We start from the raw sequence: 55,664 nt of genomic DNA on the forward strand, positions 1-55,664 counted from the left end.
CGCTCACTTCTCAGTGAGGCACCTCGCGGAACGTTCGGCCGGTCTGCGCCTCAGTCGCGGCCGGTGAACGTCGGCGTGCGCTTCTGCTGGAACGCCGCGAAGCCCTCGCGGTAGTCGGCGGTCTGCGCGAGCGCCGCTTGCGCCGCGCTCTCGCCGCCCATCGATTGCCACAGGCCCAGCCGCTCGTCGCGCAGACCCCGGATGAGCTCCTTCGAGGCGATGTAGGCGAGGGTCGGGCCCTGCGCCGCGTGGCGCGCGGCCGCGCGTGTCGCCTCGAGCACGGCGTCGTCGGGGAAGACCTGCGAGAAGAGACCCGCGGCGACCGCCTCGGCCCCCGTCATGAGTCGGCCCGAGTAGATGAGGTCGAGCGTGCGGTGCGCGCCGAGCCGCTCGAAGAAGAGCGCGTGGCCCCCCGAGTCGAGCGTCGCGCCGAGGGCTGCGAAGGGACTGCCGATCTTCGTCGACTCGGCGACGTAGACGACGTCCGTCGCGACCAGCAGGCCGAGGCCCACGCCGAGCGCGGCGCCGTGCGCCGCCGCGAACGTCGGAGCGGGGAACGCCGACATCCGCTGTAGCAGCGGCTGCACCTGCTCGTGCAGGAACCCCGTCACGTCGTCGGTGCGCGGGTCGACGCCCGAGATGTCGCGGCCGGCGCAGAAGACCTTCCCCTCGCCGCGGAGGACGAGCGCTCGCACGCCCGCGCGCTCGGCCTCGGCGTACGCATCCGAGAGCTCCGAGAGCGCGGATGGGTCGAGGGCGTTGCGCTTCGCGGGCGCGTTCAGCACCACCTCGGCGATGCCGTCGGCGATGGTCAGCTCGATCATGGGGACTCCTTCGTCCGGTCTTCGGTCGTCGAGTAGGCCCGGAGGGCCGTATCGAGACGTGTCGGCGGGGTCTCGATGCGCGTCCTCCGGACGCTACTCGACCAGCGGGGGAGGGGCAGGGGTCTCGATGCGCGTCCTCCGGACGCTACTCGACCAGCGGGGGAGGCTCAGACGTCGTAGTCGACCACGACGCGGGCGGTATCGCGCTGCGGATGCGACTGGCACGTGAGCACGTAGCCGCGCTCGAGCTCGTCCGGTTCGAGCGCGTAGTTCTCCGTCATGTGCACGCTGCCCGAGACGACCTTCGCGCGGCACGTGCCGCACACGCCGCCCGCGCACGCGAACGGCACGTCGGGTCGCACGCGCAGCGCCGCGTTGAGGATCGACTCGCGCGCCGCGATCGGGCTCTCCACTTGCGTCGACTGCCCGTCGAGCGTGAAGTCGAGCGTCCACGTCTGCTCGCCCGCCTCGACCTGCACGGGCCGGCCGCGGTCGCCGCCGGCGTCGTCCGGGCGACCGGTCGTGAACAGCTCGAAGCGCACGTGCGCCGCATCGACCCCCTTCGCCTCGAGCACGTCGCGGCACAGCTGCACGAGCTCGAACGGCCCGCACAGGAACCACTCGTCGACGCTCTCGGGTCGGATGAGGTCGGTCAGGATGCGCTCGAGCCGCTCCTGGTCGATGCGGCCCGACATGAGCGGCGCCGCGCGCTGCTCGCGCGAGAGCACGTGGTGGAGCGCGAGCCGCGCGGGGTAGCGGTCCTTGAGGTCGGCGAGCTCCTCGATGAACATGACGTCGAGGGTCGAGCGGTTGGAGTACACGAGCGAGAACGTCGACGTCTCGGAGCGCGCGAGCACCTCGTGCGCGAGCGCCATCATCGGGGTGATGCCCGAGCCGGCCGCGATGCCGACGACGTGCGCGCCGTCGACCCGCTCGAGCGCCGAGGTGAAGGTGCCCTGCGGCACCATCACGTCGATGCGGTCGCCGGGCCGCAGCTCGCTGTTCGCCCACGTCGAGAAGCGGCCGCCGAGGTCGCGCTTGATCGCGACCGCGATCGAGCCGGGGGTCGGCGGTCGGCAGATCGAGTAGGAGCGGCGCAGCTCCTGCCCGTCGATCGTCTTCCGCAGCGCGAGGTGCTGGCCGGCGACGTAGCCGAAGTCGTCGTGCAGCGCCTCGGGCACCGCGAACGTCACCTCGACCGAGTCGGCGGTGAGCGGCCGCACCTCGGCGACCTCGAGCTCGTGGAAGCGGGCGCGCTTGCGCGAGGTCGACGAGCCGAGCCCCGTCGAGCCCAGGTTGATCGCCGCCACGTCAGTGCACCTTGAAGTGGTCGAAGGGCTCGAGGCACGCGAGGCACTCGAAGTGGCTCTTGCACGCGGTCGAGCCGAAGCGCGACACCTCCCGGGTGCGCAGGCTCCCGCAGCGGGGGCACTTCACGCCGAGCGAGAGCGGGATCGGGCCGGAGCGCTCGCCCGCGCGGTGCGTCGGCGGGGCGATGCCGTACTCCTCGAGCTTCGCCTTGCCGGCCTCGCTCATCCAATCCGTCGTCCACGCGGGGGAGAGCGTGAAGTCGACGCGCACGTCGTCGAAGCCCTCCGCCGTGAGCGCGAGCAGCACGTCGTCGCGCATCTGGTCGATCGCGGGGCAGCCGGAGTAGGTGGGCGTGAGCGTCACGACGATCGTGCCACCCTCGAGCCGCACCTCGCGGAGCACGCCGAGGTCGTCGATCGTGAGGACCGGCACCTCGGGGTCGACGACGGCGGCCGCGACGCGGCGCGCCTCTTCCACTCGGTGATCGAGTAGCCGGCCGGAGGCCGGCGTATCGAGATCGGGCGCGGGCATCTCGATGCGGCCCTGCGGGCCTACTCGATGAGCGGGGGAGGGAGCCATCGTCACCACGTCGCTCCCGGGTGGCGGCGCGCGAGCACCTGCATCTCAGCGAGCAGCGGGCCGAGGTGCGTCGAGTGGTTGCCGAAGCGGCCGCCGCCGGAGGACTGCCCGATCTTCGGGTTCACGAAGTCGGCCTCCGCGATCTCAGCCTCGGCAAGCACGGCGGACCAGATCTCGTCGAATCCCGCGCGCAGGCTCGAGGGGAGCGGCGCGGCGTCGCCGAGCCGCTCGTGCAGCTCGTCGTCGCGGAAGAGCTCGTCGATGTAGGGCCACGTGTCGGTGAGGGCGACGAGCATCCGCGCGCGGGACTCCTCGGTGCCGCCCGCGAGGCGCAGGGTCCACTGCACGGCGTGGTCGCGGTGGTAGGCGACCTCCTTGACCGACTTCGCCGCGATCGCCGCGAGCGACGCATCCGTCGACGCCGACAGCGCGGTGTAGAGCTCCTGCATGTAGATCGCGGCGATGAGCCCGCGCGCGATCGTGTGCGCGAAGTCGCCGTTCGGCTGCTCGAAGAGCCACGCGCAGCGGAACTCGTGCTCGTCGCGCCAGTAGGCGAGGTCGTCCTCGGAGCGACCGGTCGCGGTGCCGGCGTAGTGCAGGAGGCTGCGGGCGTGCCCGAGCAGGTCGAGCGCGATGTTGCCGAGCGCCATGTCCTCCTCGAGCTCGGGCGCGCGCGAGATCCACCAGCCGAGCCGCTGCGAGAGGATGAGCGCGTCGTCGCCGAGCCGCATCGCGTACTCCGCGACGTCCGGGCTCGCCATCGTGGACGCATCCGCCCCCGTCAGCTCGGCCGCGAGGTCGACGTCGTCGACCGAGACGTGCACGTCGGCGGCCTCCGCCTCGTGCAGCGCCGCGATCGACGCGGCGTCGCGCTTGGTCGTCGCGGGAGCGGGCTGGGCCGCCTTCGCGGACTCGGCGAGCTCCGCGTCGTTGAGCTGGGCGTTCACAGGTGCGGCACCTCCGCGCTCTTCTCGTAGTACTTCGCGTGGCGGTAGTTCTTGCCCGCAGGGCTCTCGAAGAACGCGCCCTTCAGGTCGGGATCGCTCGTCGTGATCGCGCTCGAGCGCACGACCCACACCGACACGCCCTCGTTGCGGCGCGTGTAGAGGTCGCGCGCGTTGCGCAGCGCCATCTCGTCGTCGGGCGCGTGCAGCGAGCCGACGTGCACGTGGCTCAGGCCTCGGTTGGCGCGCACGAACACCTCGTACAGCGGCCAGCCCTCGCCTGCCACGTCTCCGGGGGTGGACATCGTCGTCTCCTCTGTCAGTCGGGGTGGTCTCGATGCGCCGGCCTGCGGCCGGCTGCTCGAGCAAGGGAAAGGGGTCAGGCGGCCTGGCGCTGCTTCGCCGCCTGCTTCTCGGCGTATGCCGCGGCGGCCTCGCGCACCCAGGCGCCCTGCTCGTGCGCCTCGCGGCGGTGCTGGATGCGCTGCGCATTCGCCGGCCCGCGGCCCGCGAGCACCTCGTTGAACTCGGTCCAGTCGATCTCCGACATGTCCCACTGGCCCGTCTCGTCGTTCCAGCGGAGGTTCGGGTCGGGCAGTGTGAGCCCGAGCACCTCGGCCTGCGGCACGAGCATGCCGACGAAGCGCTGGCGCAGCTCGTCGTTCGAGAAGCGCTTGATCTTCCACGCCATCGACTGCGCCGAGTTGGGCGACTCGTCGTCGGGCGGGCCGAACATCATGAGCGAGGGCCAGTACCAGCGGTTCACCGCGTCCTGGGCCATCTCGTGCTGCTCGGGGGTGCCCTGGCTCAGCTCGAGCAGGATCTCGAAGCCCTGCCGCTGGTGGAACGACTCCTCCTTGCAGATGCGCACCATCGCGCGGCCGTAGGGGCCGTACGAGGCGCGGCACAGCGGCACCTGGTTGCAGATCGCGGCGCCGTCGACGAGCCAGCCGATCGCGCCCATGTCGGCCCACGTCGGCGTCGGGTAGTTGAAGATCGACGAGTAGCGGGCGCGCGAGGTGATGAGCTGCTCGGTCATCTCGTCGCGGCTGATGCCGAGCGTCTGCGCGGCGGAGTAGAGGTAGAGCCCGTGCCCAGCCTCGTCCTGCACCTTCGCCATCAGGATCGCCTTGCGCTTGAGGCTCGGCGCGCGCGAGATCCAGTTGCCCTCGGGCTGCATGCCGATGATCTCGGAGTGCGCGTGCTGCGAGATCTGCCGGATGAGCGTCTTGCGGTACGCCTCGGGCATCCAGTCGCGCGGCTCGATGCGCTGGTCGGCCTCGATGATCGCGTCGAAGCGGGCCTGCAGCTCCGCGACGTCGTCGTCGGGGTGCAGGGCGGATGCGTCGGGTGCGGTGAGCGTCATCGTCGACTCCGTCTCGTCGGTTCGTTCCCGGCCGGCTCGATCCGAATTAGTGACCGAACGTTCAGTAAGTATAGACTCGGGTGCGGCGGACCTGCAACGGGTGCGCCGGACCTCGCCGGACGACGCAATGGAGCGCGCATGCTGGAGACGCGGAACCCCGAGATCACGCGGGACGAGACGTGGCTCGCCACGATCATGGCCGAGACCGATCGCGCCAAGGAGGCCTTCGGCATCGAGATCGCCGAGCTCGAGCGCGGCCGCGCCGTGCTCACGATGGAGATCACCGAGGCGATGGTGAACGGCTTCGGCATCACCCACGGCGGGCTCGTCTTCACCCTCGCCGACACCGCGTTCGCCTACGCGTGCAACGAGGACGCCACGGTGACGGTCGCCTCCGGCGCCGACATCACCTTCGCGAAGGCGACGCACGCGGGCCAGACCCTCACCGCGACCGCCGAGCGCCGCTGGCGCTCGGGCCGCAACGGCCTCTACGACGTGTCGATCGTCGACGAGACGGGCGAGACGGTCGCCGAGTTCCGCGGCCGCTCGTTCGGCACCTCCCGCCCCGCGCCCTCGACGCCCGCGGGCGCCGGCGGCCCCGCCTGACCCCACCCCCGCCCACCCGACCCGCTGGTCGAGCAGCCGGCCGCAGGCCGGTGCATCGAGACCAGACCCCCTGATCATCTCGATACGGCCCTTCGGGCCTACTCGATGTCCGAGGAACGAACAGGAGCAACGATGCTCGACCAGACCACCGCATCCGCCGACCTCCGCGACGCCGGCGAGCGCCTCTCGCTCGACGAGTTGCGCGCCCTGCAGCTCGAGCGGCTGCAGCAGACCGTGCGCCACGCGTACGACAACGTGCCGACCTACCGCGCGAAGCTCGACGACGCCGGGGTCAGCCCTGACGACATCCGCTCGCTCGACGACCTGTCGAAGCTGCCCTTCACGACGAAGGAGGACCTGCGGCAGGCCTATCCCTTCGGCATGTTCGCGGTGCCGATGGAGCAGGTGGTGCGCATCCACGCCTCCTCCGGAACGACCGGGCGCCCGACGGTCGTCGGCTACACGCAGGACGACCTCGGCAACTGGGCCGAGGTCGTCGCGCGGAGCCTGCGCGCCGCGGGCGTGCAGCCGGGCTGGAAGGTGCACAACGCCTACGGCTACGGCCTCTTCACCGGCGGCCTCGGCGCCCACTCGGGCATCGAGCGACTCGGCTGCACCGTCATCCCCGTCTCTGGCGGGCAGACGGCGCGCCAGGTGCAGCTCATCCGCGACTTCGAGCCCGACGCGATCATGTGCACGCCGTCCTACCTGCTGACGATCGCGGATGCGTTCGAGGAGGCCGGGCTCGACCCTCGCGAGACGACGCTCAAGGTCGCGATCTGCGGCGCCGAGCCGTGGACGAACGAGATGCGGCTCGAGCTCGAGCGGCGGATGGGGATCGTCGCGGTCGACATCTACGGCCTCTCGGAGGTCATGGGGCCGGGCGTCGGCAGCGAGTTCGCCTCGACGAAGGACGGCCCGACGATCTGGGAGGACCACTTCCTGCCCGAGATCATCGACGCCGAGACGGCCGAGCCGGTCGCCGACGGCGAGATGGGCGAGCTCGTCTTCACGTCGCTCACGAAGACGGCGTTCCCCGTCATCCGCTACCGCACGCGCGACCTCACGCGGCTGCTGCCCGGCTCGGCGTCGCCGACGATGCGCCGCATCGAGAAGATCACCGGCCGCAACGACGACATGATCATCCTGCGCGGCGTCAACCTCTTCCCGACGCAGATCGAGGAGATCGTGCTCGCGATCGAGCACCTCACGCCGCACTTCGTGCTCGAGCTGACGAAGGCCGGGCGCATGGATGCGCTCACGGTGAAGATCGAGTGCATGCCCGATGTCGGCGAGGAGGCGTCGAAGGCCGCCGCGGCGATCCTGCGCGAGCGCGTGAAGGAGCACATCGGCACCTCGGTCGGCGTCGAGGTCGTGCCGGCCGGCTCGCTGCCTCGCTCGGAGGGCAAGTACAAGCGCGTCTACGACTTGCGCGCGTAGGGCTCACCGCCGTGAGCCCGCAGCGCGCAAGGTCGAGTAGCGGGCGGGCGCAGCCCGCTCGCGTACCGAGACCCTGTCCGGTTCGGGCTGGAAGACTGGTGAGATGACCACCGCCACCGAGCCCGCCCGCCGCGGCCGCCCCGGCTACGACCGCGACTCGATGCTCGAGGTCGTCGTCGAGGTCTTCAACGAGCGCGGCTACGACGCCGCCTCGCTCGGCTCGATCGCCGAGAAGCTCGGGCTGTCGAAGTCGGCGATCTACCACCACTTCGCGTCGAAGGAGCAGATGCTCGAGGTCGCGCTCGGCCGCGCCCTCGACGCGCTCGAGGCGGTCTTCGAGTCGCCGGAGGCGACGACGGGGCCGGTCGTCAGCCGCATCCGTCACGTCGTGCGCGGCGCGGTGCTCGTGCTGTGCGAGCAGATGCCGTTCGTGACGCTGCTGCTGCGACTGCGCGGCAACACCCCGATCGAGCTCGAGGCGATGCGCCGGCGGCGCGAGTTCGACCGCAAGCTGCGCGCGCTCTTCGAGCTCTCGCGCGACGAGGGCACGCTGCGCGCCGACATGGACCCGCGCATCGCCGAGCGGCTCACGTTCGGCATGGTCAACTCGATCGTCGAGTGGTACCGCCCCGGCGGCTCGATCACGCCCGAGCAGCTCGCCGACTCGGTGCTCGAGCTCGTGCGGACGGGCTTGCGCGACCCGGCGTCGCTGTAGCGTTGCGCGATAACTTCTTCGCGGCACTCACCGCTCGGTGAATGTATCGCCTGTCCACGCCGGGCCCGGCACGGCGACGCGAGCTCGAGCACCGGCGTTCGCAGTCAGCGGAATTCGTTACCAAACCGTGATCTTCGCGTAGTGTCGACCGACGAACCGCGAAGGGCAGCCGTCGTGTCCGCCCCGAGAGCCCTCGCGCCATCGAATCCAATTGCACCGGTCGGGCGGTCGCGCGCGCTGAGCGCCGCCAGACGGGACCGCGGAGTTCATCGTGACCAAGCAGCACACCACCACTCGCGCGCGCCGTTCGAAGCGCGCCATCGGCGGGATCGTCGCCACCGGCATCGCGACCGTCGCGGGCGCCGTCCTCGTGCCCACCGCGGCGAACGCGGCACCCGACTCCACCTGGGACGCCCTCGCGCAGTGCGAGTCGGGCGGCAACTGGTCGATCGACACGGGCAACGGCTACTACGGCGGCCTGCAGTTCTCGCTCTCGACCTGGCAGGCCTACGGCGGCACGGGCAACCCGGCCGACGCGTCGCGCGCGGAGCAGATCCGCGTCGCCGAGAACACGCTCGCCGGCCAGGGCTGGGGCGCGTGGCCGACGTGCTCGGCGCGCATCGGCGCGAGCGGGGCGGCCGAGCCGCGAGCGGCTGCCCCGCAGCCCGCGCAGCAGGCGCAGCCTGCCCAGCAGCAGGCTCAGGCGGCGCCGGCGCAGCAGGCGCCTGCCGAGCAGCCCGCTCCCGCGCAGGCGGCTCCCGCCGCCCTGCAGCTGCCCGACGTGCAGCCGGGCGACGAGACCTACGAGGTCGTGCCGGGCGACACGCTCTTCGAGATCGCCGAGGCGCAGGGCGTCGAGAGCGGCTGGCTCGGCATCTTCGCCGTCAACCAGGACGCGCTGACGGACCCCGACCTCATCATGGCCGGCCAGCAGCTCGTGCTGCCCGCCGAGTAGCCACCACGCGCAGAGCGCCCCAGCACGCGAGGTGCTGGGGCGCTCGCCGCGTCGGCGGCCGATCAGGCTGAGGCGACCGGCGGGTTCGAGGCGTCCTCCTGCGTCTTGGCGACGTAGGTGAGCAGGTCGTACTGCGCGACGACCTCGTCGTCCTGGTTCGTGAGCACCGCATCCCATCGCACCTCGCCGTACGGGTCGGTCTCGCGCGGCGTGATCTGCTTCGCCGTGAGCGTCACGCGCAGCGAGTCGCCGGGGGAGACGGGCGTCATGAAGCGCAGGTTGTCGAGGCCCGTGTTCGCGAGCACGGGGCCCGGCGCCGGCTCGACGAACAGGCCCGCCGCGAACGACAGCAGCAGGTAGCCGTGCGCGACCCGGCCGGGGAAGAACGGGTTCGCCTCGGCCGCCGCCTGGTCCATGTGCGCGTAGAACTTGTCGCCCGTGAACTCGGCGAAGTGCTCGATGTCGTCGAGCGAGATCTCGCGCCGCTCCGAGACGACCTGGTCGCCGACCTTGAGCTCGGCGAGCGACTTCCGGAACGGATGCGGCGCCTCGGTCGAGGCCGGAGCCCCCTGGTGCCAGACGCCCGTGAGCGCCGTGAGCATCGTCGGCGAGCCCTGGATCGCGGTGCGCTGCATGTAGTGGAGCACCGAGCGGATGCCGCCGAGCTCCTCGCCGCCGCCCGCGCGGCCGGGACCGCCGTGCACGAGCATCGGCAGCGGCGAGCCGTGCCCGGTCGAGGCGCGCATGTCGTCGCGGTCGAGCAGCAGCACGCGGCCGTTGTGCGGCGCGATGCGGCGGGTGAGCTCTGCCACGAACACCGGGTCGTGCGAGGCGACGGAGGTGACGAGCGAGCCGCCGCCGCGCGCGACGATCTCGGCGGCCTGCTCGGGCGAGCTGTACTCGACGAGCGACGAGACCGGGCCGAACGCCTCGGTGTCGTGCAGCGCATCGGCCTCGGCGTCGCGGAACGCGAGCAGCGTCGGCGCGACGAACGCGCCGCCCTCGGCGAGGCCCATCGAGCCGTCGGCGAGGCGCACCTCGCCCGCGTCGCCGCCGACGACGATCTGGCCGCCGCCCTCGCGCAGCTTCATGACCTGCCCGAGCACCTCGTCGCGCTGCTCGAGCGAGGCGAGCGGGCCCATCGTGACGCCCTCGGCGCGCGGGTCGCCGACGACCACCTTCGCGACGATCCGCTCGCGCACGGCCTCGGCCACCGCATCCGTCATGCCCGACGGCACGAGCGCGCGGCGGATCGCCGTGCACTTCTGGCCCGCCTTCGACGTCATCTCGCTCACGAGGCCGCGCACGAAGGCGTCGAACTCGGGGGTGCCGGGCTCGGCGTCGGGGCCGAGCACGGATGCGTTGATCGAGTCGGTCTCGACCGTGAAGCGCACGCCGCCCGTCTGCACGGCGTCGTGCAGCCGCAGGCTCGCGGCCGTCGCCGCCGAGCCGGTGAAGCTCACGGTGTCGCCGAGCCGGAGGTGGTCGAGCAGGTCGCGCGCCGAGCCCGAGACGAGCTGGATCGCGCCGGCGGGGAGGAGCCCCGACTCGACGAGGATCCGCACCATGTGCTCAGTGACGTAGCCGGTCGGGGTCGCGGGCTTGATGAGCGTCGGCATGCCGGCGAGGAACGCGGGCGCGAGCTTCTCGAGCGGCCCCCAGACGGGGAAGTTGAACGCGTTGATCTGCACCGCGACGCCCGGCAGGGTCGTGCAGATGTGGCGGGCGAGGAAGGAGCCGTCCTTCGAGAGCTGCTCGACCGGGCCGTCGAGGTAGATCGTCGACTGCGGCATCTCGCGGCGGCCCTTCGACGAGTAGGTGAAGAGCACGCCGATGCCGCCGTCGATGTCGACCCAGGAGTCGTGCTTCGTCGCGCCCGTGCGGCTCGAGAGCTCGTAGAGCTCGCTCTTGCGCTCGGTGAGCGCGAGCGCCATCTGCTTGAGCAGGATCGCGCGCTCGTGGAACGTGAGCGGCGCGAGCGAGTGCTGGCCGACGGTGCGGGCGTGCTCGAGCGCGCCCGGTAGGTCGAGCCCGGTGGTCGAGACGCGCGCGACCTCCTCGCCGGTCGAGGCGTCGCGCACGACAGCGGCGCCCTCGTCGCTCGCGGGCTCCCACCAGGCGTCCTGCACGTAGCTCGGCAGCAGTCGGGTGCGGGTCATCGTGTCGGTCATCGTCGATCCTCTCCTCCCCGTTCGTCGAGTAGGCCGGAAGGGCCGCATCGAGACGGAGTGCAGTGTGTTCGGTTGTCGCGGGTGGTCTCGATGCGCCGCTTGCGGCGGCTGCTCGACCAGCGGGGGTCAGGTCCAGTCGTAGAAGCCGCGGCCGCTCTTCTTGCCGAGCCGGCCCTCGGCGACCATGTCGCGCAGCAGCTGCGGCGGCGCGAAGCGCTCGCCGAGCTCGCGGTGCAGCTGCTCGGCGATGCCGAGGCGCACGTCGAGCCCGACGATGTCGGTCGTGCGCAGCGGCCCCACGGGGTGCTTGTAGCCGAGCTCCATCGCGAGGTCGATGTCGCCCGGGCTCGCGACGCCCTCCTCGACCATGCGGATCGCCTCGAGCCCGATCGCGACGCCGAGCCGGCTCGACGCGAAGCCCGGCGCGTCGTGCACCGTCACGGGCGTCTTCCCGATCGCCTCGACCCACGCGCGGGCGTCGTTCGCGAGCGCCGGGTCGGTGCGCTCGCCGAGCACGATCTCGACGAGGGCGGACGCAGGCACCGGGTTGAAGAAGTGGAGCCCGAGGAACCGCTCGGGGCGCGACAGCGCCGCCGCGAGGCGGTCGATCGAGATCGACGACGTGTTGCTCGCGAGCGAGGCGCTAGGCGACAGGACCGCCTCGACGCGCGCGAGCGCATCCGCCTTCAGTGCCTCGTCCTCGGGCACCGCCTCGATCACGAGGTCGCAGTCGACGAACGCGCTCGCCTCGACCGCGACGCGCAAGCGCCCCTCGAGCTCGTCGAGCGGCTCTGCCCAGCCGCGCTCGACGCTCTTGCGGAGGCTCTGGGCGACGCGGTCCTGGGCGGCGCTCGCGGCGGCGGGGTCGCGCTCGACGACGATGACGTCGCTGCCCGCGAGCACGAAGGCGTGCGCGATGCCCGCGCCCATGCGCCCGCCGCCGAGCACGCCGACGCGCTCGGGGGCGCCCGCGCCCACCTGCGCGTCGGTGTCGTCGGGCCCCGGTCGCCCGTCAGGGGCGACGGCCTCGGTCACATCGGTCATCGGGACTCCTCCGTCGCTCGCCTCGCGCCGCGGCGCTCGAGGAACTCGGTCATGCGCCGCTGCTTCTCGGGGCTCTCGAAGAGCACCGCCTGCTCGGCGAGCTCGATCTCGGGGTGCGCGCTCGCGGGCGCGAGCAGGGCGCGCTTCGTCGCCTGCGTCGCGGCCGGGTCGAGCGTCGCGATGCGATCGGCGATCGTCGCGGCGTGCTCGAGCGCCGCGTGCGACTCGACGATGGTGCTCACGAGCCCTGCGGCGAGCGCCTCGTCGGCGCCGAGGATGCGGCCGGTGAGCAGCATCTCGCTCGCGAGCGCGTCGCCCACGATCTCCTTGAGCCGCCAGGTCGCGCCCGCCGCGGCGATGATGCCGAGGCCGGTCTCGGGGTTGCCGATCTTGAGGCTCGGGGTGCCGATGCGGATGTCGGCGGCGTAGGCCAGCTCGGCGCCGCCGCCGAGCGCGTAGCCGTCGAGCACGGCGATGACCGGCATCGGCAGGGCCCGGATGCGCTGGAAGCAGCGGGTGTTGATGCCCTTGAGGGCGTCGGTCGCGCGCCGCTCGCGCAGCTGCGCGATGTCGGCGCCCGCCGCGAACGTGCCGCCGGAGCCGGCGATGACGAGCGTGCGGCGCTCGACCTCGAGCCGCGCGCACAGCGCGTGGAGGACATCCACGAGGTCCTGGTCGATCGCGTTGCGCTTCTCGGGCCGGTCGAGGGTCGCGAGCACGAAGGCGCCGCGGTCCTCGACGCGCAGCGACTCGCTCATCGCCGCACCCCCTCGACCGAGGGATCTTCAACCGGATAGCCGGTGGGGCGCGACGCATATCGGCTCGCCCAACCGGCTGCCCGGTTGAAGATGGCTCGAGTCGCGGCGCCGCTCACGCGCGCTCCAGCAGGATCGCGGTGCCCTGGCCGACGCCCACGCACATCGTCGCGAGGCCGATCTCGGCCTGCTCGCGCTCCATGCGGCCGAGCAGCGTCACGATGAGGCGCGAGCCGGAGGAGCCGAGCGGGTGGCCGAGCGCGATCGCACCGCCGTCGGCGTTGACGATGGCGTCGTCGAGGCCGAGCCGGCGGATGGTGCCGATCGACTGGGTCGCGAACGCCTCGTTGAGCTCGATCGCGCCGATGTCGTCGACCGAGTAGCCCGTGCGCGCGAGCAGCTTCTCGGTCGCGGGCACGGGGCCGAGGCCCATGATCTCGGGGGCGATGCCGGCGCTCGCACCGCCCACGATGCGCGCGCGGGGCGCGAGGCCGAAGCGCTCCACCGCGGCCTCGCTCGCGACCACGATCGCCGAGGCGCCGTCGTTGAGCGACGAGCTGTTGCCTGCGGTGACGACCGAGCCGCCGCCCACGACGGGCTTGAGGGCCGCGAGCCGCTCGAGGCTCGTGTCGCGGCGCGGCTGCTCGTCCACGGAGACTTCGCCGCCGCGCGTCGGCACCGCGACGATCTCGGCCTCGAAGCGGCCCTCGTCGATCGCCGCGATCGCGCGCTGCTGCGAGCGGAGCGCGAACTCGTCGGCCTCCTCGCGCGTGATGCCGTCGACGCGGGCGACCTCCTCGGCCGTCTCGGGCATCGCGAACGTCGCCTTGTCGCGCGCGACGAGCTTGGGGTTGGGGAAGCGCCAGCCGATCGACGTGTCGTACGCCTCGCCGGGCTTCGCCCATGCGCGCTCGGGCTTCGCCTGCACCCACGGGGCGCGGGTCATCGACTCGACGCCGCCCGCGACGACGATGTCGGCGTCGCCCGCCTTCACCATCTGCGAGGCCATGATGACGGCCGACATGCCGGATGCGCACAGGCGGTTGACGGTGATGCCCGGGATGTCGTCGGGCAGGCCCGCGAGCAGCACCGACATGCGCGCGACGTTGCGGTTGTCCTCGCCGGCCTGGTTCGCGGCACCGAGGATGACCTCGTCGATCGCGTGGGCGGGGATGTCGGCGCGCGCGATCGCCTCGGCGACGACGAGCGCCGCGAGGTCGTCGGGCCGCACGTCCGCGAGCGCGCCGCCGTAGCGGCCGACCGGGGTGCGTGCTCCGCCGATGAGGAAGGCCTCGGGCACTGGGGGCTCCTGACTCCGTCGTCGTGACACCGGATGCGGTCGTGAATTAGTGACCGATCGTTCAGGAATACCTTACGGGGCGGCTCGAGGCCCCGCAACATGCGTGCGGTCGCGTCAGTGGCGCCGCGTGCGGCGCACGAGCTCGCCGGCGCCCCACGCCGTCACGATGACGGCGCCGCCGACCGCGAGGATCGTGGCGGCGGCGATCGCGAGGGCGGCGAGCGCGAGGTCGGCGGCGACGAACAGCAGGTCGAAGATCTCCATGCTCCGACGGTAGGAATCGGCGCGCATCCGCCGCGTCCGCCCGAGGTCGACGGATCGTCATCCCTCGGGATGATCCGCCGCGCCGCGGCATCGGCGTGCCACAGTGGGACCATGCCGATCGAGCCCGACACGAAGGACTGGACCTGGGTGCTGCGCGAGCGGTGCCCCGAGTGCGGCTTCGACCCCGCGCTCGCCGAGCGCGGCGAGCTCGGCCCGCGCATCCGCGACGCCGCGGCCGCGATGCACGCGCGGCTGCACGGCGACGCGGTGACCGAGCGGCCCGACGACTCGACGTGGTCGCCGCTCGAGTACGCGGCGCACGTGCGCGACGTCTGCACGGTGATGCGCTCGCGGCTCGACCAGATGCTCACCGAGGACGGCCCGGAGTTCGCGAACTGGGACCAGGATCAGGCCGCGATCGACGGCGACTACGCGAGCCAGGAGCCCGAGCACGTCGCGGTCGAGCTCGACCTGGCGGCAGCGGAGCTCGCGAACGCGGCGGATGCGGTGCCCTCCGACGCGTGGGACCGCGCCGGCACGCGCTCCAACGGCTCGTCGTTCACGGTCGAGACGCTGCTCGTGTACGCCCTGCACGATCTCGAGCACCACGTGCAGGACGTGCAGCGCTGAGCGAGGAGCATCCGGGGCACGACGCCTCTGGCGAGAGCGCGCTCGCGCTCGGCATCATCGCGCTCGCATGCCTCGCGCTGCCGATGGTGGGCGACCTCGTGTCGCTCATCGTGGCGCTCGCGGCGGTCGGCGTCGGCCTCGTCGGCATCCGGCGGCACGCGCGCGGACGCGCGAAGCACGTCTGGCCGGCGCTGCTCGGCACGATCGCCGGCGGCCTCGTCGCGCTCGTCGCGGCGGTGCTCCTCATCGCGTCGCTCTGACCCTGCGACGAGGGCGTCAGCCCCGGAAGGCGCTGATCCCCGTGAGCGCATGCCCGATCACGAGCGTGTGCACCTCGTCGGTGCCCTCGTACGTGCGCACGCTCTCGAGGTTCGCGGCGTGCCGCATCGGCGAGTGCTCGAGCGAGACACCGTTGCCGCCGAGCAGCGCCCGCGCCTCCCGCGCGACATCGATCGCCGCCCGCACCGAGGCGAGCTTCCCCATCGAGATCTCGTGCGGGCGCAGGAGGCCGGCCTCCTTGCGCCGGCCGAGGTGCAGCGCGAGCAGCTGCGCCTGCTGCAGCGAGAGCGCCATCTCGGCGAGCCGCGCCTGCGTCAGCTGCATCGCCGCGAGCGGCTTGCCGAACACCTCGCGCTCGGCCGCATAGGCGAGCGCCTGCTCGAGCGCATCGCGTCCCGCGCCGAGCGCGCCCCACGCGATGCCGAACCGCGCCTCGTTCAAGCACTCGAACGGCGCCCGCAGCCCGCGCGCCTCCGGGAGCCGCATCGACTCCGGCACGCGCACGCCCTCGAGCGCGATGTCGCACTGGATCGACGCGCGCATCGACAGCTTCGGCTCGATGGCGGTCGCGGTGAAGCCGGGGGAGTCCGTCTCGACGAGGAAGCCGCGCACGCCCTCCTCCGTCCGCGCCCAGATCACCGCGACGTCGGCGATCGAGGCGAGCCCGATCCACCGCTTCGCGCCGTCGATGACCCAGTCGTCGCCGTCGCGCCTCGCGAACGTGCGCATCGCGCCCGGGTCGCTCCCCGCATCCGGCTCGGTGAGGCCGAAGCAGCCGATCGCCTCACCGCGCGCCATGCGCGGCAGCCACGCCTCGCGCTGCGCCTCGGAGCCGTGCTTCGCGATCGCCGACATCGCGAGCGAGCCCTGCACCGAGACGAACGTGCGGATGCCGCTGTCGCCCGCCTCGAGCTCCTGCATCGCGATGCCGTACTCGACGGCGCCGCGGCCCGCGCAGCCGTAGCCGGTCAGGTGCATGCCGAGCAGGCCCGCCTCGCCGAGCACCGGCACGAGCTCGCGCGGGAAGACGGCCCGCTCGAACCACTCGGCGATGTGGGGGCGGATCTCGCGATCGACGAGGGCCCGCACCCGCGCGCGCGTCGCGCGCTCCTCGTCGCTGAGCAGCGACTCGATGTCGAGCAGGTCGGTCGTCATGGGGCTCCTTCGTCGGTCGCGGGGCGCGAGAGCCAGGCTCGCACGGTTGCGTCGTGCTCGCCGAGCAGGGGCGGCGCGGTCGTCGCGGTGCGGGCGACGCCGTCGATGCGGATCGGCGAGGCGAGCTGGCGGCCGACACCCGCGGCGCCGCGCACCTCGCGGATCGGGTCGAGGCCGACCGCCGTGGCGAGCTCGAGGCCCTCGCCGATCGTGCGGACGCGGCTCGCGACGAGGCCGGCGTCGAGCAGCCGCTGCTCCCACTCGAGTGCCCCGTCGGCGGCGAGCGCCGCCTCGAGCAGCGGCACGAGCGCCTCGCGATGCGCGACGCGCCGCGCGTTCGTGGCGAAGCGCGCGTCGTCGGCCAGCCCGGGCGCGCCCAGCAGCGCCGCGAACGCGCGGAACTGCGCGTCGGTGCCGATCGCGACCGCGAGCGGCCCGTCGGCGGTCTCGAGCAGCTGATAGGGCACGATCGACGGATGCGCGCTGCCGGCCCGGCGGGGCTCGACCGGCCGCGCGCGCGGCTCGGCGGGCGTCGCCTCGGCGTCGCTCGACTCCGGCGCGATCGGCCCGAGCACCGATTGCAGCTGGTTGACGAGCGCCGCCTGGATGCTCGAGAGCAGCGCGACCTCGACGAGCCCGCCGCGGCCGGTGCGCTCGCGGCGGAGGAGCGCCGCGAGGATGCCCGCGAGCGCGTCCTTCGCGGTGAGCACGTCGACGAGCGCGACGCCCGCCTTCGTCGGCGGCCCGTCGGCATCGCCGGTGATGTGCATGAGCCCGCTCGCCGCCTGCAGCACGAAGTCGTAGCCGGCGCGCTCGGCGCCGCCCGGCTGGGCGCCGTAGCCGGTGATCGAGCACCACACGAGCCGCGGGTGCTCGGCGAGCAGCGCGTCGCGATCGAGGCCGAGGCGGGCGGCGGCGCCCGGGCGGAAGTTCTCGATCACGACGTCGGCGCGCGCGACGAGCTCGCGCGCGAGAGCGGCATCGCCCGGGTCGGCGAGGTCGAGGGCGACCGACTCCTTGCCGCGGTTCGCGCTGTCGAAGTAGGTCGATCCGGTCGCGGAGGCGGGCGGGGACCACGCGCGCGTGCCGTCGCCGCTGCCCGGCTGCTCGACCTTGATGACGCGCGCGCCGAGGTCGGCGAGCGTCGCGCCGACGAGCGGGCCGGCGAGCACGCGCGAGAGGTCGGCGACGACGATGCCGGCGAGCGGCGCGTCGTCGGCGGGCTGATCGAGCATGCTCCTCAGCATGCCGGATGCGACGAGCCCCGATGACTCGGCCAGCGGGTGCCGCTACGGGTTGAGGTCGGCGAGCGCCTTGTCGGGGCGCAGCCCCTTCCACACCGGGTGCCGCAGCGCGCCCGACGTCGTCCGCTCGGTGTGCTCGACCTCGGCGACGGCCGCGCGCACCCAGCGCACCTTCCGCGCGACGTCGCTCGGGAGCCCCTCGAGCGCGGGCGCCGTGCGGCGAGGCCGCAGCTCGTCGCGCAAGCGGTCGCGCTCGCGCTCCGAGAAGCCCGTGCCCACCCGGCCGGCGTAGCGCATCCGACCCCCTTCGCCCGGGAGCGCGAGCACGAGCGATCCGACGGTGCCCGAGAGCGAGCCGTTGCCCTCGAGCCAACCGACCACGACCACCTCCTGCGACTGCTGGTGCTTGAGCTTGCGCCAGTCGTCGCTGCGCTTGCCGGGCCGGTAGCGGCTGTCGTGCCGCTTCGCCATGACGCCCTCGAGGCCGCGCTGGCGCGTGACCTCGAGGATGCGGGCGAGCGAGCCGCGCAGCGGCTTCGAGACCTTCACGCGCCGGCTCTCGTGCACGAGCTCGTCGAGCCGCGACTGCCGGTCGTCGAGCCGCTCGTCGACGAGCCGCTCGCCGCCCTCCTCGAGCAGGTCGAACAGCACGAGCGTCGCGGGGCTCGCCTTCGCCGCCCGCGCCGCCTGGCGGCCCGAGAGGCCGCCGCGATCCTGGAGCGCCTCGAAGTCGGCGACCCCGCGCTTGAGCATGACGACCTCGCCGTCGAGCACCGCATCGACCTCGATCGCGGCCGGCACTGCCTCGACGAGCTCGGGGAACGCGCCCGAGAGGTCGCGGCCGTTGCGGCTCAGCAGCCGCACGGCGTCGCCGCGCCGCTCGACGAGCACGCGCCAGCCGTCCCACTTCACCTCGAACGACCACTCTCGCTCGTCGTCGATCGCGGATGCGTCGCTCTGCGTCGCGAGCATCGGGCGCAGGTCGGTCGGGCGGTCATCGCGCTCGCGCGCAGCGGCCCGGCCGAGCTTCTTCCCGAGCCGTCGCCGCGGCGCCGCCGGCGCGGGCGCCTCCGCCTCGTCGTCCTCGCCGCGCGCCGCGCGCGCCGCCGCGGCCTTCGAGGGCGCGTAGCCCTTGAGCCGCGCGTCGCGCTCGGCGTCCTGCTCCTTCATGCGGTGCACGAGCCACTGCCGCTTCTCGGCGTCGGTGCGGATCAGCGCGAAGCGGTACGGCTCGCCGCCGAGCCCACCGTCCGGCCGCCCATGGAGCGTCGCGATCACCTCGTCGTCCCGCCACTTCTCGAGCTCGTAGGTGCCCGCATCCCAGATCTGCACGACGCCCGCGCCGTACTCGCCCTTCGGGATCGTGCCCTCGAACGAGCCGTACTCGAGCGGGTGGTCCTCGGTCTGCACGCCGAGCCGGTTCTGCTTCGGCGTCGACGGCAACCCCTTCGGCACCGCCCACGAGACGAGCACGCCGTCCTGCTCGAGCCGGAAGTCGTAGTGCAGCCGGCTCGCCCGGTGCTTCTGGATGACGAACGAGCGCCCGTCGGTCGACGTCGGCGGCTCGGCCGGCACGGGCTCGGGCGTGCGCGCGGCCGAGCGCATGCCGCGGTACTTCGCGAGCCGGTCGGGCGGCGGGTCGAGCGAGGCGATGAGGTCGCCGTCGCGCTCGAGCCGCTCGAGCACCTCGGTGTACTCGAGCTGCTCGAGCCCGCCGGCCTCGATCTCGTCCCACGTGCGCGGCGCGGCGACGGTCGGCCGCAGCCGCCCGCGCAGCGAGTAGGGCGCGACGGTCGTCTTCGAGCCGGAGTTCTGGCTCCAGTCGAGCAGCACCTTGTTCGTGCGCAGCGCCTTCTTCATGTCGCTCACGATGAGCTCCGGATGCATCTGCTCGAGCGATCGCGCGAGCGTGTGCGCGACCTCGCTCGCCTGCTCGCTCGTGACGGTGCCGTCGAGCCGCGCGTAGAGGTGGATGCCCTTCGACCCGCTCGTGAGCGGCACGGGGTGCAGGCCGATGTCCTCGAGCAGCTCGCGCACCCACAGCGCGACGCGCGCGCAGTCGTCGAGGTCGGCGCCGGGGCCCGGGTCGAGGTCGAGCACGAGCCGGTCGGGGTTCTGGCGGTCGCCGTCGAGCATCCGCCACTGCGGCACGTGCAGCTCGAGCGCCCGCATCTGCGCCATCCACGCGAGCACCGCGGGCTCGGTCAGCACGGGGTACTGCTTCGGCCCCGTCGAGTGCTGCAGCTCGACGGTCTGCACCCACTCGGGCGCGCCCTTCTCGAGCGTCTTCTGGAAGAACACCTGCCCCGGCTTCTTCTCGGTGCCGACGCCCTCGGTCCAGCGCTTGCGCGTGACGGGGCGGCCGCCCGCGTGGGCGATGATGGGCTCGGATGCGCGCAGCACGTACTCGAGCACGTCGCGCTTCGTCGTCCCGGTCGACGGGTACAGCACCTTGTCGGGGTTCGAGAAGCGCAGCGACCGCCCGCCGACGACGATCCGATCGGCCGCCGCCACGTCAGGCGGACTTCCGCTTGCTCGCCGCGGTCGTCTTCGACTTCGAGCCCGTCGACTTCGCCGCCGGCTTCTTCGCCGTCGACTTCGACGAGCTCGACTTCGTCGCGGGCTTCTTCGCCGCGGTGCCCTTCGACGCCGTGCTCTTCGACGCCGTGCTCTTCGACGACGTGCCGCTTCTCGCGGCGCGCTTCGCCGTGCTCTTCGACGCGGACGCGGCGGTCTTCGAGCCCGAGGACCTCGAGCCGGAGCCCTTCGCGCCCGAGTCCTCCGACGCATCCGACCCCGAGCCCTTCCGCTTCTCGACCGAGCGCTGCAGCGCCTCGAGCAGGTCGATGACCTCGGCGCCCTCGTCGTCGTCGGTCTCGCCGAAGGTCGCGGCCGTGTCGAGCGCGTCGCCCTGCTCGAGCTTCGCCTCGACGAGCTTGTGCAGCTGCTCCTGGTACTCGTCGACGTACTGCTCGGGGTCGAAGTCGGCCTCGAGGTCGCGCACGATCGAGCGCGCGAGGTCCATCTCGCGCTTGCCGATCGCGACGTCGTCGCCGAGCGAGTCGAACTCCGCCGCGCGCACCTCGTCGGCCCAGCGGATCGTCTGCACGAGCAGCACGTCGTCGCGCACGCGCATCGTCGCGAGCCGCGTGCGCTGCCGCAGCGAGATGCGCACGACCGCGGTGCGCTCGGTCTCCTCGAGCACGCGGCGCAGCAGCACGTAGGCCTTCGGGCTCTTCGAATCGGGCTCGAGGTAGTAGGAGCGCTCGAACAGGATCGGGTCGATCTGCTCGTTCGGCACGAACTCGAGCACCTCGATCTCGCGCGAGCGCTCGGCGGGCAGCGACTCGAGGTCCTCGCCGGTGAGCACGACCGTCTGGTCGCCGTCGTCGTAGGCCTTGTCGATGTGCGCGAACTCGACCTTCTTGCCGCACACCTCGCACTTGCGCTGGTACCGGATGCGCCCGCCGTCGGCGTCGTGCACCTGGTGGAGCTGCAGGTCGTGCTCCTCCGTCGCCGAGTAGAGCTTCACCGGGACGTTCACCAGCCCGAAGGTGATCGAGCCCTTCCAGATCGCGCGCATGGCGACACTCTCCACCATGGGTGCGCGCTCCACCATCTGCGACTTCTCAGGGAATGAGGGATGCGTCAGGCACGACGGCGCCGGAGCGGCGCGTGCGAGAATCCCGGCCATGACGGCATCGCGGCCGGCAGGACCGCCTCCCCGCTCCTTCGGGGTCGAGGAGGAGGTCGTGCTGCTCGACCCCGCGACCCTCGACCCCGTCGACGTCGCGGCGGAGGTCGTCGCCGAGGTGTGCGCGGCCGATCCGGCGGCGCGCGTCGGCCACGAGTTCCTGCAGGCGCAGCTCGAGTTCGCCTCGCCCGTGCTCGAGACGGCCGAGGCCGCCGATCGCGCCGTGCGCGGGTTCCGGCGCGCGGTCGGCGGGGTCGCGCAGCGGCGGGGGCTCATCGCGGCGAGCATCGGCACGCCCGTCGGCACTCGCGTCCCGGCGCTCACGCCCGACGACCGCTACACGCGCTTCGATGCGCTGCTCGGCGCCGCCCGGCCCGGCCACCGCATCCAGGGCCTCCACGTGCACGTCGCGGTCGACTCCCGCGACGAGGGCGTCGCGGTGCTGCGTGCGCTGCGGCCTTGGCTCGCGCCGCTGCTCGCCCTCTCGGCGAACTCGCCGTGCTTCGGCGCGCGCGACACCGGCTTCGCGAGCTGGCGCACGATCGTCGGCCGTCGCTTCACGACCGCGTCGGTGCCGCCCGACTTCGCCGACGCCGCCGACTACGACCGCCGCGCGGCGGCGCTCGTCGGGCTCGGGGCGACGATCGACCTGCACTCGCTGTTCTGGATGGCGAGGCTGTCCGAGACCTACCCGACCGTCGAGGTGCGCGTGTTCGACGCGCAGCTCTCGGCCGACGACACGGTCGCGCTCGCGCTGCTCACGCGATCGCTCGTCGCGGCCGGCCGCAGCGGCGGGGGAGCTGCCGCACGCGCCGGCCGCCGCGCACCCGGAGCTGCTCGACGCCGCGGTGTGGCACGCGGCCAGGCACGGCACGGGCGCCGAGCTCGTCGACCCCACCACCGCATCCGTCGCCCCCGCGTGGGACGCGATCGAGCGGATGCTCGAGGTCGCCTCGAGCGCGCTCGAGGCGGCGGGCGACCGTGCCCGGGTCGCGTCGTTCGCCGAGCGGGTGCGCGCCTCGGGCACGGGTGCCGACCGGCAGCGCGCGGCGCTCGCGGAGGGCCTGCCGGCGCTCGCGGCGCTGCTGCGCGACAGCTTCGCGGGCTGAGGCGCGGGGCGGGCGCCGCCGGGCTCAGACCGATGGAGCCGCGCCGCCGCCGGCGAGGGCGAAGGCGGCCGCCTCGAGCGCGCCGTACTCGCGGCCGCGCTCCTCGGCGGCGCGCAGCGCCGCGGCATCCGAGCGCTCCGCGAGGGCGTCGAGGTACCGGGTGTGGAAGACGAACGCGGGTGCGTCGAAGACGGCCGCGCGCTTCCGGATCGCGGCTGCGGCACCGGCGAGCACGCCCGCCCGCTCGAGCTCGTCGCGCTCGGCGGCGGCAGCGGCGAGCCCCTCGAGCCCGTACGCGATGCCCTCGTCGTGCCGCAGCGCGACCGAGGTCTCGAGGGCGTCGCGATAGAGCCGCTCCGCCTCGTCGAGCGCGCCCGCGAACAGGCGCGCGCGGCCGAGGTGGTGCGTCGCGATGCTCGCGGTGAAGCGGTCTCCGCTCGAGGCGGCCGCCTCGACCGCGCCGCGGAAGCGCGCCGTCGCGCCCTCGAGGTCGCCGGTGAGCACCGCGATGCGGCCGAGCGCGACGAGCGCCAGCGACTCGCCCCAGCCCGCTCGCAGCTCGCGGAACCGGCGCGCGCCCTCCTCGAGCCGCGCGGCGGCGCGCCCCAGGTCGGGCTCCGGGGCGGTGATCTCGGCGAGTCCGGCTGTCGCCGTCACCATCGTCGCGCCCAGCTCGTCGCCCTCCTCGTCGAGCACTCGACCGGCATCGGCGAGCACCCGCACGAGCTCGAGCGACGGGGCCGTCCAGAGGTCGCGCCAGCCGACGAAGAAGGCCGCGATCGCGCGCGTGCGTCGCGCGACCTCGTCGTCGGGTCGAGCGAGCACCTCCTCCATCCACAGCGCCACCTCGACGAGGTAGCCGCCGATCCACCAGTAGAGGAAGAGCCGCCACGCGACGTCGGCGGCGGTGTCGGCGTCGCCGAGCGCGACGAGCTGCCGCACGGCGGTGCGCAGGTTGCCGCGCTCGAGGTTGAGCCTCGAGACGGCGTGGCGCTGGCCCGTGACGCCGAGGCCGCGCCCCTCGCGCCGCGCGAGGTCGACGTAGACGGCCGCGTGCGCGGCTCGCGCCGATGGCTCCTCGCCGTCGAGCCGCAGCCGCTCGACGCCGTGCTCCCGCACCGTCGCGAGCATGCTGAACACCGCCTCCCCGTCGACGTCCGACTGCTCGAGGAGCGAGCTGTCGACGAGCGTCTCGAGCGCGGCGTAGAGGTCGACCTCCCATCCCCGCAGCTCGGCGAACGCCTCGATCGAGGGGAGCGAGAAGCCGGGCGAGAACACCGCGAGGTCGCGCAGCACGCGCCGCTCGGGCTCGGTCAGCAGCCCGGTCGACCAGTCGATCGTCGCGCGGAGCGTGCGCTGCCTCGGCGGCAGGTCGCGCGACGCGTCGACGAGCAGCGGCAGCTGCCGATCGAGCCGCCGCAGGATCGCTGCCGGGGTCAGCACGCGCATGCGCGCGGCGGCGAGCTCGATCGCGAGCGGCAGCCCGTCGAGCGCTCGGCAGATGTCGACGATGGTGTCGAGGCTTGCGCTCGAGGCCTCGAAGTCGGGCTTCACGGCTCGCGCCCGCTCGACGAACAGCTCGACCGCCGGCGCCTCGCGGGCGCGGGCCGTCGATTCGGGCGCGGCCGGGTCGTGCGTCGGCAGCGGCGGCACCTCGAAGACGCGCTCGCCGCGCACGCGCAGCACCGCGCGGCTCGTCACGAGCAGCGTGACGAGCGGGGCGATCGTGAACAGCCGCACGAGCACCGGCGCCGCCGCGCCGAGCTGCTCGAAGTTGTCGAGCACGAGCAGCATGCGCCGCCCCTCGAGCGCGATCGCGAGCCGCTCCTCGAGCGGCAGCTCGCCCGCGTCGCGCACACCGATCGCGTAGCCGATCGTCGGCAGCAGCAGGCCCGGCTCGAGCACGTTCTCGAGCGCGACGAAGGCGGTGCCGTCGGGGAAGCGCGGCGCGGCCGCTTCGGCGACCGCGATCGCGAGCCTGCTCTTGCCGATGCCGCCCGGCCCCGCGAGCGTGATGAGCCGGGTGTCGCGGTCGTCGAGCAGCGCGACGAGCTCGGCGACCTCCCGGTCGCGTCCCACGAGCCGGGTGTAGGGCGAGGGGATGCGCGCGGCGAGCAGGTCGACCCGGTCACCGCGGGGAGCGGGGTCGCGGGACGCGTCGAACCGCTCGGCGAGGAGCGTCGCGAGATCCGCCTCGACGAGCTCCGCGAGCTCGGCCGGCGTCGAGTACCCGCGGTAGGAGGCGGCGTCGTCCCGCTCGATGCGGCCGATGAGCTCGTCGAGCCGCGGCTCGCGATCGGCGCCCTCGCGGAGGTAGATGAGCCGCGGCATGCCGGGCGGCGCGAGCCGGTACTCGTCCTCGAGGCCCGACACGTCGGAGCCCGGGGCGATCCAGCCGTAGCGCTCGCCGTAGATGCCGACGAAGACGTCGCTCTGCTCGAGGTAGGCGCGGTAGAGCTCGCGCGGCGGGTGCGGTCGGGCGCCGAGCTCGAACATGACGGGCGCGAGCCGCAGCCGCTCGATCGCGCCGCGCACCGCGCGCCGCTCCGCCTCGAGCTCGCGCAGGGTCGACGACACGAAGACGCGCAGCCGCTGGTCGGGAGTGCGGATGCCCGGTGCGCCGCCGCTCACCAGCGGGCCAGCTCCGGGGCGATCCGCTCGCGCTCGCCGTCCGGGAGCGCGAGCTCGATCGCCTCGGCGACGCTCAGCTCCGCCCCGCGCCGCTCGCCCGCCGCCATGCCGTCGGGGTCGGCGGCGCGGATGGCGTCGAGCTGCGGCACGTGCACCGTGAACGCCTCCGCGTCGAAGACGCCGATGCGGTGGCGGATGCCGTCGGCGGCGGCCGCGAGCGCACCCGCCCGCTCGGCGTCGCCGCGCGCCGCCGCGACCGCGCACAGCCCCTCGAGGCCGTAGGCGACGCCCTCCTCGAAGTGCAGCCGCACCGAGACGAGCAGCGTGCGGATGCAGCCGGCCTCCGCCTGGTCGATCTCGCCGCGCACGAGCTGCAGCCGCGCCTGGTGGTTGCCGGCGACCGAGAGCGTGAAGAGGTCGCCGCCCGCCTCCGCGACCTGGGTCGCGCGGTCGAAGCGCGCTTGCGCCTCCTCGGTGTCGCCGCGCAGCCACGCGAGCCGGCCGCGCGAGACCTCGGTGATCGCCTCCGCCCACGTGTTGCCGAGCCGGCGCAAATGCTCGACCGCCTCCGCGAGCTCGCGCTCGGCGGTCGCGAGGTCGGGCATCGGCAGCTGCAGGCGCGCGGTCGCGCGCGCGGCCGTCGCCATCGCCGCGGCGTCGTCGTCGCCGCTCTCGCGGAAGAGCCGCACGCACTCGGCGAGGCCCGCGACGACGCCCTCGTTCGGCCGCTGCCACATCTCGCTCCAGAGGGCGAAGAACCACGCCACCGCGCGCGTGTGCGGCGTGATCGGCTGCTCCTTGCCGAGCAGCTCGAGCATCCACACCCGCACCTCGCCGAAGAAGCCCGCGACCCACCAGTAGATGAGCAGCCGCCACGCGAAGTCGCCCGCGTCGTCGAGCCGGTCGGTGTGCACGAGGTGCCGCACGGCGGCGCGCAGGTTCGGCAGCTCCGCGCCGAGCTGCACGACCGCGGCGCCCTGGTCGGCCCCGCGCAGCCCCGGCGCGACCCGCTCGACGAGGGCGCTGTAGTAGTCGGCGTGCGCCGCGCGCATCCGCCCCGCCTCGCCCTTCGCCTTGAGCTGCCCGAGCGCGTACTCGCGCACGATCGCGAGCAGCGAGAGCACCGAGTCGCCGCCGATCTCGGTCTGCCGCACGAGCGAGCCGTCGATGAGCGCGGCGATGCCGTCCATCGCCTGCCCCTCCCACGGCCGTCCCGCGCCGAGCGCCTCGACGGCGTCGAGCGAGAACTGGCGCGCGAAGACCCCGAGGTCCTCGAGCAGCGCCCGCTGCCAGTCGGGCAGCAGGCTCACGCTCCAGTCGATCGTCGCGCGCATCGTGCGGTGCCGGTCGGGCAGGTCGCGCTGCGCGCCCGTCAGGAGCGGCAGCGACTGCTCGAGCCGCTCGGCGATGCCGTGCGGCGTGAGCAGCCGCACCTTCGCCGCCGCGAGCTCGATCGCGAGCGGCAGCCCGTCGAGCCGGCGGCAGATGTCGGCGACCGCGGCCGCGTTCGCGTCGGTGAGCTCGAACCCGGGCTTGACGGCCTGCGCGCGGTCGACGAAGAGCGCGCACGCCGCGGCCCGGCCGACGCGCGCCGCGCCGCCGCGCGCGGCCTCGTCGGGCACCGGCAGCGCGCCGACCTCGACGACGCGCTCGCCCCGCACGCGCAGCACGACGCGGCTCGTCACGAGCAGCCCCGTCGCGGGCGCGCCGGCGTAGAGGCGCGCGAGCATCGGAGCCGCCTCGACGATCTGCTCGAAGTTGTCGAGCACGAGCAGCACCCGCCGGTCGGCGAGCGCGCGCGCGATGCGCTCCTCGAGCGCCGCCTCGCCCGTGTCGCGGATGCCGAGCACGTACGCGATCGTCGGCAGCAGCAGCCCGGGCTCGAGCACGCCCTCGAGCGGCACGAAGTAGCGGCCGTCGGGGAAGAGGTGCTCGGCCGCGCGCGCGACCTCGGCCGCGAGCCGGCTCTTGCCGATGCCGCCGGGCCCGATGAGGCTCACGATCGGGTCGCCGCCGCGCTCGAGCAGCGCGAGCACCTCGGCGATCTCGCGCTCGCGGCCGATCGTGGCGGAGTAGGGGACGGGGATGCGCGAGGCGGGGGTGGGCGGGATCTCGTCCGGCCCGCCGCCCTCCTGCGCGATGCGCGACTCATCGAAGCGCTCGGCGAGGAGCGTCGCGAGGTCGTTCGCGACCTGCTCCTCGAGCTGCTCGGCGGTGCGGAACGGGAGGTAGGCGACGGTGTCGTCGGCCTGGATGCGCGCGATGAGCTCGCGCAGCCGCGGCTCGCGCGACTCGGACTCGCGGATGTAGATGAGCTTCGGCATCGACGCGGGCGCGAGGCGGTACTCGTCCTCGAGCCCGGAGATCTGCTCCTCGGGCGCGACCCAGCCGTAGCTGTCGCCGTAGATCCCGACGAAGACGTCGCTCTGCGCGAGGTAGGAGCGGTAGAGCGCGCGCGGCGGGTGCGGGCGGGCGCCGAGCTCGAACATGACGGGCGCGAGCCGCAGCCGCTCGATCGCGGCCCGCGCCGCGCGGCGCTCGTCGGCGAGCTCGCGCAGCGTCGAGCTCACGAACACGCGGATCCGCTGGTCGGGCGTGCGGATCGTGGGCCGTTGCGCCCCTGTCATGGGCACATCCTGCCGCGCGCGGGGCGCGACGGCTAGGACATCGTGAGCATCGATCAGCGCAGGATCGGCTCAAGCCGATCCTGCGCTGATCACGCTCGGATCAGGGCTCGCGGCTGAGGCGCGAGCGGAGGAACTGCTTCGTCTCCGCCCACGCCGCCTCCGACGCATCCCGGCTGTACTTCGACACATCCGCGTTCTGGAACCCGTGGATCGAAGCCGGGTACGAGCGCACGTGCACGTCGTCGTAGCCCTCGGCCTCGAGCCGCGCGCGGTAGTCCTCGGGCGCCTCGCGGTCGCTCCAGTCGTCGCTCTCGGCGAGCTGGAAGAGCACCGGCACGCGCGGGCCCGACTCGATGCCGGGGAAGGGGGCGCCGTAGTAGGCGACGATCGCGTCGAGCGTCGGCTGCTGCGCGGCGTACATGAGCGCGATCGTCGAGCCCATCGAGAAGCCCACGACGCCCGCGCGGCGGCTGCCGCCCGCGCGCGCCTCGCCGAGCGTCTCGCTCAGGATGTGGAGCGCGCCCTCGAGGTCGGCGTAGCGCTCCTGCAGCAGCTCGCCCGCCTCGGCGTCCTCGCGCGTCGACCGGCCGGCGTAGAAGTCGGGCACGGCGACGCGGAAGCCCTCGTCGGCCAGGCGCCGGCCGAACGCATCGATCCACGGCAGCCGGCCGTTCCAGTCGTGCGCGAGCACCACCACGGGGTCGCCCTCCGCGCCGTACCAGCGGGTCGCGGTGTCGTCGGTCGTCTCGATCGCCATGCTGCGCTCCTTCGCTCTCTCCAGGGAAACGGTAGCCCAGCCACGTACGGTGCCCCCATGGCAGACGGAGACACCTCGCGCATCCACCGCTCCAAGGCGTTCGGCGCCGCGGGCCGCGCCGGCGACAAGGCGCAGGATGCGGCCGGGCGGGCCAAGCGCCACCCCGCCGCCTCGATCGCGCAGGGCGTCGGCCAGGTCGCGAACGGCATCGTGCACCTCATCATCGGCGGCATCGCGCTCGGGATCGCGTTCGGCGCGGGCGGCTCGGCCGACCAGTCGGGCGCGATGCGGGCGCTGCAGCAGACCCCGCTCGGCGCGGTCGCGATCTGGTTCGTCGGCATCGCGCTCGCGGCGCTCGCCGTGCACTCCGCCGTCACCGCGATCGCCGAGTCGCGCAGCGGCTGGAAGGAGGCCGTGCGGCCGGGCGGTCGGGCGGTCGCCTACGCGGCCGTGTCGGTGACCGCCCTGAGCTTCGCGCTCGGCGGTGGCAGCGACAGCGAGCAGGGCGCGCAGTCCGTCTCGGCGCAGCTGCTCGCGACGCCCTTCGGGCCGTGGCTCGTGGGGCTCCTCGGGCTCGCGATCGTCGCGGTCGGCGTCGCCTTCGTCGTCCGGGGCGCGAAGCGCGAGTTCCGCGAGGACGTGTCGCCGCCCGCTCGCTACCGGAAGGCCGTCGACGTGCTCGGCACCGCCGGCTACATCGCGAAGGGCGGCGCGGTCGCGATCGTCGGCGTGCTGTTCGTCACCGCCGCCTTCCAGCGCGACCCCGAGGAGGCGGGCGGCCTCGACGGGGCGCTGCAGTCGCTCACGACGGTGCCGGGCGGCGTCATCCTGCTCGTCGCGATCGCGCTCGGCCTCATGCTCTACGGCGTCTACTGCTTCGCGCGCGGCGCCTGGTCGCGCTGACCGCCGGCGCGCGCTCGCCGCTGCGGCGGGTCGACTCGGCGAGGAGGGGTCGACTCGAGCCCGCCTGCCCGCATGCGATGGGATGGGGGCATGGCGATCGAGCTCGAGACCCCCACCGAGGCCGCGCTGCCGGAGGCGCTCGAAGCGCTCCGCCGCTGGCAGCGCGACGACGCGCCGCTGCAGCTGCACCCCGGCGACGTCGGCTGGCTCTGGCGCTTCGGCGTGGCGGCGACCGCCGCGGCGCTCCGCTCGTGGCGGCGGGACGGCGCGCTCGCGGCGGTCGGCATGCTCGACGGCGAGGTGCTCCGCGTCGCGATCGACCCCGAGCTGCAGGGCGATGCGCCGCTCGCGCGCGCGATCGCGGCCGACGCGGCCGATCCGTCGCGCGGCGTGCTGCCCGATCGCGCGGATGCCGCGGTCGAGGCCCCCGTCGGCGCGTGCGTGCTCGACGAGCTCGGCGCGCTCGGCTGGGGCGAGGGCGAGCCGTGGGCGCTCCTGCGCCGCGACCTCGAGGCGCAGGTCGAGCCGCACGGCCTGCGCGTCGTCGTTGTCGGACCGGAGCTCGCCCCCGAGCGCACCGCGGTGCACCGCGAGGGCTTCGCGCGCGCGAGCTTCACCGTCGAGCGCTGGCACGCGATGGCCTCGGGCCCCCTCTACGCCGACGCCCGCTGCCTCCTGGCCGTCGACGAGCGGGGCGAGGCGGCCGCCGCCATCACGGTGTGGTCGGCCGGCCCCGGTCGGCCGGGGCTCATCGAGCCGCTCGCGGTGCACCCAGCCCAGCGAGGTCGAGGCATCGGCCGGGCGATCACGGTCGCGGGCGCCGCGGCGCTCCGCGAGCTCGGCTCGAGCGCCGCGCTCGTGGCGACCCCGATCTCGAACGGCGCTGCGGTCGCGACCTACCGCAGCGCAGGGTTCGCGATGCTCGGCGAACGCCGCGACCGCTGCCGCGGCGCGTAGCGCCTCAGCGCGGCCCGGGCCGCGTGCGCGGGTGCGGCAGGATCGGGTTCCGCAGCCGCAGCAGCTCCTTCGCGATCTCGGCGGGGGTCTTGCCGCCGCGCTCGCGCACGGGCAGGTCGTCGAGCGTCGGCTCGGGGTTCCGGTCGGATGCGTCGTCGTCCTCGCGCGGGAAGCCGGTCGTCCCGCGTCGCGCGCGCGACGCATCCGCCGCCTCGTGCTCGGCGCGCCCGGCGTCCTCCGGCGCCTCGGGCACGTGCGGGTGCGGCTCGACGTGGCCGCGCAGGCGCGCGTCGAGCGCCGAGAGGTCGGGGCTCGTCGCCTGCAGGTCGCGGCCCATGGTGCGCAGCACGCGCACGGTCGTCTCGTAGTCCTCGTCGGAGACCGAGCGCTCGACGCGCCGCGAGACCTCCTCGTCGCCGAGCGAGCGACGGGCTCGCTCGACGGCGGCTGCGGCGAGCTCGACCCAGTCCTCGAGCCGGCGACCCCGGTGCACGGCCATGGCGACCTCCTTCACCCCATCGTGCTCCCTTCTGCTGGGAAGCGCACGCGCCGACCCGGCGCGGCGCGGGCGATACGCTCGGGCTCGTGCTGCTCAGCGATCGCGACATCCGCGCCCGGCTCGCATCGGGCGACCTCGGCCTCGACCCCCTCGACCTGCAGATGGTGCAGCCCTCGAGCGTCGACGTGCGGCTCGACCGGGCGTTCCGGCTCTTCGACAACCACAAGTACCCGTTCATCGACCCGGCCGAGGACCAGCCCGAGCTCACGCGGCTCGTCGAGGTCGGCCCCGACGAGCCGTTCATCCTCCACCCGGGCGAGTTCGTGCTCGGTGCGACCTACGAGCGCGTGACGCTGCCCGACGACGTCGCGGCGCGGCTCGAGGGCAAGTCGTCGCTCGGCCGCCTGGGCCTCCTGACGCACTCGACGGCGGGCTTCATCGACCCGGGCTTCTCGGGCCACGTGACGCTCGAGCTCTCGAACGTCTCGACGCTGCCGATCAAGCTGTGGCCGGGCATGAAGATCGGCCAGGTCTGCTACTTCCAGCTCTCGTCGCCCGCCGAGACGCCCTACGGCAAGGGCGGCAACCTCAACCGCTACCAGGGCCAGCGCGGCCCGACCGCGTCGCGCTCGGCGCAGTCGTTCCACCGCACGCGCATCGAGTCGCCGATCGGCGCCGGCGACGTGCCGGCCGTGCCGGCCGAGGTCGAGCAGGCGGAGCCGTGAGCCGCCGCTGATGGCCGGTCCGCTGCGGGTCGAGCGCGACGTGTCGGTCGCGGCGTGGCTCGCGGACGCCCTGTCGTGGGAGAGCACCCTCGCGGTCATCGTCCCGCCGATCTTCGACGCCTACGCGCGCATCCTGCACCCCGCGACGCTCCAGACCCCGACGGGGAGGACGGATGCGTGGGGCGGGCCCGAGCTCGACGCTCGCGACCTGCGGTGGGACGAGGCGGCGGCGCTCGTGGGCGAGCGCCAGGGCGAGTCGCCATTCACCGCGTGGGAGGCGCGCTTCGGCTCGGGAGCGCTCGACCTGCCCGACGGCCGCAGCATCACCGAGCCGCACCTCGGCGACATCCCGGTCGGCACGCTCGCGCACCTCGCGGCGCTGCTCGTCGACGAGCACGGCGACGCCGAGGTGCTCGCGGCGGTGTGGGAGGGCAGCGGCCTCGACCAGAGCGGCATCGGCTGGATGTTCTTCCCCGGCCCGGGCGAGCCGCCCCTGACCGCCCAGCAGGAGCGCGCGCTCGAGGCCGAGCACCGAGCCGCGTTCGAGGCGTCGATCGACCCCGAGGTCCGCGCGGCGATGGCCGAGCGCGCGCTCCTGCAGCTCCCGGGGCGCGACCACGTGCTGCTGCGGGGTCGGCTCGAGGCCTTCGCCGACCCGGCGTGGGAGCGCGCGGCCGGCCTCGGCTGGCGACCCGGCGTCGGCGGCGAGGGCCGCACGCCGAACGCGCTCTGGCCCGCCGAGCCGCCCGGCGCCCCCGCGTGGTTCGTCGCGACCGACGTCGACCTCGACGTGACGCTCGTCGGCGGCAGCGCGCACCTCATCGGCCGAGTGCTCGGGCATCCCGCGCTCGAGGCCGAGCGCATCCGGCCCACCGACCCGCTCGTCTGAGCGCGGCTCGGCGCGCGCATCCGGCCCGCCGCCTGTGAGCCGCGACGGGGCGGAGCGGCCCGTCAGCGCACGACGATCTGCGCCGGCGAGCGGTCAGGAGGGGCGGATGCGTGCCTCGGGCTCGACCGCTCGGGAGCACGAGCCGCGAGCGCTGCGCGAGCGCCTCGAGCAGCCGCGTCGCGTGCGCGAACCCCGCGCGCTCGGCGATCGCGAGCGCGTCGCGGAGCGCCGTCTCGGCCTCGCCGCGCTGGCCCGCGAGCAGCAGCTCCTCGGCGAGCCGGCGCAGCGTGTGCACGTGCAGCCGCACGGGCAGCCGGCCGCGAGCGGCGGCCGCCGCGGCCGCGCGCCACGCGTCGGGGTCGGAGCCCGCGCGATCGGCCCCCGAGAGCTCGGCGTCGATCGCGGCCCGCCAGTCGTCGGCCACCGGCCACACGGCGACCCGCTCGAGCGTCGCGCGGAGCCGCGCCTCGGCCTCCTCGGTCGACATGCCGACGGGGCTCGCGCCCGCGCGGCGCATGCGCGCGAGCACGTGGGAGCCGAGCGCGATGAGCGAGTAGGTCGGGCCCGGCTCCGGCCCCGCGTCAGGGCGCGACGAGCGTCACGACCCGGGTCGACGCATCCCATCGCCGCACCGCGACCCCGGTGCCCTCGATCGCCGGCCCGAGCAGCGCGAGCGCCGGCGCGAGGTCGGCGGTGCGCAACCGGCGGGCGAGGGTGACGTGCGGCATCCAGCGGTCCGGCAGCAGGTGCGGCGGGTCGTCGCCCTCGCCCGCCGCTCGCAGCACCGCGGCGTGCAGCACGAGGAGCGCCGCCGACGGCACGACGGCGCGCGCGAGCACGCGCCGCTCGCCGGAGCCGAGCAGCAGCGGGGGCCCGAGCTCGATCGGGATCGGCAGGTCAGCGTCGATCGAGAGCGGATGCGGCACGGGGCTCGAGCGCGCCGCGAGCGTCACGTGCGGGCGGTTGCTCGCCGCGGTGTGCCCCGCGAGGCTCGAGAGGCCGGCTGCGGCGAGCGCCTCCCAGTCGCGGCGCACGGCCGCCTCGGCGTCGTCGTCGAGCAGCAGCTCGAGGCTCGTGATCGCCTTCGTCCGCTCGCTCGGCCCGCGCGGCTCCATGCGGTCATCCTCGCGCATCCGCCGCCTTGCACGAGGCGGGCCGGCCCGCGATCGCGGACCGGCCCGGAGCCTGCGGCGCTGCGCGCCGGGCCGCGCTACTGCGCGGTGTAGCCGCCGTCGACGAGGTGCTGCGAGCCGGTGATGTAGCTCGCCTTGTCCGAGAGCAGGAAGAGCACGAGCTCGGCGACCTCCTCGGCCTGCCCGAGGCGGCCGATGGGGTGCTTGCTCACGAGGCCGTCGTAGAGGTCCTTCGGCAGGCCGCTCAGCAGCGGGGTGTCGATGTAGCCCGGGTGCACCGAGTTGATGCGCACGCCCTTTTCGGCGTAGCTCAGCGCGGCCGCCTTCGTCATGCCCGCGACGCCGTGCTTCGCGGCGACGTAGGGGAGCGCGTTCGCGTCGCCCGTGACGCCGAGGATCGACGACGTGTTGACGACCGCGCCGCCGCCCGCCGCGACGATCTGCGGCAGCTGGAAGTGCAGGCCGTAGAAGACGGAGTGGAGGTTGACGTCCATGAGCTGCCGGTAGCCCTCGATGTCGATGTCCTCCGCGAGGCCCTGCGGGCCGCCGATGCCAGCGTTGTTGAAGGCGAGGTGGAGCGCGCCGTACTCCTCGACCGCCTTGTCGACGGCGGCCTTGACGTCGTCGGGGTTGCCGACGTCGCCGGCGATGGCGACGGCGGTGCCGCCGGCGGCGGTGATCTCGTCGACGACCGACTGGGCGACCTCGAGCTTCAGGTCGTTCACGACGACGTTGGCGCCCTCGGCCGCGAGCCCGACGGCGACGGCCTTGCCGATGCCGGAGCCGCCGCCCGTCACGACGGCGCTCTTGCCTGCGAACTGTCCACTCATGCTGATCACTCCTTCGCGCCCCTCGCGGGGCATCGTCCGAGGCCGGCCGGGACGACCGGTCACTGAGGCCAACAGGTGGGCGGCACGATCTATTCGGCCCGGCCGGCTCGGCTCAGGCCGACGCGCGCTCCGGCGCCATCGTGGCGGCGAGCTCGCCGAGCCGCGCGGCGCGCGCGCGGCGCGCCTCGGCCGTCTCGATCGCGCCGGCCCGCTCGAGGGTGTCGATCGCCGCGAGCAGATCGCTCGCGATCTCCTCGCGGCGCGCCGCGGGCAGCGCCTCGACGGCTTCGGCGAGGCGGGCGACGGAGCGATCGCTGCGCAGCGTCGGCGCGGAGCGGGCGCCGCGGCGAGCGAGCAGCACGAGCGCGACGCTCAGCACCGCGTCGGCGACCATGGGGATGACCCACGCGCCCGTGACGGGGATGCCCGACCCGACGAGCGAGTCGTCGACCTCGGCGCCGGAGGAGAGCCACGCGACGGCGCCGATCGCGCCGAGCACCGCGGGCACGCCGCGCACGCCCCAGACGCCCGCGCCGCCGCGGTCGTCGCCGCGCGAGCGCAGCTCGTCGACGAGGGCGGGGATGCCGAGCAGCGTCGAGACGGTCGCGATGATGCCGAAGCTGCCGACCGCGAGCCCGCCGCCCTCGCCGAGGAAGATCCACGCGAAGACGGGCAGTCCCCAGACGAACGTGAGGGCGAGCCCGCCGATGATGAGCGCGACCTTCGGGATGCTGAGGGCGCGCTGCCAGGCGGGCGCGCCGCGGCGCTCGCCCCGCAGCATGAGCGCGAGGTGGCGCGGCGCCGTCATCGCGAGCGCGTCGCGCACGCGGTCCTCGCCGCGGAACGCTGCCGCCTCCATCCGCCACCAGTCGTCGGCCGCGAAGCTCGAGCGGTGGGCGGCGTAGCCGGCGGCGCTCACGCGTTCCAGCTCTCGACGGGCGGCACGACCTCGACGAGCCGCGAGGGCTGCTCGAGCCACGGCACGCCGTCGAGGTCGAGCCCGATGGGGCGAGCGCTGCCGACGACGGCCTCGGCGTAGGGCCGGAACGCCTCGATGCCCTGGGGAGGGAGCGGGCCGAGCGAGGCGATCACCGAGCCGCCCTCGCGCACCGCGAGCCACTGCACGAGCGAGTACGGCTCGCCCGCGCGCTCGGCGAGCACCTGCATGCGCAGCGCCTCGCCGAGGCCCGAGAGCTCGACGACGTCGTGGCGTGGCGGCAGCGTGGCGGGCGGCTCGAGGATCGTGCGCTGCGCGTCGTCGGGCAGCGCTCCCTCGATCACGTCGAAGCGCAGCACCGCGAGCGCGCTCACGAGCGGCGAGCGCACCGCGAGCGTGTAGGTCGCGGTCGGGGCGACGCCGCCGCGCACGGCGTCGAGCCAGCGCACGACGCCCTCGCGATCCTCGAGCAGCCCCGGATCGTGGGCGCCGAGGCGCTCGAGCTCGGCCTGCGCCCAGCCGGGGGCCGGCTCCTCGCGCGGCACCTCGACGGTGAGCGTCGGGTCGAAGTCGACTTCGATGCCGTGCATCAGGGCTCCCAGGCGAAGGTCGCGACGTGCGCGTCGATGAGCGCGATCCACTGCTCGAGCACGTCGTCGTCGGCGGGCAGGTCGGTCGGATGCGTGATGACGGCGGTGAGCTGCAGGGCACGGCGCCGCCCGGTGCCGGGCACGGCCATCACGTAGATGATCGACGTCGTCGCGCTCGACTCGCCGTCGAGCTCGACGTCGCGGCGCTCGAGCCAGCGGATGATGACGCCCCTGTCGTCGAGCGGCTTCGCGCCCTTGCGCCGGATGGCGTCGACGACGACCTCGCGCACGGGCGCGTCGGGCGTGCTGACGCGCTCGACGGCGGTGATCGTCGCGGGCAGGAAGAGCGACTGGGGCGTGTCCTCCCCGGGCATCATCACGAGGATCGCGCGCTGCTCGCGCAGCTGGCCGAAGGCGGTCGCGGCGTGCCGGCGCAGCTGCACGAGCAGATCCGGCCGGCCGGCGGTCGCGAGGCGCTTCGCCGCGGCGCCGAGCAGCTCCTCCTGCGACTGCTCGTCGGGCCGGTACGAGACCCACCCCTGCGGCAGCAGCATGCGGAACGCGGGCACCGCCCCGTCGCCGCGCAGCAGCGTGCGCAGATCACTCATCCGGCCACCTCCGCGGCCAGGCTATCGGGGTCAATACGTCGGCCAGCGCAGCTGCTCGTACGTGCCGGGGATGCCGGTGAAGAGGCCGACGGTGTCGCGCACGACGCCCGGGAGGACACCGAAGTAGTTGCCCATCGTGTCGCCGATGTGCGCCAGGGTCCACGGCAGGTGGTCGATGCTGCCGAGCGCCTCCCACGTGTCGTCGCCGTGCGTCGACAGGAACTCCCCGACGATCTCGAAGCTCTCACCGGCCAGGTACCCGGCCTCGGGCGCGAGGCCACGCATGTTGGCGACCCAGGCCTTCGGGTTCAACCCGGAACCGGTCGCCGACAGGCTCCAGCGCGCCGCATCGTCGCCGAACGACATGCCGCCCGACATGCCCACCCAGCTCTTCATGCCGGTCTTGAAGCCGCCGGAGGCGAAGTCGCCGAGCGAGCCGATCGGCAGCACGCCGACGATCGCGAAGCCGAGGTCCCAGCCGCTCGCGTCGCCGCGCGCGAACTGGTAGATCGTCAGGCCGAGCGCGACGACGCCGACGATGAGAGCCAGGAGCCCGACGATCGGGCCGCCGACGATGAGCGCGAGGGCGGCGAGCACGAGCCCGGCGACCGAGAGCACGGTCTGCACGAACTCGACGAGGCCGTCGAGGTTGTCGAGCCAGCTGTCCTCGAGGCCCTTGCCGTTCGCGGTCTCGATGCCGTTGCACGCGGCCTCGAACTCCTCCCACCACGCGTCGTACGCGGTGTCGTAGTCCTTCGCCTCCGCCTTCCAGTTCCGGTAGGCGAGGTCCTTCGCCTCCCGCGCCGTCTCGACGGCGGTGGTCTTGGCCGACTCCGCCTGCGAGCGAGCGGTCGGATCGTCGGCGTCCTCGCCCGTCGGGTAGGCGACCGGCGCCGCGAGCGCGTCCTGGTAGGCCTCGAGCTTCGTCTCGTAGATGGTCCAGAGGCGCTCGCACTCGGGCACGACGCCTCGCATCTTCGACTGCGCCGTCGAGAGCGCGGAGCCGTAGTCGCGGACGTACGGGCCGACGCGCATGTAGTGGCTGCCGGCGCGGTCGAGCTCCTGGTAGACCTCCTTCGAGGCCTCCGTGAGCTTGTCGACCCACAGGCCCTCCTGCTCGGCGCCGTTGTCGACGAGCTGCTCCATCGTCGAGGCGGCGAGGGTCATCTTGACGCCGAGGCTCGCGATGTCGCTGCCGCGCTCGTAGATGTCCATCGCGTCGCCCTCGAGCACGTGGATGTCACGGTGCTTCGGGGACTGCTCCATCGCCGCCACTCACTGCTCCTTGCTCTGCATGCCGTCGGCGAGCTCCTTGTCGCCGGTCTGCCATCCCTCGCGCAGCTTCGTCGCGCTCTCGAGCACGGCGTCGAGCCCTTCGCGCAGCTGCTTGCGGCGGTCGTCCCACTGGCTCTCGAAGTCGTGCACGCGCGACTGCAGCTCGCCGTGCCCGTCGGGGCGGCCGACGGCCTGGACGAGATCGGCGCGGCGGGAGGAGGCCTGCTCGAACTCCTCGATGATCTCGGCGACGCGCGTCTCGAGGCGCTCGAGCATCGCGTAGTTGACCTTGACGTCCATGGGGCTTCCGGGTCGGGGAACGGGGACGCCTCTGACGATAATCACTCAATTCTGAGCCCGCGATGGGGACTACTCCCCGCCCCGCGGGGACGGCGCGTCAGTCGCGGTCGTCGATGGTCGTGGGCTTCGGGTGCACGGGCAGCACGAGCAGCAGGCCGGCGAGCAGCACGAGGATGATCCCGAGGATGCCGAAGCGGGTGTCGCCCGTCATCGAGACGAAGACGCCGAAGAGGGTCGCGGTGAGGAACGAGACCGAGCGCCCGGTCGTCGCGTAGAGGCCGAACATCTCGCCCTCGCGCCCCTCGGGCGTGATGCGCGCCATGAAGCTGCGCGATGCCGACTGCACCGGGCCGACGAAGGTCGCGAGCGCGAGCCCGCAGAGCCAGAACATGCCCTTGCCGTCGACGAAGATGACCGCCGAGCCCGAGACGACGAGCACCGCGAGCGAGACGATGATGACGAGCTTGGGCCCGAAGCGGTCGTCGGCCCAGCCGCCGACGAACGTGCCGATGCCCGCCGTGACGTTCGCGGCGATCGCGAAGAGGATGACCTCCGTCGAGCTGAAGCCGAACACCTGCGCGGCGATGATCGCGCCGAAGGTGAACACCCCCGAGAGCCCGTCGCGGAAGACGGCGGAGGCGAGCAGGAACAGCAGCGTCTTGGGCGCGCGGCGGCCGATGCGCCCGATCGTGCGGAAGAGGATGCGGTACGACGCGAGGATCCCGACGCGCTTGGGCGCGGCGCCGGTCGGCGGCACCTCCGGCACGCGCACGAGCAGCGGGATCGCGAACGCGAGGAACCACCCGGCGCTCGCGAGCACCGCGAGCCGCACGTCGAGGCCGGCGCCCTCGCGACCCGCGGGCACGCTCAGGACGCCGTTGCCCTCGCCGCCCATGTCGAAGATGAACAGCACGAGCAGCAGGCCGAGCAGCACGATGCCGCCGACGTAGCCCATGCCCCAGCCGAAGCCCGAGGTGCGCCCGAGCGCCTGCTTCGTCGAGACCTGGTGGAGCATCGCGTTGTAGTTGACGCTCGCGAACTCGAAGAAGAGGTTGCCGGCCGCGAGCAGCGCGGCGCCGAGCCAGATGCCGCCCGGCACCGGGGTGACGAAGAACATCCCGATCATCGCGACGATCGTGAGGCCCGTGTTGACCGCGACCCACAGCTTGCGTCGGCCACCGCCGTCGGAGCGCTGCCCGACGATCGGCGCGAGCAGCGCGACGAGCACGCCGGCGATCGCGACGGCCCACGCGACGATCGAAGCGTTGTCGGCGAGCGCGCGCGTGAGCGGCGCGCCCCCGGCCTCGGCGACGTCGGCGTCGACGAAGAGGCTCGAGGCCAGGTAGGTGCTGAAGATGAACGTCGTGACGACCGCGTTGAACGACGCGGAGCCCCAGTCCCACAGCGCCCAGGCGCGGGCCCGGCGGCCGAGCTCGCGGCGCGAGACGGGCGCGACGCCCGCTTGCGACGGCTGCACGAGGTCGTCGGGCGACGGCTTGGGGGTGACGGATGCCTCTGCGGGCTCCTGCGACACGCTCATGGGCCCGAGCGTAGGCGAGCCGGGCGAACGGGAGGTGTCGCGCCACGGTCACCGGGGCGGGTGGTACCGATCCGTCGCCTGGAGCCGGGCTCGAGCGGCCATCCGGTACCACCCTGTCGCGAGGGTGGTACCGATCCGTCGCCTGGAGTCGGGCTCGGGCGGCCGATCGGTACCACCCGACGTCATGCGGCGCCGAGGCGGCGCGCGCGAGCGGCGCGCACCCGGGCGACGAGCGGTCGTCCGCCGTCGCGCAGGTCGGCCTTCGTCACGCGGATCACGATCCAGCCGAGCGCCTCGAGCTCCTCCTGACGCCGGATGTCCTTCGCCCACTGCTCCGCGTCGGTGCGGTGGTGCTCGCCCTCGTACTCGATCGCGATCCGCAGCTCGGGGTAGGCGAGGTCGAGCTCGGCGACGAGCCGGCCCTCGTGCCAGACCCGGTGCTGCACGACAGGCTCCGGCAGCCCCGCCGCGACGATCACGAGGCGCGAGCGCGACTCGCGCGGCGAGTCGACGCCGACCCTCGCAGCCGCGATCGCGGCGAGCAGCGCGGCGGCGCCGGGGCCGCGCCGGTACTGCTCGACCGCCGCCGAGAGCTCCCCGAGCGTCGCGTACGGCCGCTCGAAGCGCAGGTCGCGGTAGCGCTCCGAGGGCGTGACGAGCGCGTCAGCGAGCTGCACGAGCTGCTCGTGCTCGGCGCTGCGCCCCATCGTCACGAAGGCGCCGATCGGCCCGAGCGTCGGCAGCCCGTCGATCTCGCCGACGCCGAGCCTCGACGTGGCGAAGCGGAGCGACCGCACCCCCGTCGCTCGAGTGCGCGGCATGCCGTCCGGCACGCCGATGACGAGCGGCTCGTCGGCGCGCCATGTCGACTCGACCGGCAGTCCCCACAGGCGGGCCGCCGTGAGACCCGCGAAGGCGTGCCCGTCCCGCATCCGCGGCGCGAAGGCGCGGGCCATCTCGAGCACCGAGTCGGGTGCGGATCCGGCTCGCACGCCGTGGAACGGACGGGCGAGATCGCTCGCGCGGAGCCGGCGGCGCGAGACGCCGAGCCGGAGCGCCTCGGCGGTCGAGAAGGCGCCGCTCGCGAGCGGTTCGGGGAGCGGTGCGGGTCGCGGCATGCGCGCATGGTGCGCGATCCCGCGCGCCGACGGCGACGCATCCGCCGACCGCTGTGGAGAGCGCGTCAGGCCGCGAGCGAGATGAGCAGCGACGCGAAGACCGCGATGATCACGGTGCTGTAGGCGAAGCCGACGATCGACTGCACCATGGCGAGGCGCCGCGCCGGCCGGTTGGTGAGCGCGACGTCGGCCGACGAGAACGTCGCCGAGAGCTGCACCGAGAGGTAGACGAAGTCGCCGAAGTCGCGCTCGTCCTCGCCGGGGAACTCGAGCCCGTCGCGCTCGGCCCAGCCGCGCATGTGCTCGACCGCGAAGACCGCGACGAGCAGCACCCAGGTGCCGGCGACGCCGAGCACGCACGAGGCGATGAGCCAGAGGTCGACCGAGTCGCCGCTCGTCGCGAGCAGCACGACCGAGATGACGCCCACGACGACGATGAGCACCGCCCACGAGGTCGGGCCGCCGCCGTAGAGCACGCGCACGAGCGCGCTCAGCTCCTCCGAGCGGCGCAGCCGCGCGCGCAGCCGGTCGCCCGAGAGCGGAAGGCGAGGTGCGAGAGCAACAGGAACGCCGGGCCGTAGGCGCCGAACGCGATCGTGAGCACGCTTGCGAGCGACGAGCGCAGCGAGAGGTCGACGCCGCCGAGCGCGCTCATGCCGAGCACCGCGAGCGCGGCGAAGGAGCCCGCGATGAGCGAGGCCAGGGTGTGCCGGGTGCTCTCGCGGTGGAGCCGCCGATTGCCTCTCGCCACGGGCGTCAACGCTACCGGCGAGACTCTCGGCCGATGCACAGCCGCGAAAGTTGACACGCTTCGACTCAAGGTGAGAAACTTGAGCCATCGCGACTCAAGTCAGCAGCGCCCGCCGGGCGCGGTCGCAGCCGGGGTTCCGGGAGACGGACCCACCGCCACGCACGTCGGCGGGCCCGTCTGCCGGAATCAGGCAATGAGCGCAGCGCGAGCTGCGAACAGGAGGCAAGCACATGGCACGAGCAGTCGGCATCGACCTCGGCACCACCAACTCCGTCGTCGCGTTCCTCGACGGCGGCGAGCCCACCGTCATCGCGAACGCCGAGGGCTTCCGCACGACCCCCTCGGTCGTCGCGTTCGTCAAGGAGGGCGAGACCCTCGTCGGCGAGCCGGCCAAGCGCCAGGCGGTCACGAACGTCGATCGCACCATCACGTCGGTCAAGCGCCACATGGGCACCGACTGGAAGCAGGAGATCGACGGCAAGCAGTACACGCCGCAGGAGATCTCGGCCCGCATCCTCGGCAAGCTCAAGCGCGACGCCGAGACCTACCTCGGCGAGAAGGTGACGGATGCGGTCGTCACCGTGCCCGCGTACTTCAACGACGCCGAGCGCCAGGCGACGAAGGAGGCCGGCGAGATCGCGGGCCTCAACGTGCTCCGCATCATCAACGAGCCCACGGCCGCCGCGCTCGCGTACGGCCTCGACAAGGGCAAGGAGGACGAGCTCATCCTCGTCTTCGACCTCGGTGGCGGCACGTTCGACGTCTCCCTCCTCGAGGTGGGCAAGGACGACGACTTCTCCACCATCCAGGTGCGCGCGACCGCGGGCGACAACCGCCTCGGCGGCGACGACTGGGACGACCGCGTCGTCGAGTGGCTCAAGCAGCGCTTCAAGGAGCAGTCGGGCGTCGACGTCTCGAACGACAAGATCGCGATGCGCCGCCTCAAGGAGGCCGCCGAGCAGGCGAAGAAGGAGCTCTCGTCGTCGTCGACCACGAGCATCCAGCTGCCCTACTTCTCGCTCACCGAGAACGGCCCGGCCAACCTCGAGGAGACGCTCACGCGTGCCCAGTTCGAGAACATGACGAAGGACCTGCTCGAGCGCACCCGCAAGCCGTTCGAGGACGTCATCCGCGAGGCCGGCATCCAGGTCGGCGACATCGCGCACGTCGTGCTCGTCGGCGGCTCGACCCGCATGCCCGCCGTCACCGAGCTCGTCAAGCAGCTCACGGGCGGCAAGGAGCCCAACAAGGGCGTCAACCCGGATGAGGTCGTCGCCGTCGGCGCCGCCCTGCAGGCCGGCGTGCTGCGCGGCGAGCGCAAGGACGTGCTGCTCATCGACGTCACCCCGCTCTCGCTCGGCATCGAGACCAAGGGCGGCATGATGACGAAGCTCATCGAGCGCAACACCGCCATCCCGACGAAGCGCTCCGAGACCTTCACGACCGCCGAGGACAACCAGCCCTCGGTCGCGATCCAGGTCTTCCAGGGCGAGCGCGACTTCACGCGCGACAACAAGCCGCTCGGCACGTTCGAGCTCACCGGCATCGCGCCGGCGCCGCGCGGCGTGCCGCAGATCGAGGTCACGTTCGACATCGACGCGAACGGCATCGTGCACGTGTCCGCGAAGGACAAGGGCACGGGCAAGGAGCAGTCGATGACCATCACGGGCGGCTCGAGCCTCTCGAAGGAGGACATCGACCGCATGGTGAAGGACGCCGAGGCGAACGCCGCGGCCGACAAGGCGCGCCGCGAGGCCGCCGAGCTGCGCAACACCGGCGAGACGCTCGTCTACTCGGTCGAGAAGGTGCTGACCGACAACGCCGAGCAGCTGCCCGACGACGTCAAGAACGACGTGCAGGCCGATGTCGACGCCGTGAAGTCGGCGCTCGCGGGCGACGACGACGAGGCGGTCAAGACCGCGGTCGAGAAGCTGCAGCAGTCGCAGTCGAAGCTCGGCGAGGCGATCTACGCGCAGTCGCAGGCCCAGGCGCAGGCGGATGCGTCGGGTGACGAGCCGCAGGCCGCCCCGGCGGAGGACGACGACGTCGTCGACGCCGAGGTCGTCGACGACGAGGACGAGAAGAAGTAGCCATGACGGGTCACGAGGACGACAAGCGCGACGAGACCGAGGGCCGCGAGGAGCCCAAGGTGCACGACAAGCGCCGCATCGACCCCGTGACGGGAGAGCCCCGCGAGCCGGCAGCCGACGCTGCCGCCTCCGGGGCCGCCCCGTCACCGGGCGCGGATGCGTCGGCGGACGACGCGCCCGCAGCCGCACCGGCCGAGGGCACGCCGGCCGACGACCTCAGCGAGGCCGACCGCGCCCTGCTCGAGGGCGAGGCCGCGGCGATCGAGGCCGAGCGCGCGGCGCTGCAGGCGAAGTCCGAGCAGCAGCAGGACGAGCTCGCGCGGCTCAAGGCCGACTACGTCAACTACCGCAACCGCACTGAGCGGGAGCGCGCGGGCGACCGCGACGCGACCGTCGCATCCGTCATCACGACGATGCTGCCGGCACTCGACGACCTCGACCTCGCCGACAAGCACGGCGATCTGGCCGAGGGCCCGCTCGCGATCGTGGCGCAGAAGCTGCGCGCCTCGTTCGAGCAGCTCGGCGTCGTCAAGCTCGGCGAGGTCGGGGAGGCGTTCGACATCGACAAGCACGAGGCCGTCGCCCAGCTGCCGAACCCGGAGGTGACCGAGATGGTCGTCGCCGACGTCGTGCAGGCGGGCTACCGCGTGGGCGAGCGCGTGCTCCGCGCGGCCAAGGTCGCGGTGTTCGTCCCGGCGGAGTGATGCCGGCGCAAGCGGGGAGCGGCGCGGGCCGCGAGCGACCGAGGGAGGTGGAGCATGGCTAGCAACGACTGGTTCGACAAGGACTTCTACGCCGTGCTCGGCGTGCCCAAGGACGTCTCCGAGGCCGACCTCAAGAAGACCTACCGGAAGCTCGCCCGGCAGTACCACCCCGACTCCAACCCGGGGGACGCATCCGCCGAGGCGAGGTTCAAGGAGATCTCCGAGGCGCACGCCGTGCTCTCGGACCCGAAGCAGCGCCAGGAGTACGACGCCGTGCGCGCGATGGCGGGCGGCCGGCCGCGCTTCGCGCCCGGCGGCTCGGGCGGCTTCGAGGACATCTTCGGCGGCTTCGGCGGCGGTGGTGGCGGCCCGCGCGTGCAGTACTCGCAAGGCGACTTCGAGGACCTGCTCGGCGGCATGTTCGGCGGCCAGGGCGGCTTCGGCGGGGGCTTCGGCGCCCGCCGGCCCGCGAAGGGCCGCGACGTCACCGCGCGCGCGGCGCTCGACTTCACGTCGGCGGTGCAGGGCGACACGCTCAAGCTCACGGTCGGCGGCAAGACGATGACCGTCAAGGTGCCGGCGGGCGTCCACGACGGCCAGAAGATCAAGCTGCGCGGCAAGGGCGACCCGTCGCCCTCCGGCGGCGAGCCGGGCGACCTCATCCTCACGGTGCAGGTGCGCCCGCACCCGGTGTTCACGATGGACGGCCTCAACCTGCGCGTCGACGTGCCCGTGACGTTCGCCGAGGCGGCGCTCGGCGCGACGATCGAGGTGCCGACGCTCGGCGGCAGCCCCGTGCGGCTCAAGGTCGCGCCCGGCACCCCCTCGGGGCGCGTGCTGCGCGTCAAGGGGCGCGGCGTCGCGGGCAAGCAGGGCACGGGCGATCTGCTCGCGACCATCCAGGTCGCGGTGCCGAGCCACCTCACGAAGGCGCAGGTCGAGCACCTCGAGGCCTTCGTCGCGGCGGGCCCGAACGAGTCGCCGCGCGCCGAGCTGCTCGCGAAGGCGAAGGCGTCCTGATGCGCGCGCAGCCGTGGGGCCTCGACGAGACGTCGCCGATCTTCTCGATCGCGGCGGCCGCCGAGCTCGCCGGCCTGCACGCGCAGACGCTGCGCCAGTACGACCGGCTCGGCCTCGTCGAGCCCGCCCGCACGGCCGGCAACACGCGCCGCTACTCGATGCGCGACATCGGGCGGCTCAAGCAGGTGCAGCTGCTCTCGAGCGAGGGCGTCTCGCTCGAGGGCATCCGCCGCATCCTCGAGATGAGCGACGAGAACCGCGAGCTGCGCGTGCGCGTGCGCGAGCTCGAGTCGGCACTGGCGGATGCGGTGATGCAGCAGCAGGGACGCCGCGTGTTCGCGGCCGGCTCGGCGGGCATCACGCCGCTCCGCGCGGGCGCGCGGCCCTCGAAGCCGGGCTCGATCGTGCTCTGGCGCCCGCAGCTGCGCGACTGACCCGCGTCCCACGTCGGTCGGGCAGTTGCCGCGGGCGGCGCATCGAGACCACCCGATGCGATGATGGTCGACGTGGACGACTCGCCACGCCTCGACCCGGATCCGGCCGCGCCCCCGCCGCCCGGCACCGCGACGCCCGTGCCGGCCGACGCCGCTGCGCGCGCGGCCGCCGCGGGCCGCGCGCACGCCGTGCGCGCCGAGTCCGCGCCGGCGCGCGATGCGCTCGTGCCGACGACGGCGCTGCAGTCGCGCGCGGCCGAGCGCGAGCGCCGGCGCCGCGAGCGCGAGCTCCAGCTCGCCGCCGCACCGCCCGCGTACGCGGTGCCGCTCACGCACCAGCCCCCGCACCCCGCCGCCCCGCGGGTCGCCCCGTCCTTCCCGCCGCAGAGTGTCGACACTCTGCTGTCCGGGGGCGCCACAGCAGCAGAGTTCCGGCACTCTGCGCCGGCCGCCGCGGCGTTGCCCGGCTACGCGCCGCCTCCCGTCGGCGCTCCCTACGCCCCTCCGATCGGCTACGCGCTGCCCCACATGACGGCCGCGGCGCAGGCCGCTCCGCCGGTGTACGGCCCGCCCGGCTACGGACCGTCCGGCTACGGAGCGCCCGCCGCGCCGATGCACGCGGCCGGGTCCTACGCACCCGCCGGGCCGTACGCGATCGCGTCCTACCCGCCCCCGCTGCCCCCGCGGCTGCCGTGGACGCGGCGGCAGACCGGCGCCGCCGTGCTGAGCTCGTGGCTCGGGCAGACGATCATGGCGCTCGCGACGCACTTCCTCGTCACCTACTTCTCGATCGTCGGCTTCGCGTGGCTGCTGCACGCCGCCGGCGAGCCGGTCGGCACGATCGAGGCCGACTCGCTCACCTCGATCGTCGCCCTGTGGACGACGCCCGATCGCGTGCTCGCGACAGCGATCATCGGCGCGCTCGTCGGCGGCGGGCTGCTCGCGCTCGGCGCGATCCTCAGCCGCCAGTGGGGGAAGGCAGCGGGGCTCGCGAAGCCGCACCGCTCGGCGTGGATCGCGTGGCTGTGCACGACGGGCGCGACGGGGCTCTTCGGCTTCGCCTACTGGCCGGGCGCGATCGTCGTCGCGTTCGTCGCGACCGTCGCGAGCTCGTCGGCCTCGCTCACGCTCGGCTCGATGTGGGCGACGCTGTTCGGGCTCCTCGCGATGGCGGTCGTGCTGACGGGCGGGGTCGGGCTGCTGTTCGGCTGGCTGTTCCTGTCGACGTCGCGCCCGCGCGTCGATCCCCGCGCGATCGCCGCGGCGCAGGAGGCCGAAGCCGAGGCCGCCGCCCGCGCTCGCGACGAGGCGGAGCTGACGGAGGTGCGGCTGCGCGGAGCGCGCGCGTGAGCCGTGCCGCGGCCCGCTCGGAGCGCCCTGACGTGCTCGACGCAGCGCAGCGCGCGGCGGTGCGGTCGGCGGGCGCCGTCGGCCTCTCGCTCGTCGCGGCAGGCGCCTCGCTCGTCTGGGGCATGCTCGTGGCGGCGCTCGTCGTCATCGTGCTCCGCGCCGCGATCATCGACCTCTTCGACGGCGTCGAGTGGGGCCTCGCGGTCGTCGACTGGATCGAGCGGCTCGACGCCTCGTGGCTCGCGCCCGTCGTGCTCGTGCTCGTCGTGCTCGCCGTCGGCGCGGGCGCGCTCGGCTGCTGGCTCTCGACCCGCCGCATGCGGCAGGCGGGCGTCGTCGCGGCGGCAGCGGTGACCTTCCGCGGCGCCGCGCTCGGCACGGCGCTGCAAGCGGGGCTCTCGACGCTCTCGAGCTGGCTCCTCGGGCTGCTGACGCTCCTGACCGGCACGCTCGGCTTCTGGCTCGTCGCCGGCATCTGGGTGCTCGCCTCGATCGCCGTCTCGACGCTCATCGGCTGGCTCGCCGGGCCGCGCACGTGGCTCGCGATCGCGCGCCGCGAGGCGCGGCGGGCCGCGGAGTAGGTCCTTGCGCGCGCCCGCGGCCGCGAGCACCCTGGTCGGCGGGAACGACGGGAGGCACGGATGCGACTGGTCGCGCACGAGTTCATGACCCTCGACGGCGTCATGCAGGGCCCCGGCGGCCGCGACGAGGACACCGAGGGCGGGTTCCGCTGGGGCGGCTGGGTCGCGCCGGGCTTCGACGAGGCGGTCGGCGAGGTCGTCAGCGGCTGGTTCGAGCGCACCGACGCCCTGCTCTTCGGCCGCCGCACCTACGACATGATGGCCGGCTACTGGCCGCAGGTCACCGACACCGCCGATCCCGTCGCGCAGCGGCTCAACACCGCGCCGAAGCACGTCGTCTCGACGACCCTGCGGCTCGATGAGGCGCCGTGGTCGGGCACCGCGTCGGTCATCGCCGACGACGTGCCCGAGCGCATCCGCGCCCTGAAGGCCAGCGGCGAGGGCGAGCTGCAGGTGCACGGCTCCTGGCGGCTGCTGCAGACCCTCATGGCCGAGCGGCTGCTCGACGAGCTGCGGCTCATCGTCTTCCCGGTCGTGCTCGGCAGCGGCAAGCGCGTCTTCGACGGCGCCGATCGCCCGGCCGGGTTCGAGGTGGCGGATGCGCGGGTCGCGCCGAGCGGTGCCGTGGCGATGTCGCTCACCCCGGCGCCGTTCCGCACCGCGACCTACGAGGTGGTCGACGGCCGCGAGGTCATGGTCGACCAGGAGCGCGACGACCTCGACTGACGAGGCTCAGCGCGGGGCGGCTGCCCGCGCGAGCATGCGCCTGGCCGCGCGCACGCGCACGGGCCGGCAGCCCGCATCCGTCAGCCGTGCGACGATCGCCGGCTCGCGGCCGGCGAGGATGAGCCCGCGCTTGACGAGGAACGACGGGCTCTTGCGCCGCTCGCGCAAGTCGCGCGCGAAGCGCAGCGCCATGGTGAGCCAGCGCGAGCGGTGCACGCACAGCGCGTCGGCGAGGATGCCGCGGCGCTCGGCCTCCGCGACCACCTCCGCGACGAAGACGCCCTCGGCGACGAAGAGCGTCGCGCCGTCGAGCGCGACGGGATGCTCGCCCACGCTCGCGCTGCGCGAGATGTCGTAGACGGGCGCGGTCGTGCTGCCCGTGCGGGCGAGCTGCTCGAGCGCGTCGATCGCGCGCTCGCGGTGCCACGAGCCGGGGTGGTCCCAGTCGACCTCGCCCGTCTCGAGCCGCGGGAGCTCGGGGTCGTCGCCCTCGCGGTAGAAGTCGTCGAGCCGCAGCACCGGGAGCCCGGATCGCTCGGCGATGCGCGACTTGCCGGAGCCGGAGGCGCCGCCGATGAGGACGACCCGCGCGAGGGGCTCGGCGGCGGCTGGCATGGGCTCCATCTTCTCACGGCGAGGAGTGGCAGGCGCCGGGTGCGCGTGCCGTTCAGGCCTGCGTCAGCGGCGAGCCGCCATGCTCGACGCATGCGCGTGCTGCTGGTCGACGACGAGGTGCGCCTCGCCGACGGCGTGCGCCGCGGGCTGCAGGCCGAGGGCATGACGGTCGACCTCGCCCACGACGGCGTCGACGGGCTGTGGCGCGCGCGGGAGTTCGCCTACGACGTCGTGCTGCTCGACGTGATGATGCCGGGGATGAGCGGCTACCGCGTCTGCCAGGCGATGCGCGCGGAGGGGATCTGGACCCCCGTGCTCTTCCTCACCGCGAAGGACGGCGAGTGGGACGAGGTCGAGGGGCTCGACACCGGCGGCGACGACTGGCTCGTGAAGCCCTTCTCGTTCCCCGTGCTCGTCGCCCGCATCCGCGCCCTCGCGCGCCGCGGCGGCCGGGAGCGGCCGGTCGTGCTCGAGGCCGGCGACCTGCGGCTCGATCCCGCGGCGCGCACCGTGCACCGCGGCGACGAGCGGCTCGAGCTGAGCGCCCGCGAGCTCGCGGTGCTCGAGCTGCTCATGCGCCGGCGCGGCGAGGTCGTGACGAAGCGCGAGCTGCTCGACGACGTGTGGTCGGAGGACTTCGAGGGCGACCCGAACATCGTCGAGGTCTACGTCGGGCGGCTCCGCCGGAAGGTCGACCGGCCCTTCGGGCGCGCTGCCATCCAGACGGTGCGCGCCGCGGGCTACCGGCTGGCGGCCGACGGTGGCTGAGCGCGCGCGCGAGCGGCCGCCGCGCCGGCGCGCGTCGATCCGGCTGCGGATCACCGCCGCCGCGGTCGCGATCGTCGCCGTCGCGCTCGGCCTCGGCGCAGCGACGCTCGTCTGGACCCTCGAGCGCATGCTGCAGTCATCCGTCGCCGCGCAGCTCGCCGACGAGCTCGACGCGCTCGCGCAGGGCATCGACGACGGCACGATCCAGACCGCGGCCCTCGTGCAGCGCGACGACGACGTGCTCGTCGCGCTGCGCTCGCCGACCGGCGTGGTCGTCAACGCCGACGCGGCGGCGACCCTGCCCGTGCCGTCCGGCGGCGAGGCGCTGACCGCCGAGGCCGACGGCGAGCGCCACGTCGTGGTGGCGACCGAGGCCGAGGCCGGCACCATCGTCGTCGCCCGGTCCCTCGCGCCCGTCGACGAGGCGGTGCGCTCGACGACCGCGCTGCTCGCCGTCGCAGTGCCGCTCGCGCTCATCCTCGTCGCGACCGTCGTCTGGATCGTCGTCGATCGCGCGCTCGCGCACGTCGACCGGATGCGCGCCCAGGTGGACGAGATCGACGCGACGGGGCTCGACCGCCGCATCGGGACGACGAGTCGCGGCGACGAGCTCGACCGGCTCGCCGCGACGATGAACCGCATGCTCGACCGCGTCGAGGCCGATGCGCGATCCCGCCAGCGCTTCGTGTCGGACGCGTCGCACGAGCTGCGCTCGCCGCTCGCGTCCATGCGGCAGTTCGCCGAGCTCGCGCGGGCGCATCCCGAGGCCGTGCGGCCCGACGAGCTGACCGACGTCGTGCTGCAGGAAGGCGAGCGGATGCATGGCATCGTCGAGGCGCTGCTGCTGCTCGCCCGGCTCGACGAGCGCGCCGCCGCGAGCGGTCAGCGGCAGCCGGTCGACCTCGACGACCTCGCGCTCGCGGAGCTCGCTCGCGTGCGCGCGCTCGGCCGCGCGGCGGACGGCGCCGCGGTGCGGGCCGCGCCGGTCGAGGGCGACGCGCGCCTGCTCGGCCTCGCGTGCCGCAACCTCGTCGACAACGCGCTGCGGCATGCGCGCGAGCGCATCGTGCTCGGCTCCGTCGTGCGCGACGGCCGAGCCATGCTCTGGGTCGACGACGACGGTGCCGGCGTGCCGGCTGCAGAGCGCGAGCACGTGTTCGAGCGCTTCGTGCGGCTCGACGAGGCGAGAGCGCGCGACGACGGCGGCTCGGGGCTCGGACTCGCGATCGTGCGGCAGGTGGCGCGCAGCCACGGCGGCGACGCCTGGGTCACGAGCGCACCGCTCGGCGGCGCGCGGTTCGTGCTCGAGCTGCCGGCAGCGCCCGAGCCGCGCGGCGCCTGAAGCGGCGTTCAGCATCGTTCAGTCGTGCGTCAGCGCCCCGCGAGGAGGGTGGAGCCCATGAACGAGCAGCAGCACCCCGAAGACCGACCCGACGCCATCGGCGCCGACGACCCGACGCCGCGTCACCCCGACGCGCCCGACGCCGACGCATCCGACATCATCCTCAACGACGCGGACGAGCCGACGGCGCGCAGTCGGGGCCGCGGCATCCTGCGCCCCATCCTCATCGGCACCGGGGCGGCCGCGGTCGTCCTCGCGGTCGCGGGCGTCGGCCTCTCGATCGCGGACGCGTTCGACGACGACGAGGACCCCGTTCCGGCCGCCTCGACCTCCGCGACCGCGGAGCCCGGCGACGACCGCGACGACGACTCGGCCGCCGCCGTCGACGGGACGGTGCCCGCCGAGCCGGCCGACCTCGCCGCCGCGATCGAGGCCGCGGTCACCGCCGCGGGCGGCGGCGACGCGACGAGCGTCGAGGTCGAGCGCGACGGCTGGAAGGTCGACATCCGACTCGCCGACGGCAGCGAGGTCGAGGTGCGCGTGCCGCTCAGCGGCGACCCGGTCGTGCGCGCGGACGACGACGGCGACGGCTCGAGCGACGTGCCGCTCGACCCGTCGCGGATCGCGGCGATCAGCGACGCGGCGATCGCGGCGGCCGGAGGCGGCGTCGTCGTCTCGATCGAGACGGAGGACGACGCCGACGTGCGTTTCGACGTCGAGGTCGAGCTCGGCGGCGAGGACGTCGACGTCGAGCTCGCGGAGGACCTGTCGGTCATCTCGGCGGACCGCTGACCCCGCCCTGCGCCCGGCGAGCGGAACGCTCGCCGGGCGCACTCGCGCCTCGGCGGCTCAGCCCGCGTCGACGAAGCGGGCGAGCACCTCGGTGAACACCTGCGGCTGCTCGGAGTGCACCCAGTGGCCCGCGCCCTTGATCGTCACGCGGCGCACGTTCGGGAACCGCGCCTCCATCTGCGGCGCGAACTCGTCGCGCACGTAGCCCGAGTCGGCGCCGGCGACCCACAGTACCGGGCCCTCGTAGACGGCGTCGGTCTCGGGGAATCCGCGCAGCACCGCGAGGTCGCGGCGCAGCACCTCGAGGTTCGGCAGCCAGCGCCAGCCGTCGCCGTCGCGCTGCAGGCTCTGCAGCAGGAATCCGCGCACGCCGGGATCGGGCGCGGCCTCGGCGAGCGCCTCGCTCGCCTCCGAGCGCGAGCCGAGGCCGTCGAGGTCGATCGCGAGCATGCCGTCGATGTAGCGGGAGAACTCGTCGGTCGAGCGGTAGGCGACCGGGGAGACGTCGACGACGCACAGCCGCTCGACCTTCTCGGGGTGGCGCAAGGCGGCGAGCATCGCCGCCTTGCCGCCCATGGAGTGGCCGACGAGGGCCGTGGGCTCGTCGATCGCGCTCGCCACCGCATCCGCCATCTCGAGGTAGTCGAGGCGCTCGGTCCAGCCCGAACGACCGTGGTTGGGCATGTCGACGAGCGTGACGCGATGCCGGTCAGCGAGTGCCTTCGCGATCTGCGTCCAGTTCTTGCCCTGCCCGAAGAGCCCGTGGCAGAGCATGACGGGCGAGCCGTGCTCGCCGAGGTGGGTCAGGTGCAGGTCGGTCACGCCGCCACGCTATCGGCGCGGCCTGCGCGTGCGACAGGAGGGCGCGGCGACCGCCGGTGGCGGCGCCGCGCCTGTGGAGCGGCCCGGCTCAGCTCGTCGAGCCGGCCGTCGCCGTCGCGGACTCGCTCTCGCTCGAGCCCTGGCCCGTGCCGATCTGCGACTGCCCGCCGCCGCCGTGCTGCACCTCGATCTTGCGGGGCTTCGCGCGCTCGGCGACCGGGATGGTGAGCGTGAGCACGCCGTGCTCGTACGACGCCTCGATGCGGTCGAGGTCGACGTCGTTGCCGAGGCTCAGCTGGCGCATGTAGCGGCCGGCGGGCCGCTCCTGCGCGATCCACTGCCGCTGGTCGCCGCCGCCGATCGTGCGCTCGGCCTGGATCGTCAGCGTGCCGGCGTCGATGCCGAGGTCGATCGAACCCGGGTCGATGCCCGGCAGGTCGACGTGCACGACGTAGTGATCGCCGGAGCGGTAGAGATCCATCGGCATCCAGCTCGAGGCCGCCGCGGCGCCACCGGCGCCGCTCAGCAGTCGAGCGGTCATCCTGTCCATCTCGCGGAACGGGTCGAAGGTCAGTGCCATTGACAACCACCTCCTCCACGTGCGGCCGCGCCCTGTGCGACGGCCGTCGGTGTCTTCGGCAGCTCCCGGGAACCGCCCCGAGGAGCGGCTCCATTCTAGCACTCGACCCAAGAGAGTGCTAACGCCTCGCTTCGAGGTTGCTGGGACTCGAACGCGTGCTGGCGGCTACCGGCGATCGCCCACGTCGAAGCCGGCGCGATCGACGCGGCGGTGGAAGCGCATGCCCGCGAGGCCGCCGAGCACGGCCCCGATGAGCGCGACGACCGCGACCACGAGCGCCGAGATGATCGTCGCGAGGGTCGCCTGGTCCTCCGGCAGCGGCAGGGTCGGCATCGAGCCGGGCGGCAGCGCGAAGTTCTGCCCCGCGACGAGCCCGATGATCGCTGCGGCGATCGCGATCACGACCGCCCACACCCAGACGGCGACGCCTTGCTTCGCGCCGTCGAAGCGCGCCATCCGGCCGGCGACGTACCCGCCGCAGTAGTAGGCGATGAACCAGATGACGAGCAGGATGACCGCGCCCCAGATGCCGGCGGACTGCAGGTCCTGCTGCGCTCCCTCCACGACATCATCGACGTCGCGGCCGGAGAGCGATGCGATGAGCGCGCCGATCGCGGCGGCGAGCGCGATGAGGAGCACCACGGCGCCGGTGGCGGTGAGCCAGCCGAAGAACGCCGCGCCCACCTTCACCCCGCCGAAGCGCTCGCGCTCGCGCGCCACGACGGCCTCGCGGTCATGGCGCACGTCGGCGGCGAAGCGATCGTCGTGCCGGCGCTCCCTCACCGCTGCGGCACCGGAGCGCCCATCGTCGCGGCGCCGCTCGCGCGCGTCGGCGGCATCCGCGCGCCCGTCGTCGCCCGTCGCGGCGTCCCGAGCCGGTTCGTACGGACGGCTCCTCGGGGTGGAGTCGTCCGGGCCCTGTGCGGTCATGTCGAGCTCCTCACATCGGTCACGTCGTCGTGGTCGATCGGGGCGCCGTCGCGGCGGCCCGTACCTCAGTATCGGCGGCGGGGAGCGGTCCGACCGGTTTTCCTAGCCAACGTCCAGCATGCGTAGTAAAGTTGAGTCGATAGCACTCAAGTTTGAGATCGCCAGTTCAGGATCGATGGAGGAGCGGATGGCACGCATGGGCGGCATGATGCCGGGCCAGGAGGAGCAGCAGTCGGCGCTCGAGCAGTTCGGCACCGACCTCACCGAGATCGCCCGCTCGGGGCGGCTCGACCCCGTCATCGGGCGCGACGAGGAGATCCGGCGCATCAGCCAGGTGCTCTCGCGCCGCACGAAGAACAACCCAGTGCTCATCGGCGAGCCCGGCGTCGGCAAGACGGCCGTCGTCGAGGGCCTCGCGCAGCGCATCGTCGCGGGCGACGTGCCCGAGAGCCTCAAGGGCAAGTCGCTCGTCGCGCTCGACGTCAACGCCATGATCGCGGGCAGCAAGTACCGCGGTGACTTCGAGGAGCGCATGAAGAACGTGCTCGCCGAGATCGCGAAGGCCGAGGGCCGGATCGTGACGTTCATCGACGAGCTGCACATCATCATGGGCGCCGGCGCGGCCGAGGGCAGCCAGGGCGCGAGCAACATGCTCAAGCCGATGCTCGCGCGCGGCGAGCTGCGCCTCATCGGCGCGACGACGCTCGACGAGTACCGCGAGTTCATCGAGAAGGACGCCGCGATGGAGCGGCGCTTCCAGCAGGTCTACGTCGGCGAGCCGAGCGCCGAGGACACCGTCGCGATCCTGCGCGGGCTCAAGGAGCGGTACGAGGCCCACCACAAGGTCACGATCGCCGACAGCGCGCTCGTCGCAGCCGCATCCCTCTCGAACCGCTACATCACCGCCCGGCAGCTGCCCGACAAGGCGATCGACCTCATCGACGAGGCGGCGAGCCGGCTGCGCATGGAGATCGACTCGGCGCCGACCGAGATCGACCAGCTGCGCCGCACCGTCGACCGCATGGAGATCGAGCGCCTCGCGCTCAAGCGCGAGCGCGACGACGCGTCGAAGGAGCGGCTCGCCGAGCTCGAGGCGACGCTCGCCGAGCGCCGCACCGAGCTCAAGGCGCTCGACGAGCGCTGGCAGACCGAGCGCGCGAGCCTCAACCGCATCGGCGGCCTGCGCGAGCAGCTCGACGAGCTGCGCGGCCGCGCCGAGCGGGCGCAGCGCGAGGGCGACCTCGAGCGCGCGTCGCGGCTGCTCTACGGCGAGATCCCGCAGGTCGAGCGGCAGCTCAAGGACGCCGAGGCGCAGGCCGCCGAGTCGGGGGCGAGGATGGTCGGCGACCAGGTGACGGAGGACGACATCGCCTCGGTCGTCGCGGCGTGGACGGGCATCCCCGTCGGCCGCCTGCTGCAGGGCGAGACCGAGAAGCTCCTCGCCCTCGAGGACGA

Annotated in this window: 57 protein-coding genes and 1 pseudogene (1 of these 58 running past the window's edge); 23 read left to right on the plus strand and 35 right to left on the minus strand. The window is 73.7% G+C overall.

Features of this window, described 5'->3' with window-relative positions:
- Positions 1-50: 50 nt before the first annotated feature.
- The 6 genes from L332_RS17700 to paaA form a co-directional block, all read right to left on the minus strand.
- Positions 51-824 (minus strand): enoyl-CoA hydratase/isomerase family protein, encoded by a 774-nt coding sequence (locus tag L332_RS17700; protein WP_021009568.1) that lies wholly within the window; start codon positions 822-824, stop codon positions 51-53.
- A 167-nt stretch (positions 825-991) separates the two neighbouring features.
- Positions 992-2,134, minus strand: a complete 1,143-nt coding sequence (paaE, locus tag L332_RS17705; protein WP_021009569.1) for a 1,2-phenylacetyl-CoA epoxidase subunit PaaE — start codon at positions 2,132-2,134, stop codon at positions 992-994.
- Position 2,135: 1 nt separating this feature from the next.
- Positions 2,136-2,666, minus strand: a complete 531-nt coding sequence (gene paaD, locus L332_RS17710) for a 1,2-phenylacetyl-CoA epoxidase subunit PaaD (RefSeq protein ID WP_052588579.1) — start codon at positions 2,664-2,666, stop codon at positions 2,136-2,138.
- A 50-nt stretch (positions 2,667-2,716) separates the two neighbouring features.
- Positions 2,717-3,571 (minus strand): 1,2-phenylacetyl-CoA epoxidase subunit PaaC, encoded by an 855-nt coding sequence (paaC, locus tag L332_RS17715; protein WP_052588582.1) that lies wholly within the window; start codon positions 3,569-3,571, stop codon positions 2,717-2,719.
- An 86-nt stretch (positions 3,572-3,657) separates the two neighbouring features.
- The gene (paaB, locus tag L332_RS17720) at positions 3,658-3,963 is read right to left on the minus strand and encodes a 1,2-phenylacetyl-CoA epoxidase subunit PaaB (protein WP_031223242.1); all 306 of its coding nucleotides are present in this window, start codon (positions 3,961-3,963) and stop codon (positions 3,658-3,660) included.
- Between the two features lie 74 nt (positions 3,964-4,037).
- Positions 4,038-5,024 carry a 1,2-phenylacetyl-CoA epoxidase subunit PaaA gene (paaA, locus tag L332_RS17725; protein WP_021009573.1) on the minus strand — a complete coding sequence of 329 codons (987 nt, stop codon included), beginning with the start codon at positions 5,022-5,024 and terminating at the stop codon, positions 4,038-4,040.
- Positions 5,025-5,162: 138 nt separating this feature from the next.
- Here paaA and paaI point away from each other — a divergent pair, with 138 nt between their 5' ends.
- The 4 genes from paaI (at position 5,163) to L332_RS30930 (ending at position 8,740) form a co-directional block, all read left to right on the plus strand.
- Entirely contained in the window at positions 5,163-5,630 is a 468-nt protein-coding gene (paaI, locus tag L332_RS17730; protein ID WP_021009574.1) for a hydroxyphenylacetyl-CoA thioesterase PaaI, read from the plus strand.
- Positions 5,631-5,762: 132 nt separating this feature from the next.
- Entirely contained in the window at positions 5,763-7,070 is a 1,308-nt protein-coding gene (paaK, locus tag L332_RS17735) for a phenylacetate--CoA ligase PaaK (RefSeq protein WP_021009575.1), read from the plus strand.
- A gap of 103 nt (positions 7,071-7,173) precedes the next feature.
- Complete coding sequence (locus L332_RS17740; protein WP_021009576.1) at positions 7,174-7,785, plus strand: TetR/AcrR family transcriptional regulator; 612 nt, start codon at positions 7,174-7,176, stop codon at positions 7,783-7,785.
- Between the two features lie 271 nt (positions 7,786-8,056).
- The gene (locus L332_RS30930) at positions 8,057-8,740 is read left to right on the plus strand and encodes a LysM peptidoglycan-binding domain-containing protein (protein ID WP_021009577.1); all 684 of its coding nucleotides are present in this window, start codon (positions 8,057-8,059) and stop codon (positions 8,738-8,740) included.
- A 62-nt stretch (positions 8,741-8,802) separates the two neighbouring features.
- Here L332_RS30930 and paaZ read toward each other — a convergent pair whose 3' ends face one another.
- The 5 genes from paaZ to L332_RS30270 form a co-directional block, all read right to left on the minus strand.
- A complete protein-coding gene (gene paaZ / locus L332_RS17750; protein WP_021009578.1) occupies positions 8,803-10,911 on the minus strand; it encodes a phenylacetic acid degradation bifunctional protein PaaZ in 2,109 nt (702 codons plus the stop codon).
- A 126-nt stretch (positions 10,912-11,037) separates the two neighbouring features.
- Positions 11,038-11,955, minus strand: a complete 918-nt coding sequence (locus tag L332_RS17755; protein WP_021009579.1) for a 3-hydroxyacyl-CoA dehydrogenase family protein — start codon at positions 11,953-11,955, stop codon at positions 11,038-11,040.
- Positions 11,952-12,713: an enoyl-CoA hydratase/isomerase family protein gene (locus L332_RS17760; protein WP_021009580.1), complete on the minus strand. Its 762-nt coding sequence runs from the start codon at positions 12,711-12,713 to the stop codon at positions 11,952-11,954. Before L332_RS17760 ends, L332_RS17755 begins: the two co-directional genes overlap by 4 nt.
- Positions 12,714-12,825: 112 nt before the next feature.
- Positions 12,826-14,010 carry a thiolase family protein gene (locus tag L332_RS17765; RefSeq protein WP_021009581.1) on the minus strand — a complete coding sequence of 395 codons (1,185 nt, stop codon included), beginning with the start codon at positions 14,008-14,010 and terminating at the stop codon, positions 12,826-12,828.
- Between the two features lie 114 nt (positions 14,011-14,124).
- On the minus strand, positions 14,125-14,274 hold the full coding sequence (locus tag L332_RS30270) for a hypothetical protein (protein ID WP_021009582.1): 150 nt from the start codon (positions 14,272-14,274) through the stop codon (positions 14,125-14,127).
- Positions 14,275-14,385: 111 nt separating this feature from the next.
- Between L332_RS30270 and L332_RS17770 the strand changes: the two genes are divergently transcribed.
- Positions 14,386-14,904 (plus strand): DinB family protein, encoded by a 519-nt coding sequence (locus L332_RS17770; RefSeq protein ID WP_021064868.1) that lies wholly within the window; start codon positions 14,386-14,388, stop codon positions 14,902-14,904.
- Positions 14,905-14,987: 83 nt separating this feature from the next.
- Complete coding sequence (locus tag L332_RS30275; protein ID WP_021009584.1) at positions 14,988-15,164, plus strand: hypothetical protein; 177 nt, start codon at positions 14,988-14,990, stop codon at positions 15,162-15,164.
- Between the two features lie 16 nt (positions 15,165-15,180).
- On the opposite strand, the gene L332_RS17775 is transcribed toward L332_RS30275, so the two are convergent.
- Genes L332_RS17775 through ku form a run of 4 tightly spaced genes read right to left on the minus strand, consistent with a single transcriptional unit; the run spans position 15,181 to position 21,165 of the window.
- Positions 15,181-16,338, minus strand: coding sequence for an acyl-CoA dehydrogenase family protein (locus L332_RS17775; RefSeq protein ID WP_021064869.1), 1,158 nt, complete (start codon positions 16,336-16,338; stop codon positions 15,181-15,183).
- Complete coding sequence (locus L332_RS17780; RefSeq protein ID WP_021009587.1) at positions 16,335-17,573, minus strand: CaiB/BaiF CoA transferase family protein; 1,239 nt, start codon at positions 17,571-17,573, stop codon at positions 16,335-16,337. Before L332_RS17780 ends, L332_RS17775 begins: the two co-directional genes overlap by 4 nt.
- Positions 17,574-17,627: 54 nt before the next feature.
- Complete coding sequence (locus tag L332_RS17785; protein ID WP_021009588.1) at positions 17,628-20,096, minus strand: ATP-dependent DNA ligase; 2,469 nt, start codon at positions 20,094-20,096, stop codon at positions 17,628-17,630.
- Position 20,097: 1 nt separating this feature from the next.
- Positions 20,098-21,165 carry a non-homologous end joining protein Ku gene (gene ku / locus L332_RS30665; protein ID WP_021009589.1) on the minus strand — a complete coding sequence of 356 codons (1,068 nt, stop codon included), beginning with the start codon at positions 21,163-21,165 and terminating at the stop codon, positions 20,098-20,100.
- A gap of 109 nt (positions 21,166-21,274) precedes the next feature.
- On the opposite strand from ku, the pseudogene L332_RS30960 reads away from it, so the two are divergent.
- Positions 21,275-21,997, plus strand: a pseudogene (locus L332_RS30960) (carboxylate-amine ligase); the annotation flags it as partial.
- 127 nt (positions 21,998-22,124) lie between these two features.
- On the plus strand, positions 22,125-22,385 hold the full coding sequence (locus tag L332_RS30015; protein WP_021009592.1) for a glutamate--cysteine ligase family protein: 261 nt from the start codon (positions 22,125-22,127) through the stop codon (positions 22,383-22,385).
- Positions 22,386-22,409: 24 nt separating this feature from the next.
- Here L332_RS30015 and L332_RS17800 read toward each other — a convergent pair whose 3' ends face one another.
- The 3 genes from L332_RS17800 to L332_RS17805 all read right to left on the minus strand — a co-directional run bounded on the left by L332_RS17800 (position 22,410) and on the right by L332_RS17805 (position 28,400).
- Positions 22,410-25,016 carry an ATP-binding protein gene (locus tag L332_RS17800; RefSeq protein WP_021009593.1) on the minus strand — a complete coding sequence of 869 codons (2,607 nt, stop codon included), beginning with the start codon at positions 25,014-25,016 and terminating at the stop codon, positions 22,410-22,412.
- Positions 25,013-27,643: a DUF4062 domain-containing protein gene (locus tag L332_RS29220; protein WP_021009594.1), complete on the minus strand. Its 2,631-nt coding sequence runs from the start codon at positions 27,641-27,643 to the stop codon at positions 25,013-25,015. The genes L332_RS17800 and L332_RS29220 overlap by 4 nt, the downstream gene beginning before the upstream one ends.
- 100 nt (positions 27,644-27,743) lie before the next feature.
- Entirely contained in the window at positions 27,744-28,400 is a 657-nt protein-coding gene (locus L332_RS17805; RefSeq protein WP_021009595.1) for a dienelactone hydrolase family protein, read from the minus strand.
- Positions 28,401-28,457: 57 nt separating this feature from the next.
- Here L332_RS17805 and L332_RS17810 point away from each other — a divergent pair, with 57 nt between their 5' ends.
- Positions 28,458-29,303, plus strand: coding sequence for a DUF1206 domain-containing protein (locus tag L332_RS17810; RefSeq protein ID WP_021009596.1), 846 nt, complete (start codon positions 28,458-28,460; stop codon positions 29,301-29,303).
- A gap of 90 nt (positions 29,304-29,393) precedes the next feature.
- Entirely contained in the window at positions 29,394-30,260 is an 867-nt protein-coding gene (locus L332_RS17815) for a GNAT family N-acetyltransferase (RefSeq protein ID WP_021009597.1), read from the plus strand.
- A 4-nt stretch (positions 30,261-30,264) separates the two neighbouring features.
- Here the strand turns inward: L332_RS17815 and L332_RS17820 are convergent, their stop codons facing one another.
- Positions 30,265-30,759: a hypothetical protein gene (locus tag L332_RS17820; RefSeq protein WP_021009598.1), complete on the minus strand. Its 495-nt coding sequence runs from the start codon at positions 30,757-30,759 to the stop codon at positions 30,265-30,267.
- An 86-nt stretch (positions 30,760-30,845) separates the two neighbouring features.
- Here L332_RS17820 and dcd point away from each other — a divergent pair, with 86 nt between their 5' ends.
- Positions 30,846-31,484 carry a dCTP deaminase gene (gene dcd / locus L332_RS17825; RefSeq protein ID WP_021009599.1) on the plus strand — a complete coding sequence of 213 codons (639 nt, stop codon included), beginning with the start codon at positions 30,846-30,848 and terminating at the stop codon, positions 31,482-31,484.
- A 10-nt stretch (positions 31,485-31,494) separates the two neighbouring features.
- Positions 31,495-32,373, plus strand: coding sequence for a hypothetical protein (locus L332_RS17830; protein ID WP_021009600.1), 879 nt, complete (start codon positions 31,495-31,497; stop codon positions 32,371-32,373).
- Here the strand turns inward: L332_RS17830 and L332_RS17835 are convergent.
- The 12 genes from L332_RS17835 to L332_RS30675 all read right to left on the minus strand — a co-directional run bounded on the left by L332_RS17835 (position 32,303) and on the right by L332_RS30675 (position 41,455).
- Entirely contained in the window at positions 32,303-32,902 is a 600-nt protein-coding gene (locus tag L332_RS17835; protein WP_021009601.1) for a hypothetical protein, read from the minus strand. The two genes, L332_RS17830 and L332_RS17835, sit on opposite strands and share 71 nt — an antisense overlap.
- A 52-nt stretch (positions 32,903-32,954) precedes the next feature.
- Complete coding sequence (locus L332_RS17840) at positions 32,955-33,488, minus strand: 2'-5' RNA ligase family protein (protein ID WP_021009602.1); 534 nt, start codon at positions 33,486-33,488, stop codon at positions 32,955-32,957.
- Positions 33,489-33,583: 95 nt separating this feature from the next.
- Complete coding sequence (locus L332_RS17845) at positions 33,584-34,336, minus strand: SDR family NAD(P)-dependent oxidoreductase (protein WP_021009603.1); 753 nt, start codon at positions 34,334-34,336, stop codon at positions 33,584-33,586.
- Between the two features lie 112 nt (positions 34,337-34,448).
- Positions 34,449-35,255 (minus strand): hypothetical protein, encoded by an 807-nt coding sequence (locus L332_RS17850; protein WP_021009604.1) that lies wholly within the window; start codon positions 35,253-35,255, stop codon positions 34,449-34,451.
- Positions 35,252-35,863: a hypothetical protein gene (locus L332_RS17855; protein WP_021009605.1), complete on the minus strand. Its 612-nt coding sequence runs from the start codon at positions 35,861-35,863 to the stop codon at positions 35,252-35,254. Before L332_RS17855 ends, L332_RS17850 begins: the two co-directional genes overlap by 4 nt.
- The gene (locus tag L332_RS17860; RefSeq protein WP_021009606.1) at positions 35,863-36,471 is read right to left on the minus strand and encodes a hypothetical protein; all 609 of its coding nucleotides are present in this window, start codon (positions 36,469-36,471) and stop codon (positions 35,863-35,865) included. Before L332_RS17860 ends, L332_RS17855 begins: the two co-directional genes overlap by 1 nt.
- A gap of 30 nt (positions 36,472-36,501) precedes the next feature.
- Positions 36,502-37,746 (minus strand): hypothetical protein, encoded by a 1,245-nt coding sequence (locus L332_RS17865; RefSeq protein ID WP_021009607.1) that lies wholly within the window; start codon positions 37,744-37,746, stop codon positions 36,502-36,504.
- A complete protein-coding gene (locus L332_RS17870) occupies positions 37,747-38,046 on the minus strand; it encodes a hypothetical protein (RefSeq protein WP_021009608.1) in 300 nt (99 codons plus the stop codon). It lies immediately after the preceding gene.
- 97 nt (positions 38,047-38,143) lie between these two features.
- The gene (locus L332_RS17875) at positions 38,144-39,586 is read right to left on the minus strand and encodes an MFS transporter (protein WP_021009609.1); all 1,443 of its coding nucleotides are present in this window, start codon (positions 39,584-39,586) and stop codon (positions 38,144-38,146) included.
- 182 nt (positions 39,587-39,768) lie between these two features.
- Entirely contained in the window at positions 39,769-40,704 is a 936-nt protein-coding gene (locus L332_RS17880; RefSeq protein ID WP_021009610.1) for an endonuclease domain-containing protein, read from the minus strand.
- Positions 40,705-40,769: 65 nt separating this feature from the next.
- Positions 40,770-41,186, minus strand: coding sequence for a DUF1345 domain-containing protein (locus tag L332_RS30670; protein WP_021009611.1), 417 nt, complete (start codon positions 41,184-41,186; stop codon positions 40,770-40,772).
- An 8-nt stretch (positions 41,187-41,194) separates the two neighbouring features.
- Complete coding sequence (locus tag L332_RS30675; RefSeq protein WP_021009612.1) at positions 41,195-41,455, minus strand: hypothetical protein; 261 nt, start codon at positions 41,453-41,455, stop codon at positions 41,195-41,197.
- Positions 41,456-41,685: 230 nt separating this feature from the next.
- Here L332_RS30675 and dnaK point away from each other — a divergent pair, with 230 nt between their 5' ends.
- The 7 genes from dnaK (at position 41,686) to L332_RS17925 (ending at position 48,360) form a co-directional block, all read left to right on the plus strand.
- Positions 41,686-43,545 carry a molecular chaperone DnaK gene (gene dnaK / locus L332_RS17895; protein WP_021009613.1) on the plus strand — a complete coding sequence of 620 codons (1,860 nt, stop codon included), beginning with the start codon at positions 41,686-41,688 and terminating at the stop codon, positions 43,543-43,545.
- A 2-nt stretch (positions 43,546-43,547) separates the two neighbouring features.
- Entirely contained in the window at positions 43,548-44,249 is a 702-nt protein-coding gene (locus L332_RS29725) for a nucleotide exchange factor GrpE (protein WP_021009614.1), read from the plus strand.
- A gap of 54 nt (positions 44,250-44,303) precedes the next feature.
- A complete protein-coding gene (locus L332_RS17905) occupies positions 44,304-45,269 on the plus strand; it encodes a DnaJ C-terminal domain-containing protein (RefSeq protein WP_021009615.1) in 966 nt (321 codons plus the stop codon).
- Complete coding sequence (locus tag L332_RS17910; RefSeq protein ID WP_021009616.1) at positions 45,269-45,703, plus strand: heat shock protein transcriptional repressor HspR; 435 nt, start codon at positions 45,269-45,271, stop codon at positions 45,701-45,703. Before L332_RS17905 ends, L332_RS17910 begins: the two co-directional genes overlap by 1 nt.
- Before the next feature lie 72 nt (positions 45,704-45,775).
- Complete coding sequence (locus tag L332_RS17915) at positions 45,776-47,053, plus strand: hypothetical protein (RefSeq protein ID WP_021064872.1); 1,278 nt, start codon at positions 45,776-45,778, stop codon at positions 47,051-47,053.
- Positions 47,050-47,634 carry a hypothetical protein gene (locus L332_RS17920; RefSeq protein WP_021009618.1) on the plus strand — a complete coding sequence of 195 codons (585 nt, stop codon included), beginning with the start codon at positions 47,050-47,052 and terminating at the stop codon, positions 47,632-47,634. The genes L332_RS17915 and L332_RS17920 overlap by 4 nt, the downstream gene beginning before the upstream one ends.
- Before the next feature lie 60 nt (positions 47,635-47,694).
- The gene (locus L332_RS17925) at positions 47,695-48,360 is read left to right on the plus strand and encodes a dihydrofolate reductase family protein (RefSeq protein WP_021009619.1); all 666 of its coding nucleotides are present in this window, start codon (positions 47,695-47,697) and stop codon (positions 48,358-48,360) included.
- Between the two features lie 6 nt (positions 48,361-48,366).
- Here L332_RS17925 and L332_RS17930 read toward each other — a convergent pair whose 3' ends face one another.
- Complete coding sequence (locus tag L332_RS17930) at positions 48,367-48,975, minus strand: uridine kinase family protein (protein ID WP_021009620.1); 609 nt, start codon at positions 48,973-48,975, stop codon at positions 48,367-48,369.
- Positions 48,976-49,065: 90 nt separating this feature from the next.
- Here L332_RS17930 and L332_RS17935 point away from each other — a divergent pair, with 90 nt between their 5' ends.
- From L332_RS17935 to L332_RS17945, 3 genes are read left to right on the plus strand one after another with little or no spacing between them, the layout of a single operon-like run.
- Positions 49,066-49,743: a response regulator transcription factor gene (locus tag L332_RS17935; protein ID WP_021009621.1), complete on the plus strand. Its 678-nt coding sequence runs from the start codon at positions 49,066-49,068 to the stop codon at positions 49,741-49,743.
- Positions 49,736-51,085: a sensor histidine kinase gene (locus tag L332_RS17940; protein WP_021009622.1), complete on the plus strand. Its 1,350-nt coding sequence runs from the start codon at positions 49,736-49,738 to the stop codon at positions 51,083-51,085. Before L332_RS17935 ends, L332_RS17940 begins: the two co-directional genes overlap by 8 nt.
- A 57-nt stretch (positions 51,086-51,142) precedes the next feature.
- Positions 51,143-51,877, plus strand: coding sequence for a hypothetical protein (locus L332_RS17945; protein ID WP_021009623.1), 735 nt, complete (start codon positions 51,143-51,145; stop codon positions 51,875-51,877).
- A 57-nt stretch (positions 51,878-51,934) separates the two neighbouring features.
- Here the strand turns inward: L332_RS17945 and L332_RS17950 are convergent, their stop codons facing one another.
- The 3 genes from L332_RS17950 to L332_RS17960 all read right to left on the minus strand — a co-directional run bounded on the left by L332_RS17950 (position 51,935) and on the right by L332_RS17960 (position 54,209).
- Positions 51,935-52,699 carry an alpha/beta fold hydrolase gene (locus L332_RS17950; protein ID WP_021009624.1) on the minus strand — a complete coding sequence of 255 codons (765 nt, stop codon included), beginning with the start codon at positions 52,697-52,699 and terminating at the stop codon, positions 51,935-51,937.
- An 88-nt stretch (positions 52,700-52,787) separates the two neighbouring features.
- Positions 52,788-53,279: an Hsp20/alpha crystallin family protein gene (locus L332_RS17955; RefSeq protein ID WP_021009625.1), complete on the minus strand. Its 492-nt coding sequence runs from the start codon at positions 53,277-53,279 to the stop codon at positions 52,788-52,790.
- 165 nt (positions 53,280-53,444) lie between these two features.
- Positions 53,445-54,209 carry a hypothetical protein gene (locus L332_RS17960; RefSeq protein ID WP_021009626.1) on the minus strand — a complete coding sequence of 255 codons (765 nt, stop codon included), beginning with the start codon at positions 54,207-54,209 and terminating at the stop codon, positions 53,445-53,447.
- Positions 54,210-54,396: 187 nt separating this feature from the next.
- Between L332_RS17960 and L332_RS17965 the strand changes: the two genes are divergently transcribed.
- Positions 54,397-55,664: the 5' portion of an ATP-dependent Clp protease ATP-binding subunit gene (locus L332_RS17965; RefSeq protein ID WP_081645982.1), read on the plus strand. The gene runs 973 nt beyond the window's last position; the window shows 1,268 of its 2,241 coding nt (coding positions 1-1,268); its start codon is at positions 54,397-54,399; its stop codon lies beyond the right edge, outside the window.

This window comes from Agrococcus pavilionensis RW1, from assembly GCF_000400485.1.
Lineage (GTDB): Bacteria > Actinomycetota > Actinomycetes > Actinomycetales > Microbacteriaceae > Agrococcus > Agrococcus pavilionensis.

Coding starts and splice junctions, on each gene's coding strand:
- L332_RS17700 (WP_021009568.1), bottom strand. CDS start 824: ATGATCGAGCTGACCATCGCCGACGGCATCGCCGAGGTGGTGCTGAAC.
- paaD (WP_052588579.1), bottom strand. CDS start 2,666: ATGCCCGCGCCCGATCTCGATACGCCGGCCTCCGGCCGGCTACTCGAT.
- paaB (WP_031223242.1), bottom strand. CDS start 3,963: ATGTCCACCCCCGGAGACGTGGCAGGCGAGGGCTGGCCGCTGTACGAG.
- paaA (WP_021009573.1), bottom strand. CDS start 5,024: ATGACGCTCACCGCACCCGACGCATCCGCCCTGCACCCCGACGACGAC.
- paaI (WP_021009574.1), top strand. CDS start 5,163: ATGCTGGAGACGCGGAACCCCGAGATCACGCGGGACGAGACGTGGCTC.
- paaK (WP_021009575.1), top strand. CDS start 5,763: ATGCTCGACCAGACCACCGCATCCGCCGACCTCCGCGACGCCGGCGAG.
- L332_RS17740 (WP_021009576.1), top strand. CDS start 7,174: ATGACCACCGCCACCGAGCCCGCCCGCCGCGGCCGCCCCGGCTACGAC.
- paaZ (WP_021009578.1), bottom strand. CDS start 10,911: ATGACCGACACGATGACCCGCACCCGACTGCTGCCGAGCTACGTGCAG.
- L332_RS17755 (WP_021009579.1), bottom strand. CDS start 11,955: ATGACCGATGTGACCGAGGCCGTCGCCCCTGACGGGCGACCGGGGCCC.
- L332_RS17760 (WP_021009580.1), bottom strand. CDS start 12,713: ATGAGCGAGTCGCTGCGCGTCGAGGACCGCGGCGCCTTCGTGCTCGCG.
- L332_RS30270 (WP_021009582.1), bottom strand. CDS start 14,274: ATGGAGATCTTCGACCTGCTGTTCGTCGCCGCCGACCTCGCGCTCGCC.
- L332_RS17770 (WP_021064868.1), top strand. CDS start 14,386: ATGCCGATCGAGCCCGACACGAAGGACTGGACCTGGGTGCTGCGCGAG.
- L332_RS30275 (WP_021009584.1), top strand. CDS start 14,988: ATGGTGGGCGACCTCGTGTCGCTCATCGTGGCGCTCGCGGCGGTCGGC.
- L332_RS17775 (WP_021064869.1), bottom strand. CDS start 16,338: ATGACGACCGACCTGCTCGACATCGAGTCGCTGCTCAGCGACGAGGAG.
- L332_RS17780 (WP_021009587.1), bottom strand. CDS start 17,573: ATGCTCGATCAGCCCGCCGACGACGCGCCGCTCGCCGGCATCGTCGTC.
- ku (WP_021009589.1), bottom strand. CDS start 21,165: ATGCGCGCGATCTGGAAGGGCTCGATCACCTTCGGGCTGGTGAACGTC.
- L332_RS29220 (WP_021009594.1), bottom strand. CDS start 27,643: ATGACAGGGGCGCAACGGCCCACGATCCGCACGCCCGACCAGCGGATC.
- L332_RS17805 (WP_021009595.1), bottom strand. CDS start 28,400: ATGGCGATCGAGACGACCGACGACACCGCGACCCGCTGGTACGGCGCG.
- L332_RS17810 (WP_021009596.1), top strand. CDS start 28,458: ATGGCAGACGGAGACACCTCGCGCATCCACCGCTCCAAGGCGTTCGGC.
- L332_RS17815 (WP_021009597.1), top strand. CDS start 29,394: ATGGCGATCGAGCTCGAGACCCCCACCGAGGCCGCGCTGCCGGAGGCG.
- L332_RS17820 (WP_021009598.1), bottom strand. CDS start 30,759: ATGGCCGTGCACCGGGGTCGCCGGCTCGAGGACTGGGTCGAGCTCGCC.
- L332_RS17830 (WP_021009600.1), top strand. CDS start 31,495: ATGGCCGGTCCGCTGCGGGTCGAGCGCGACGTGTCGGTCGCGGCGTGG.
- L332_RS17840 (WP_021009602.1), bottom strand. CDS start 33,488: ATGGAGCCGCGCGGGCCGAGCGAGCGGACGAAGGCGATCACGAGCCTC.
- L332_RS17845 (WP_021009603.1), bottom strand. CDS start 34,336: ATGAGTGGACAGTTCGCAGGCAAGAGCGCCGTCGTGACGGGCGGCGGC.
- L332_RS17855 (WP_021009605.1), bottom strand. CDS start 35,863: ATGCACGGCATCGAAGTCGACTTCGACCCGACGCTCACCGTCGAGGTG.
- L332_RS17860 (WP_021009606.1), bottom strand. CDS start 36,471: ATGAGTGATCTGCGCACGCTGCTGCGCGGCGACGGGGCGGTGCCCGCG.
- L332_RS17870 (WP_021009608.1), bottom strand. CDS start 38,046: ATGGACGTCAAGGTCAACTACGCGATGCTCGAGCGCCTCGAGACGCGC.
- L332_RS17875 (WP_021009609.1), bottom strand. CDS start 39,586: ATGAGCGTGTCGCAGGAGCCCGCAGAGGCATCCGTCACCCCCAAGCCG.
- L332_RS17880 (WP_021009610.1), bottom strand. CDS start 40,704: ATGCCGCGACCCGCACCGCTCCCCGAACCGCTCGCGAGCGGCGCCTTC.
- dnaK (WP_021009613.1), top strand. CDS start 41,686: ATGGCACGAGCAGTCGGCATCGACCTCGGCACCACCAACTCCGTCGTC.
- L332_RS29725 (WP_021009614.1), top strand. CDS start 43,548: ATGACGGGTCACGAGGACGACAAGCGCGACGAGACCGAGGGCCGCGAG.
- L332_RS17905 (WP_021009615.1), top strand. CDS start 44,304: ATGGCTAGCAACGACTGGTTCGACAAGGACTTCTACGCCGTGCTCGGC.
- L332_RS17910 (WP_021009616.1), top strand. CDS start 45,269: ATGCGCGCGCAGCCGTGGGGCCTCGACGAGACGTCGCCGATCTTCTCG.
- L332_RS17925 (WP_021009619.1), top strand. CDS start 47,695: ATGCGACTGGTCGCGCACGAGTTCATGACCCTCGACGGCGTCATGCAG.
- L332_RS17930 (WP_021009620.1), bottom strand. CDS start 48,975: ATGCCAGCCGCCGCCGAGCCCCTCGCGCGGGTCGTCCTCATCGGCGGC.
- L332_RS17935 (WP_021009621.1), top strand. CDS start 49,066: ATGCGCGTGCTGCTGGTCGACGACGAGGTGCGCCTCGCCGACGGCGTG.
- L332_RS17945 (WP_021009623.1), top strand. CDS start 51,143: ATGAACGAGCAGCAGCACCCCGAAGACCGACCCGACGCCATCGGCGCC.
- L332_RS17955 (WP_021009625.1), bottom strand. CDS start 53,279: ATGGCACTGACCTTCGACCCGTTCCGCGAGATGGACAGGATGACCGCT.
- L332_RS17960 (WP_021009626.1), bottom strand. CDS start 54,209: ATGACCGCACAGGGCCCGGACGACTCCACCCCGAGGAGCCGTCCGTAC.